The 57,671-nt window shown below is 34.7% G+C and carries 61 protein-coding genes and 1 pseudogene (1 of these 62 only partly in view); 56 read left to right on the top strand and 6 right to left on the bottom strand.

From position 1 onward, the window contains the following. The 11 genes from DWW68_RS02820 to thiI all read left to right on the top strand — a co-directional run. On the top strand, positions 1-2,343 hold the 3' portion of the coding sequence (locus DWW68_RS02820; RefSeq protein WP_118588795.1) for a glycosyl hydrolase. 1,506 nt of this gene lie to the left of the window's left edge; only the last 2,343 of its 3,849 coding nucleotides appear in the window; its start codon lies beyond the left edge, outside the window; the stop codon is at positions 2,341-2,343. Positions 2,344-2,517: 174 nt separating this feature from the next. Further along, positions 2,518-2,874, top strand: a complete 357-nt coding sequence (locus DWW68_RS02825) for a metalloregulator ArsR/SmtB family transcription factor (protein ID WP_118588796.1) — start codon at positions 2,518-2,520, stop codon at positions 2,872-2,874. 102 nt (positions 2,875-2,976) lie between these two features. Further along, on the top strand, positions 2,977-5,079 hold the full coding sequence (locus DWW68_RS02830; RefSeq protein WP_347497862.1) for a heavy metal translocating P-type ATPase: 2,103 nt from the start codon (positions 2,977-2,979) through the stop codon (positions 5,077-5,079). Positions 5,080-5,175: 96 nt separating this feature from the next. Then, the gene (locus DWW68_RS02835) at positions 5,176-5,904 is read left to right on the top strand and encodes a polysaccharide deacetylase family protein (protein WP_021952715.1); all 729 of its coding nucleotides are present in this window, start codon (positions 5,176-5,178) and stop codon (positions 5,902-5,904) included. A 58-nt stretch (positions 5,905-5,962) separates the two neighbouring features. Further along, positions 5,963-6,451 (top strand): small multi-drug export protein, encoded by a 489-nt coding sequence (locus DWW68_RS02840; RefSeq protein WP_118588797.1) that lies wholly within the window; start codon positions 5,963-5,965, stop codon positions 6,449-6,451. 14 nt (positions 6,452-6,465) lie between these two features. Continuing rightward, entirely contained in the window at positions 6,466-6,858 is a 393-nt protein-coding gene (locus DWW68_RS02845) for a hypothetical protein (protein ID WP_118588798.1), read from the top strand. A 65-nt stretch (positions 6,859-6,923) separates the two neighbouring features. Continuing rightward, positions 6,924-7,103 carry a DUF4250 domain-containing protein gene (locus DWW68_RS02850; RefSeq protein ID WP_021952712.1) on the top strand — a complete coding sequence of 60 codons (180 nt, stop codon included), beginning with the start codon at positions 6,924-6,926 and terminating at the stop codon, positions 7,101-7,103. An 88-nt stretch (positions 7,104-7,191) separates the two neighbouring features. Beyond that, positions 7,192-8,157: a 50S ribosomal protein L11 methyltransferase gene (prmA, locus tag DWW68_RS02855; protein ID WP_118588799.1), complete on the top strand. Its 966-nt coding sequence runs from the start codon at positions 7,192-7,194 to the stop codon at positions 8,155-8,157. A 4-nt stretch (positions 8,158-8,161) separates the two neighbouring features. Next, complete coding sequence (locus DWW68_RS02860; protein ID WP_118588800.1) at positions 8,162-8,899, top strand: 16S rRNA (uracil(1498)-N(3))-methyltransferase; 738 nt, start codon at positions 8,162-8,164, stop codon at positions 8,897-8,899. Positions 8,900-8,912: 13 nt separating this feature from the next. Beyond that, the gene (locus tag DWW68_RS02865; RefSeq protein WP_118588801.1) at positions 8,913-10,067 is read left to right on the top strand and encodes a cysteine desulfurase family protein; all 1,155 of its coding nucleotides are present in this window, start codon (positions 8,913-8,915) and stop codon (positions 10,065-10,067) included. A 5-nt stretch (positions 10,068-10,072) separates the two neighbouring features. Then, positions 10,073-11,254, top strand: a complete 1,182-nt coding sequence (gene thiI / locus DWW68_RS02870; protein WP_118588802.1) for a tRNA uracil 4-sulfurtransferase ThiI — start codon at positions 10,073-10,075, stop codon at positions 11,252-11,254. A gap of 52 nt (positions 11,255-11,306) precedes the next feature. On the opposite strand, the gene DWW68_RS02875 is transcribed toward thiI, so the two are convergent. Continuing rightward, complete coding sequence (locus DWW68_RS02875; protein WP_021952707.1) at positions 11,307-11,534, bottom strand: hypothetical protein; 228 nt, start codon at positions 11,532-11,534, stop codon at positions 11,307-11,309. A gap of 178 nt (positions 11,535-11,712) precedes the next feature. Here DWW68_RS02875 and mtaB point away from each other — a divergent pair, with 178 nt between their 5' ends. The 28 genes and pseudogenes from mtaB (at position 11,713) to DWW68_RS13680 (ending at position 34,383) form a co-directional block, all read left to right on the top strand. Then, complete coding sequence (gene mtaB / locus DWW68_RS02880) at positions 11,713-13,020, top strand: tRNA (N(6)-L-threonylcarbamoyladenosine(37)-C(2))-methylthiotransferase MtaB (protein WP_118588803.1); 1,308 nt, start codon at positions 11,713-11,715, stop codon at positions 13,018-13,020. A gap of 46 nt (positions 13,021-13,066) precedes the next feature. Continuing rightward, a complete protein-coding gene (locus tag DWW68_RS02885) occupies positions 13,067-13,327 on the top strand; it encodes an IreB family regulatory phosphoprotein (RefSeq protein WP_021952705.1) in 261 nt (86 codons plus the stop codon). A gap of 81 nt (positions 13,328-13,408) precedes the next feature. Beyond that, on the top strand, positions 13,409-13,828 hold the full coding sequence (ruvX, locus tag DWW68_RS02890) for a Holliday junction resolvase RuvX (RefSeq protein WP_118588804.1): 420 nt from the start codon (positions 13,409-13,411) through the stop codon (positions 13,826-13,828). 50 nt (positions 13,829-13,878) lie between these two features. Continuing rightward, positions 13,879-14,145 (top strand): DUF1292 domain-containing protein, encoded by a 267-nt coding sequence (locus DWW68_RS02895; RefSeq protein WP_118588805.1) that lies wholly within the window; start codon positions 13,879-13,881, stop codon positions 14,143-14,145. Positions 14,146-14,195: 50 nt separating this feature from the next. Beyond that, a complete protein-coding gene (locus DWW68_RS02900; protein ID WP_021952702.1) occupies positions 14,196-15,857 on the top strand; it encodes a ribonuclease J in 1,662 nt (553 codons plus the stop codon). 12 nt (positions 15,858-15,869) lie between these two features. Continuing rightward, entirely contained in the window at positions 15,870-16,280 is a 411-nt protein-coding gene (locus DWW68_RS02905; RefSeq protein ID WP_021952701.1) for an endolytic transglycosylase MltG, read from the top strand. Between the two features lie 24 nt (positions 16,281-16,304). Then, positions 16,305-16,949, top strand: a complete 645-nt coding sequence (locus DWW68_RS02910) for an O-methyltransferase (RefSeq protein ID WP_021952700.1) — start codon at positions 16,305-16,307, stop codon at positions 16,947-16,949. 19 nt (positions 16,950-16,968) lie between these two features. Further along, positions 16,969-18,195: a U32 family peptidase gene (locus DWW68_RS02915; protein WP_118588806.1), complete on the top strand. Its 1,227-nt coding sequence runs from the start codon at positions 16,969-16,971 to the stop codon at positions 18,193-18,195. Between the two features lie 57 nt (positions 18,196-18,252). Further along, positions 18,253-18,912, top strand: a complete 660-nt coding sequence (gene sigK / locus DWW68_RS02920) for an RNA polymerase sporulation sigma factor SigK (RefSeq protein ID WP_118588807.1) — start codon at positions 18,253-18,255, stop codon at positions 18,910-18,912. A 77-nt stretch (positions 18,913-18,989) separates the two neighbouring features. Beyond that, positions 18,990-20,510: a YifB family Mg chelatase-like AAA ATPase gene (locus tag DWW68_RS02925; RefSeq protein ID WP_021952697.1), complete on the top strand. Its 1,521-nt coding sequence runs from the start codon at positions 18,990-18,992 to the stop codon at positions 20,508-20,510. Continuing rightward, on the top strand, positions 20,507-21,598 hold the full coding sequence (dprA, locus tag DWW68_RS02930; RefSeq protein ID WP_021952696.1) for a DNA-processing protein DprA: 1,092 nt from the start codon (positions 20,507-20,509) through the stop codon (positions 21,596-21,598). Before DWW68_RS02925 ends, dprA begins: the two co-directional genes overlap by 4 nt. A gap of 32 nt (positions 21,599-21,630) precedes the next feature. Beyond that, complete coding sequence (gene topA, locus DWW68_RS02935; protein ID WP_021952695.1) at positions 21,631-23,703, top strand: type I DNA topoisomerase; 2,073 nt, start codon at positions 21,631-21,633, stop codon at positions 23,701-23,703. Between the two features lie 191 nt (positions 23,704-23,894). Then, the gene (rpsB, locus tag DWW68_RS02940) at positions 23,895-24,641 is read left to right on the top strand and encodes a 30S ribosomal protein S2 (RefSeq protein ID WP_118589011.1); all 747 of its coding nucleotides are present in this window, start codon (positions 23,895-23,897) and stop codon (positions 24,639-24,641) included. 25 nt (positions 24,642-24,666) lie between these two features. Further along, entirely contained in the window at positions 24,667-25,764 is a 1,098-nt protein-coding gene (gene tsf / locus DWW68_RS02945) for a translation elongation factor Ts (protein ID WP_021952693.1), read from the top strand. Positions 25,765-26,116: 352 nt separating this feature from the next. Continuing rightward, positions 26,117-26,252, top strand: a pseudogene (locus tag DWW68_RS02950) (ParA family protein); the annotation flags it as partial. Next, the gene (locus tag DWW68_RS02955; RefSeq protein WP_158576791.1) at positions 26,230-26,676 is read left to right on the top strand and encodes a prealbumin-like fold domain-containing protein; all 447 of its coding nucleotides are present in this window, start codon (positions 26,230-26,232) and stop codon (positions 26,674-26,676) included. The pseudogene DWW68_RS02950 and the gene DWW68_RS02955, both read left to right, overlap by 23 nt. Positions 26,677-26,791: 115 nt before the next feature. Further along, positions 26,792-27,187 (top strand): class B sortase, encoded by a 396-nt coding sequence (locus DWW68_RS02960; protein WP_243053000.1) that lies wholly within the window; start codon positions 26,792-26,794, stop codon positions 27,185-27,187. Next, positions 27,187-27,372 (top strand): hypothetical protein, encoded by a 186-nt coding sequence (locus tag DWW68_RS13675; RefSeq protein WP_243053001.1) that lies wholly within the window; start codon positions 27,187-27,189, stop codon positions 27,370-27,372. The genes DWW68_RS02960 and DWW68_RS13675 overlap by 1 nt, the downstream gene beginning before the upstream one ends. A gap of 550 nt (positions 27,373-27,922) precedes the next feature. Continuing rightward, complete coding sequence (locus tag DWW68_RS02965) at positions 27,923-28,609, top strand: endonuclease/exonuclease/phosphatase family protein (protein WP_243053003.1); 687 nt, start codon at positions 27,923-27,925, stop codon at positions 28,607-28,609. A 342-nt stretch (positions 28,610-28,951) separates the two neighbouring features. Then, the gene (locus DWW68_RS02970) at positions 28,952-29,485 is read left to right on the top strand and encodes a hypothetical protein (RefSeq protein WP_118588808.1); all 534 of its coding nucleotides are present in this window, start codon (positions 28,952-28,954) and stop codon (positions 29,483-29,485) included. 119 nt (positions 29,486-29,604) lie between these two features. Beyond that, positions 29,605-30,555: a hypothetical protein gene (locus tag DWW68_RS02975; protein ID WP_118588809.1), complete on the top strand. Its 951-nt coding sequence runs from the start codon at positions 29,605-29,607 to the stop codon at positions 30,553-30,555. A 161-nt stretch (positions 30,556-30,716) separates the two neighbouring features. After that, positions 30,717-31,163, top strand: coding sequence for a hypothetical protein (locus tag DWW68_RS02980; protein ID WP_118588810.1), 447 nt, complete (start codon positions 30,717-30,719; stop codon positions 31,161-31,163). Between the two features lie 175 nt (positions 31,164-31,338). After that, positions 31,339-31,890, top strand: coding sequence for a hypothetical protein (locus DWW68_RS02985; protein ID WP_118588811.1), 552 nt, complete (start codon positions 31,339-31,341; stop codon positions 31,888-31,890). Between the two features lie 41 nt (positions 31,891-31,931). Continuing rightward, positions 31,932-32,834, top strand: coding sequence for an AAA family ATPase (locus DWW68_RS02990; protein WP_118588812.1), 903 nt, complete (start codon positions 31,932-31,934; stop codon positions 32,832-32,834). A gap of 54 nt (positions 32,835-32,888) precedes the next feature. Further along, positions 32,889-33,146: a hypothetical protein gene (locus DWW68_RS02995; RefSeq protein WP_118588813.1), complete on the top strand. Its 258-nt coding sequence runs from the start codon at positions 32,889-32,891 to the stop codon at positions 33,144-33,146. 109 nt (positions 33,147-33,255) lie between these two features. Further along, positions 33,256-33,711, top strand: a complete 456-nt coding sequence (locus DWW68_RS03000; protein WP_118588814.1) for a GNAT family N-acetyltransferase — start codon at positions 33,256-33,258, stop codon at positions 33,709-33,711. Between the two features lie 46 nt (positions 33,712-33,757). Beyond that, entirely contained in the window at positions 33,758-34,018 is a 261-nt protein-coding gene (locus DWW68_RS03005; RefSeq protein ID WP_118588815.1) for a hypothetical protein, read from the top strand. A gap of 26 nt (positions 34,019-34,044) precedes the next feature. Further along, positions 34,045-34,383 (top strand): DUF5688 family protein, encoded by a 339-nt coding sequence (locus tag DWW68_RS13680; protein WP_243053005.1) that lies wholly within the window; start codon positions 34,045-34,047, stop codon positions 34,381-34,383. A gap of 266 nt (positions 34,384-34,649) precedes the next feature. Here the strand turns inward: DWW68_RS13680 and DWW68_RS03015 are convergent, their stop codons facing one another. Further along, a complete protein-coding gene (locus DWW68_RS03015) occupies positions 34,650-35,513 on the bottom strand; it encodes an AraC family transcriptional regulator (protein ID WP_118588816.1) in 864 nt (287 codons plus the stop codon). 199 nt (positions 35,514-35,712) lie between these two features. On the opposite strand from DWW68_RS03015, the gene DWW68_RS03020 reads away from it, so the two are divergent. From DWW68_RS03020 to DWW68_RS03030, 3 genes are all read left to right on the top strand, one after another. Continuing rightward, a complete protein-coding gene (locus DWW68_RS03020; protein WP_118588817.1) occupies positions 35,713-38,751 on the top strand; it encodes a glycoside hydrolase family 2 TIM barrel-domain containing protein in 3,039 nt (1,012 codons plus the stop codon). A 167-nt stretch (positions 38,752-38,918) separates the two neighbouring features. After that, positions 38,919-40,316, top strand: a complete 1,398-nt coding sequence (locus DWW68_RS03025; RefSeq protein ID WP_118588818.1) for a glycoside-pentoside-hexuronide (GPH):cation symporter — start codon at positions 38,919-38,921, stop codon at positions 40,314-40,316. 351 nt (positions 40,317-40,667) lie between these two features. After that, a complete protein-coding gene (locus DWW68_RS03030; RefSeq protein ID WP_118588819.1) occupies positions 40,668-41,468 on the top strand; it encodes an AraC family transcriptional regulator in 801 nt (266 codons plus the stop codon). Positions 41,469-41,911: 443 nt separating this feature from the next. Here the strand turns inward: DWW68_RS03030 and DWW68_RS03035 are convergent, their stop codons facing one another. Then, the gene (locus DWW68_RS03035; protein WP_118588820.1) at positions 41,912-42,517 is read right to left on the bottom strand and encodes a DDE-type integrase/transposase/recombinase; all 606 of its coding nucleotides are present in this window, start codon (positions 42,515-42,517) and stop codon (positions 41,912-41,914) included. 224 nt (positions 42,518-42,741) lie between these two features. Between DWW68_RS03035 and DWW68_RS03040 the strand changes: the two genes are divergently transcribed. The 10 genes from DWW68_RS03040 to DWW68_RS03090 all read left to right on the top strand — a co-directional run bounded on the left by DWW68_RS03040 (position 42,742) and on the right by DWW68_RS03090 (position 51,206). After that, positions 42,742-45,366 carry an Ig-like domain-containing protein gene (locus tag DWW68_RS03040; protein WP_158576792.1) on the top strand — a complete coding sequence of 875 codons (2,625 nt, stop codon included), beginning with the start codon at positions 42,742-42,744 and terminating at the stop codon, positions 45,364-45,366. Positions 45,367-45,838: 472 nt separating this feature from the next. Then, complete coding sequence (locus DWW68_RS03050; protein WP_118588822.1) at positions 45,839-46,045, top strand: hypothetical protein; 207 nt, start codon at positions 45,839-45,841, stop codon at positions 46,043-46,045. A gap of 42 nt (positions 46,046-46,087) precedes the next feature. Then, positions 46,088-46,312 (top strand): hypothetical protein, encoded by a 225-nt coding sequence (locus DWW68_RS03055; protein WP_347497875.1) that lies wholly within the window; start codon positions 46,088-46,090, stop codon positions 46,310-46,312. A 220-nt stretch (positions 46,313-46,532) separates the two neighbouring features. Further along, positions 46,533-47,027 (top strand): class I SAM-dependent methyltransferase, encoded by a 495-nt coding sequence (locus DWW68_RS03060; protein WP_199641178.1) that lies wholly within the window; start codon positions 46,533-46,535, stop codon positions 47,025-47,027. A gap of 255 nt (positions 47,028-47,282) precedes the next feature. Continuing rightward, a complete protein-coding gene (locus DWW68_RS03065) occupies positions 47,283-47,573 on the top strand; it encodes a hypothetical protein (protein ID WP_021952586.1) in 291 nt (96 codons plus the stop codon). 64 nt (positions 47,574-47,637) lie between these two features. Next, on the top strand, positions 47,638-48,126 hold the full coding sequence (locus DWW68_RS03070) for a DUF6548 family protein (protein WP_118588823.1): 489 nt from the start codon (positions 47,638-47,640) through the stop codon (positions 48,124-48,126). Between the two features lie 16 nt (positions 48,127-48,142). Continuing rightward, a complete protein-coding gene (locus DWW68_RS03075) occupies positions 48,143-48,616 on the top strand; it encodes a GNAT family N-acetyltransferase (RefSeq protein ID WP_021952588.1) in 474 nt (157 codons plus the stop codon). 66 nt (positions 48,617-48,682) lie between these two features. Further along, a complete protein-coding gene (locus DWW68_RS03080; RefSeq protein ID WP_118588824.1) occupies positions 48,683-49,591 on the top strand; it encodes a hypothetical protein in 909 nt (302 codons plus the stop codon). 66 nt (positions 49,592-49,657) lie between these two features. After that, positions 49,658-50,422, top strand: coding sequence for an arginase family protein (locus DWW68_RS03085; protein WP_118588825.1), 765 nt, complete (start codon positions 49,658-49,660; stop codon positions 50,420-50,422). An 85-nt stretch (positions 50,423-50,507) separates the two neighbouring features. Then, the gene (locus DWW68_RS03090; protein WP_118588826.1) at positions 50,508-51,206 is read left to right on the top strand and encodes a DNA alkylation repair protein; all 699 of its coding nucleotides are present in this window, start codon (positions 50,508-50,510) and stop codon (positions 51,204-51,206) included. 74 nt (positions 51,207-51,280) lie between these two features. On the opposite strand, the gene DWW68_RS03095 is transcribed toward DWW68_RS03090, so the two are convergent. After that, on the bottom strand, positions 51,281-52,654 hold the full coding sequence (locus DWW68_RS03095) for a sodium-dependent transporter (protein ID WP_118588827.1): 1,374 nt from the start codon (positions 52,652-52,654) through the stop codon (positions 51,281-51,283). 202 nt (positions 52,655-52,856) lie between these two features. Here DWW68_RS03095 and DWW68_RS03100 point away from each other — a divergent pair, with 202 nt between their 5' ends. Further along, positions 52,857-53,327 (top strand): LURP-one-related family protein, encoded by a 471-nt coding sequence (locus tag DWW68_RS03100; protein ID WP_118588828.1) that lies wholly within the window; start codon positions 52,857-52,859, stop codon positions 53,325-53,327. A gap of 4 nt (positions 53,328-53,331) precedes the next feature. Here DWW68_RS03100 and DWW68_RS03105 read toward each other — a convergent pair whose 3' ends face one another. After that, on the bottom strand, positions 53,332-54,639 hold the full coding sequence (locus DWW68_RS03105) for an ATP-binding protein (protein WP_118588829.1): 1,308 nt from the start codon (positions 54,637-54,639) through the stop codon (positions 53,332-53,334). A gap of 5 nt (positions 54,640-54,644) precedes the next feature. Continuing rightward, complete coding sequence (locus tag DWW68_RS03110; protein ID WP_021952595.1) at positions 54,645-55,352, bottom strand: LytTR family DNA-binding domain-containing protein; 708 nt, start codon at positions 55,350-55,352, stop codon at positions 54,645-54,647. Positions 55,353-55,592: 240 nt separating this feature from the next. On the opposite strand from DWW68_RS03110, the gene DWW68_RS03115 reads away from it, so the two are divergent. The 3 genes from DWW68_RS03115 to DWW68_RS03125 all read left to right on the top strand — a co-directional run bounded on the left by DWW68_RS03115 (position 55,593) and on the right by DWW68_RS03125 (position 57,657). Further along, positions 55,593-55,745, top strand: a complete 153-nt coding sequence (locus tag DWW68_RS03115) for a cyclic lactone autoinducer peptide (protein ID WP_021952596.1) — start codon at positions 55,593-55,595, stop codon at positions 55,743-55,745. Then, positions 55,745-56,338, top strand: coding sequence for an accessory gene regulator B family protein (locus DWW68_RS03120; protein WP_118588830.1), 594 nt, complete (start codon positions 55,745-55,747; stop codon positions 56,336-56,338). Before DWW68_RS03115 ends, DWW68_RS03120 begins: the two co-directional genes overlap by 1 nt. Before the next feature lie 104 nt (positions 56,339-56,442). After that, positions 56,443-57,657, top strand: coding sequence for a DUF438 domain-containing protein (locus DWW68_RS03125; RefSeq protein ID WP_118588831.1), 1,215 nt, complete (start codon positions 56,443-56,445; stop codon positions 57,655-57,657). Positions 57,658-57,671: the final 14 nt, after the last annotated feature.

The raw sequence follows: 57,671 nt of genomic DNA on the forward strand, positions 1-57,671 counted from the left end.
AGTGATGTTGGAAGTTTGTTGGGATTCCCACAGGCATATTATACAGTTGACGGTTTAACGGATCATCATTTTCATTATGGATATTTTATACAGGCAGCAGCACAGGTTACATTAAGAGATCCGGACTTTGCGAAGAAATACGGAAATGTAATTGATGAACTAATTGGTGATATTGCAACGGAAACGAAAAATTCACCAACTGCAAGGTATCCTTTCCTGAGACAGTTTTCCACATGGGAAGGTCATTCATGGGCATCAGGACATGCTAATTTTGCAGATGGAAACAACCAGGAGTCCAGTTCAGAAGCAATTAATGCATGGGCAGCACTTATTTTATATGGTGAGGCAACCCATAATGACAAACTTACAAAAGAAGGAATTTATTTATATCAGACAGAAATTTCAGCAGTAAACAGTTATTGGTTTGATATAGATGGTGATGTACTTGATGATGCATATAAGCAGACTTCAGCAGGTGATTCATCCCTTCCAAAGTATATCCAGGCATCAATGGTTTGGGGTGGAAAATACACATATGCAGCATGGTGGACAGCTGAGCCGTTGCAGATTCAGGGAATAAATATTTTGCCTATGACATCAGCGTCCTTCTATTATGCAGCAAACACGGATTACATAAAGAATAACTGGAAAACAGCTAACATTAATGAATCATCATTTGTTGGTGATGATAAAAATACAAAACGTTGGAATGAAATATGGAGTGAATATCTTGCCATAGCAGACCCGTCAGCAGCAATGGATTACTTTGATGTGGATTGTGATCCGGAGGCAGGGGAATCAAAGGCTCATGCATTCCATTATATAAATGCACTGGATAAAGCAGGAACACCTGATTTATCCATAACAAGTGATAACCCTCTTAGTTGTGCATTTAAAAACAGCGACGGTGAGATAACATATGTTACATATAATGCAGATGATACTACAAAAACAGTAACATTTTCAGATGGAACAACAGTAGAAGCACCACCTAAAAAGATGACTACCGTTTCTGACTCTGCAGGTGAGGTGTCAGGTAAGGCAACATATACAATTGAACACTATTTGCAAAAGGCTGATGGAACATACACGTTATTCAATGCAGAGAAAAAGTCAGCGAAGATAGGAAAGGAAGTTACAGCTGTGGAACAGAAGTATTCAGGTTATACACTGGATAAAAATGCTGAAGGAACGGTTTTATCAGGAGTAGTTGACAAAGACGGAGGATTGGTATTAAGACTTTATTACAATATTTCACAGGAAAGACCGACAATGCCTGCAGAAGATGAAAACAAGTATACAAAGCTTGGCACCAGCAATGGAATTGATATATACTATTATGTGTTAAGAAATGACTTTGGCGCAGCAATAAAGCTTCTTGATGCAGGAAAGACATTTTATGTAGAGTATTCCGGTGAATACAATTCAGGAAATACAAAAGCCTGGGTTAATAAGACAGAAAGAAATGACTATGTTTTAACCGGTGTATGTAAGTTTGATCCTTCAACTCTTACAGAAAATACATATAATACAGTTAAACTTTCCAGTGGAGATAAGGGTGTATATATCGTAATAAAATATGGTTCACCTACTACAGCACCGGACTTGTCTGATTATGACGGCGAAATAGAGACGGCAGACCCTAATATTCCATCGGACATTGCAGGTTTTGTTGTAGGAACCACAGGAAATAATAATGTGAACATATCCTTTAGGGACACAGAGGAACAGCAGGCTAAGGGACAGACATACAATGTTTATATAAATGGTACGAAGGTTCTTGAAAACATAAAAGCCGGAAGTTACACAATTGATAAGGTTACGGCAGGCAAAGTGACAGTTAAAATAACGGCTGTATTAAATAATACAGAGTCTGCAGGTATATCAAAGACAATAAAGGTGTCAGGAGAATCTTACGAGAAAACAACAGAACCTGTAACGGATAAGCCGACGGAGAAATCAACGGAGCCTGTAACGGACATGCCGATAATTGAACCGACCTCCGGTGATGTTGCAAAGCCAACAACAAAGGCTTCAAATGACACAAAAAAATCTGTTAAAAATACAAAGGTTACGTTAGCAAAACGGGTAACGAAGAAAAAAGTGAAAATTTTACTGAAGAAGGTAAAAGCTGCAACAGGATATCAGGTGAAATATTCATCAACAAAGAAATTTAAAAAGGGAACAGTAAAAACCAAATATGTTAAGAAAACCAGGTTTGTTCTTAAGGTATTTAAGTCAAATAAGAAGTATTATGTAAAGGCAAGAGCTTATAAGAGCATAAAGGGTATAAAATATTTTGGAAAGTGGAGTAAAGTAAAAACGGTAAAAGTTAAAAAGTAGTAATTTCATCATATTGAAACTGTCATGTTGATAAATAAAATTGTCCCATGGCAGTTTCTTTTTTTGTGCAAAAAACTATTGACATATTATGGCATATATAATAGTATAACATATGAACAATGGTTCATATGTTTAAAAGAAAGGAATGATACATAAAAGTATCAGGTAAATCATATGGAAGAAAAGTTACAGAGTTGTGGAGAGCATCATCACCATGATGATGTGGTAGAAAGCAGAAGCTTAAATATGCCGGACGAAGGTATGCTTTGTGATTTGGCAGAATTTTTTAAGGTGTTTGCCGACTCCACCAGAATTAAAATTCTATATGCATTGTCAGAAGGTGAGTTGTGCGTATGTGATATTTGGCAAAGTTTAGAACTTACACAGTCAGCAGTATCACATCAGCTTAGAATTTTAAAACAGATGCGGTTGGTAAAGTACAGAAAAGAGGGAAAAACTATATACTATTCATTAGATGACGGACACATCCAGTCCATATTAAATCAGGGCCTAGAACACATTATGGAGTAGGAGGAAACAAAATGAACGAAGTTCATTTTCTATAGATGTTTCCGACGAAATGCCGCTGACCGAAGGGAGGGGCACTACAATAATTAATTAGGAGGAAGGACAATGAATTTATATGACAAAATAATAAACAGAAAAAATGAACGTAGTTATGAAGGTGGAAGTGCCGGTCACAGCCATGATGACCACTGTTCATGTGGTCATGACCATGAACATGAACATCATCACGATCATAATCATTGCTCATGCGGTCACGATCATGATCATCACGGACATAGCCATGGATGTGACTGTTGCGAAGATGGTGCAGAAATTGACTTAAGAAAAACAGTAGCGGGAGTTGTGGTATTTTTAATTGCCATGGTGATATTTCATATTCCGGGATTGTTTAAAACCATAGACATTGATATGGCACAGCTTATAACATATCTCCTTATATATCTTTTAACAGCAAGAGATATTGTATTAAATGCCATAAAAAATCTTTTTAAAGGAAAAGCTATGGATGAGCAGTTCCTTATGACAGTATCAAGTTTGGGAGCATTTTTCGTAGGACAGTATCCTGAAGCATGTGCCGTAATGTTATTTTACATGGTAGGTGAATTATTCCAGGATTACGCCGTTGATAAATCAAGAGATTCCATTACAGATTTAATGGATATCAGACCGGATTATGCAAATCTTTTAAAGAAAGATGGCTCATATGAAAAAGTATCACCTGACAAAGTAAAAATAGGTGATACAATCATTGTAAAACCGGGAGAAAAGGTTCCTCTTGACGGTGTGGTTACAAGTGGTCAGGGAAGTATTGATACATCATCTCTTACAGGAGAAAGCCTTCCAAGAGAAACGATGGCAGGAGATGATATAATCAGTGGTTCAATTAGTATAAATGGAGCCCTTACAATTAAAGTAACAAAAGAATTTGGCGAATCAACAGTTTCAAAGATACTTGAATTAGTTGAACATGCAAGTGGTAAGAAAGCAAAAACAGAAAGATTTATTACAAGATTTGCAAAGGTGTACACACCGATTGTTGTTGCCTGTGCAGTGGTATTAGCTATAATACCTCCCCTTGTTGTAAGCTTCGTATTAGGTGGAAACATTGCTGATTTTGCCAAAACATGGCAGCCATGGATTTACCGTGCTTTAACATTTTTAGTTGTATCATGTCCTTGTGCCCTGGTAATATCAGTACCCCTTAGCTTCTTCGCAGGAATAGGTGCTGCATCTACTAAAGGTGTTCTGGTAAAGGGAAGCGATTACTTAGAAAAAATATCAGGATGTGACACAATCGTATTTGATAAAACAGGAACTTTAACAAAAGGAATTTTCAAGGTTAGCAAAATAAACTCAAAGGTGTCCGATTTAGAATTTTTAAAGGCGGCAGTTATTGCGGAAATATATTCAAATCATCCTATTGCAAAATCATTAAAGGACGCATTGAAGATTACTGATTCAAAAGCCTACTTTGATATTGAGGCAAGACAGAATGAAATTTCCATAGAGGAAATACATGGAAAAGGTATAAAAGCACAGTTAGACGGAAGCACTATTCTTGCAGGAAATAAGAAACTTATGGATCAGTTTGGTATTGCCTGTGATAATGCACAAGGTGCAGCAACGGTTGTATATGTAACTGTTGACGGACAATATTTAGGATATGCCCTGATTGAGGATCAAATTAAGGAAACATCTAAGGAGACAATTAAGAAATTAAAGGAATTAGGTGTTAAAAAGACGGTAATGCTTACAGGTGACAGAAAAGAAATCGCAGACAGCATTGCTAAGGAATTAGGAATTGACGAAGTTCATTCAGAATTACTTCCGGCAGACAAGGTATCTCATGTAGAGAAACTTTTAAAGGAGAGCAAAACACTGGCATTTGTGGGAGATGGTGTAAATGATGCACCGGTTCTTGCCAGAGCAGACGTGGGAATTGCCATGGGAGCCATGGGAAGCGATGCTGCAATTGAAGCGGCGGATATTGTATTAATGGATGATAATCCGAAAAATATTACAAAGGCAATTAAAATATCAAGAAGAACCCTGTCTATAGCAAAGCAGAATATTATCTTTGCATTAGTAGTAAAAGTTGCCGTTCTTGTATTAGCGGCAGTTGGTATAGCAACTATGTGGGCTGCAGTTTTTGCAGATGTAGGTGTTTGTGTACTGGCAATTTTAAATGCAATGAGAACAGCTAAATAATTAGTCAGAATATAACAGGAATGGCTGCATTAGATTTATTTCTAAATGCAACCATTTTTGAATATAATAATTAATAAAGACTAATAATGGTAGAAAATGAAAAAAACGACGGTTGTAATTGTAACAGAAGTAATTATTTTATGCATTTTAATAATATGTTTTATTTTTGGAAAAGTACCTGATAATAAGGAATCCGTAAAAACCAGTGAAGCAAATTTAAATATAAGTGACATGAAAGGTACCATTCCAAGGGTGGCATTAACATTTGATGACGGACCAAGCACAAAATATACGGAAAAACTATTAAAAGGACTAAAAAAAAGAGGAGTCAAGGCAACATTCTTTCTTACAGGAGAGAGGATTTCTTATTCTGAAAAGATAGTGAAGCGAATGAAAAAAGACGGGCATGTAATTGGAAATCATACGTATACCCACATAGATTTGGCAAAAACCGGATATAATGAGGCAAAAAAAGAAATTGAGGATACCAATAATGCCATTAAGGAAATAACAGGAGAAAAGCCTAAGTTTTTAAGACCTCCCTACGGGGACTGGAATGAAAAACTGTTAGAAGAAACAGATATGTCAATTGTGCTGTGGAGCGTAGACCCGGAGGACTGGAAGGATAGAAATGCAGATGTTGTGGCAAAAAGAGTGATTAAAAGCACCCGCCCCGGGGATATAATATTGTTACATGATATTTTTGGAACATCTGTTGATGCAGCACTTAAAATTGTGGATGAACTACAAAGTAAGGGATATCAGTTTGTGACGGTGGACCAAATAGAGGATTCTAATTTAATAAAAAAACAAGTTGTGGAATAATCAGTGGGATGTTATACTTTACGGGAGATTTTAAATAAAAACTTAAGGAGATATAAATATGTTTGGAGCAGTTATTTATAAATATTTAATAGTTTTCCTGGTATCTATGGTTCCAATTGTTGAACTTAGAGGAGCCATTCCCATAGCAGCAGGAATGGGGCTTCCAATGGTTACATCTTACATTATCTGTGTTATTGGAAATATGCTTCCAGTACCTGTAATATTTTTGTTTGCAAGAAAGGTATTAATATGGGGAGCAGATAAAAAATATATTGGAAAGTTTTTCTCATGGTGCATAGACAAAGGTGAGCGTGGAGGGGAGAAGCTTAAGTCAAAGGCAGGAAGGGGACTTTATGTTGCCCTTATGTTATTTGTAGGAATACCTCTTCCGGGAACAGGTGCATGGACGGGAACATTGGCAGCAAGCTTCTTAGATATGGATTTTAAAAAGAGCGTAATAGCCTGCATGGGAGGCGTACTTTTAGCAGGTATAATAATGGGAGTTTTAAGTGCCTTGGGAGTGTCGGCATTTAGTGCTACAGTTTAAGATTGGAGCGTTGTATGGCAAAGAAACAAATGAATTACGACTATATGTATAAAGGACAGAAGAACATCACTAAGGCAACCACAGATGGGAAATACACCCCGGGAATGGTTGGAAAAATAACCATGGCAATAACCATTCCATCAGCCTTAATTGCGTTTATTTCAGTAATGATGGCAATTTCTGGAATACAGCAGGCTATATTAGTAACAATAGTTACGTTTATAATATCCTTTGTGGGAAGCATAGTTTTAGCAATTGACATTGTAATATTTAACAGAAAAGAAAGAAAAAAATATAAAGACACGGAAACACCTAAGGGACCGGATATAATGAGGATACTACATTTAATTATAGGAGTATTTGTGGGCATCATTATAGGATACCTCCTTTGGGGAGCCAAAAACTAAATGAACGAAGTTCATTTCAATAAATGTTTTTGGCGAACTGCCGCCGAATGAAGGGAGAAGTTTAAATGGATACATTACCCAAAGACCCGGTTATGCTTTTAAGCGTTGTAAATACCAATTTAAGAGATTTTTACGGAAGCCTTGATGATTTTTGCAGGGCAAAGGATGTGGATAAAAGTGAGATAGAAGAGAAACTGGAAAAAATCAATTATAGCTATGATGCCACATCAAATCAGTTTGTATAAAATATAATGGTAAGTTTGATAAAACCCCGTTAATATGATATGATAATTTAGTTGTAGATTATTTATCAATATAACGAGGTTTTTTATTATGAAATGGAATAAATACACTTTAAAAACAACCACTGAAGCTACAGATTTTGTCAGTGGTATTATGATAGAATTAGGAATTAACGGAATACAGATAGAGGATAATCTCCAGATCACCCAGGAGGAAAAGGAGAAAATGTTCATTGATTATCTGCCGGATTTGCCGGAAGATGACGGTGTGGCATATATCAGTTTTTATACGGAAGAAAATGCTGATGATGAAAATGACGAAAATCTCTTAGAAAGTTTAAGGGAAAAGTTAAAGGAAGCAAACGGTTTTATTAATATAGGTGAAGGAAGCATAGAAAAATCCACTACAGAGGACGTGGACTGGGTTAATAACTGGAAAAAATATTTTAAGTCATTTACGGTAGGTGATTTTTACATCAAACCTACATGGGAGAGTGTAGATGAAAAGTATTCCCATATGCAGATGATTGAAATTGATCCGGGAACAGCTTTTGGAACAGGGAAACATGAAACAACACAGCTTTGCATTAACCAGCTTACAAAGTATATAAAAGCCGGTGATGAAGTATTGGATTTAGGCTGTGGAAGCGGCATATTATCCATTGTTGCAAAGAAGTTAGGGGCAGGACATGTGGATATGACAGACATAGACCAGGCTGCAATAGATGCTGTGTATGATAATTTTAAGGTCAATAAAATCCCTATGGATGACGTTGAAGTTATATTGGGAAATGTGTTAGATGATGAAAAAATGCAACAAAAATTTGAAAATAAAAAATATGATGTTGTGGTGGCAAATATTTTGGCGGATGTTATTATTCCAATTGCCGGTATTGTGGATAGATTTTTAAAGGATGGAGGAATATTTATTTCCTCAGGAATTATTTATATGAAGGAAGAAGCAGTAAAGGAAGCGGTGGAAAATAACAGAGGATTAAAATTAACAGATGTAGTTAAACAAGGCGATTGGCGGGCTGTTATAGCAGAAAAAAGGTAGAGAAATGTATAGATTTTTTGTTGAGGAAAACCAAATCGGTGAGGACAGAATTACCATTACGGGAAAAGATGTAAACCACATAAGAAATGTTTTGAGAATGAATGTGGGAGAGAAGGTTTTAATAAGTAATGGTATGGACAGGGAATATGTATGCTCCATAGATAACATTTTAAAGGATGAAGTTCAGGTTATAATAGAAGATGTAAACGGTCCTGCAAGGGAACTTCCTGTTAAAGTTACTTTATTTCAGGGACTTCCAAAGTCAGACAAAATGGAAACGGTTATTCAAAAAATGGTGGAGTTAGGGGCATATGAAATAGTTCCTGTTGCCACTAAAAGATGTGTTGTTAAGTTAGATGCAAAAAAGGCGGAAGCCAAAACAAAAAGGTGGAATCTTATAGCGGAAAGTGCCGCAAAACAGTCAAAAAGAGGAATTATCCCCCAGGTTTTACAGCCGGTGTCTTTTAGCAGGGCGTTGGAAATGGCAACCAACATGGATATGATTCTGATTCCTTATGAAGAGGCTGAAAATATGGATATTACAAGGGATATAGTTTCAAAAATAAAAAAAGGCATGTCTGTTGGAATTTTCATAGGACCTGAAGGAGGGTTCGCACTGGAAGAGGTTTTAGAGGCAGCAGAATATGGTGCAAAGCAAATAACTCTTGGAAAAAGAATTTTAAGAACGGAAACAGCCGGTATGACAATTATGTCGGTAATAATGTATTTGACGGAAGAATAGTGAGGAAACACAAATGGAAGCGTATTTCGACAATTCAGCTACTACTAAAGTAACTGAAAATGTAAAAAATATAGTTGTAGATGCAATGACAAAGGATTATGGAAATCCATCTTCTATGCATATGATAGGCGTAGAGGCAGAAAAATATATAAAGGATGCTAAAGACTGTATTGCTGATATTTTAAAGGTAGATAGCAAGGAAATATATTTTACATCCGGTGGAACAGAATCCAATAATATGGCAATAATAGGTTCTGTTGAGGCAAATAAAAGAAGTGGAAATAAGGTAATTACCACAAAGGTAGAACATTCTTCCGTGGCAAATCCAATGAAGTATTTAGAAAAAATGGGATATAACGTAGTATACCTTCCTGTGGATGAATACGGCGTGGTGGATTTAGAGGCACTAAAAAAAGAGATGAGTGAAGACACAATATTAGTGTCAATAATGTATGTAAATAACGAAGTTGGTGCCATAATGCCAATTCACGAAATAGGAAAATATATAAAAACAGTAAATCCAAAGGTGGTTTATCATGTGGATGCCATTCAGGCCTTTGGCAAAATGGAAATTAGACCTAAAAAGGACAACATTGATATTTTAACCGTTAGCGGACATAAGATACATGGACCTAAAGGAAGCGGTTTTATTTATATAAAGAAAAATACTAAAATCAATCCTATAATTTTAGGAGGGGGGCAGCAGGAAGGCATGCGTTCAGGAACGGAAAATGTTCCGGGAATTGCAGGAATAGGTTTAGCGGCAAAGGAATGTTATGATAATTTAGAAGAAAACGTAAAAATCATGACAGACTTAAAAGACTATCTTATTGATAAATTAAGCGGCATAGAAGGTGTTACAATAAACAGCAGAAAGGGAGATAAAGGTGCTCCCCATATTGTAAGTGCAAGCTTTTCAGGGGTAAGAAGTGAGGTATTGTTACACGCTCTTGAAGATAAGGGAATATATGTGTCAGCAGGAAGTGCCTGTTCATCTAACAGACCTGCCGTAAGTGAAACATTAAAGGCAATGAAGGTAGATAAGGATTTGTTAGGTTCCACCATAAGATTTAGTTTTTGCAGATTTAACACAAAGGAAGAAGTAGATTATGCAGTGGAAGAAATAACAAAGCTTCTTCCGGTTTTAAGAAAATATGTAAGGAGATAAAGGAAATGTTTAAATCATTTTTAATAAAGTATGCGGAAATCGGGGTAAAGGGAAAAAACAGATTTTTGTTTGAAGATGCTTTAGTTGACAATGCAAGAAGGGCATTAGATAAAGTTGACGGTGATTTCAAGGTCACAAAGGAATATGGAAGAATATATGCAACAGCTGAAAACGACTATGATTTTGATGAAGTTGTTGATGCTCTTAAGCACGTATTTGGTATTGTGGGAATTTGTCCTATGGTACAAATTGAAGATAACGGATTTGAGGATTTAGCAAATCAGGTTATAAAATATATTGATGAAAATTATGAGGATAAGAATTTTACATTTAAGGTTATGGCAAGACGTGCCAGAAAAAATTACCCTATGGAGTCAATGGAAATTAATGCGGAAATGGGAGGAAGAATTCTAGGGGCATTTCCTGAAACAAAGGTTGACGTTCATAACCCTGATGTGATTTTAACCATTGAAATTAGAAATCATATAAATATTTATTCAAAAATAATTCCGGGACCGGGAGGAATGCCGGTAGGAACAGCAGGAAAGGCAATGCTTTTGTTGTCAGGAGGAATTGACAGCCCGGTAGCAGGATGGATGACTGCAAAGCGTGGTGTAGTAGTGGATGCAGTATACTTCCATGCACCTCCATACACATCTGAAAGAGCAAAACAGAAGGTAGTGGATTTGGCAAAAATCGTATCTGAATATTCAGGACCAATGAAGTTATATGTAGTTAATTTTACAGATATTCAGATGTATATATATGATAAATGCCCTCACGATGAACTGACTATTATTATGAGAAGATATATGATGAGAATAGCTGAATATTTTGCAAAGGAAGAAGGAGCACAGGCATTAATTACCGGTGAGTCGATAGGACAGGTGGCAAGCCAGACCATGCAAAGTCTTGCAGCAACAAATGAGGTATGTACACTTCCGGTATTCAGACCTGTAATAGCTTTTGATAAACAGGAAATAGTAGATGTATCATTAAAGATTGGAAGCTATGAAACATCAATACTTCCATATGAGGATTGCTGCACAACTTTTGTGGCAAAACATCCGGTTACAAAACCTAATATTAATGTAATTAAAAATTCAGAAACTCATTTAGCTGAGGAAATAGACAGAATGTTTAAGGAAGCAATTGACACAGTAGAAGTAATAGAAATTAACAACTAAAAAAAGACACAAAAAAAGTGGCTGACTAAAAAATTAGCCGGCCACTTAGGCTTTATTCGTATTTTTTAAGAACTTCAAGGATTTCATCAAGATTGTCCTCGTTATGTATATTTAAATCAATTGGTTTTGACAAATCAAGACTGAAGATGCCCATAATAGATTTTGCATCTATAACATAACGTCCTGAAACCAAGTCGAAGTCGTTATCAAATTTTGTGATATCATTTACAAATGATTTAACCTTATCGATAGAGCCTAAATTAATAGTAACTGTTTTCATATTTGTACACCTCTCTTTTTTTTATCTCTTTCCTTTACATAATAGCACGGATTTAACATTTGTTCAATGAGAACAAATAACAAAATTACAATTAAATATAGGTTAAATTAGTGTAAATTTGTATAAGGTGCAGAGGCTTTAAAAAGAAAGGTTTAAAATAAAATATTTGGAGATTAGAATGAGAAAGGTAGCATTACACAACTTAGGATGTAAGGTAAATTCTTATGAAACAGAGGCAATGTCCCAGCTCCTTGCAAATGCAGGGTATGAGATAGTTTCTTTTTCTGAGAAAGCCGACGTATATATAGTAAATACATGTTCTGTAACTAATATGGCTGACAGAAAATCAAGACAAATGCTTCATAAGGCAAAGAAAATGAATGAAGGTGCCATTGTGGTGGCAACAGGCTGCTATGTGCAGACAGCCTCTGAGAAAATTGCAGAGGATTTGTCCATAGACATAATTGTGGGAAATAACAAAAAGAAAGAAATTGTGGAAATATTACAGGAATATTTTAAGGAACACAAAAAGAATTATATTATTGACATAAATAAGACTGATGAATATGAGGACTTGGAAATTGCCACTGTTACGGAGCATACCAGGGCTCATTTAAAAATTCAGGACGGATGCAACAATTTCTGTTCATACTGCATTATTCCTTATGCCAGAGGGCGAATAAGAAGCAGAAAAATGGATAGTATAAAAGATGAATTGGAAAGATTGGCAAATAACGGATTTAAGGAAGTTGTGTTTACGGGAATTAACTTAAGTTGTTATGACGATAATGGAAAGAAATTAATAGATGTAATAGAATTAGCTGAAAATACAGAAGGAATTGAACGTATAAGATTAGGCTCCCTTGACCCGGAAGTGGTAACGGAGGAATTTGCCCACAGATTATCAAAAGTTACAAAAATCTGTCCTCATTTCCATTTGTCCATGCAAAGCGGATGCGATACAACGTTAAAAGCCATGAACAGACATTACACATCAGAAGAATATTATAACAAATGCATGCTTCTCAGGGAGAAATTTATAAATCCCGCATTTACCACAGACGTAATTGTTGGGTTCCCGCAGGAAAGTGATGAAGACTATGCAACAACAAGAGAGTTTGTAAAAAAAGTAGGGTTTTCAGAGCTTCATGTGTTTAAATATTCAAGAAGAGACGGAACTGTTGCGGCAAAAATGATAGGACAGGTAGATGAAACCATAAAATCAAAGAGAAGCGAAGATTTGATTTCAGTGGGAGAATCTTTAAAAGAAAACTACAGAAAAGAAAAAATTGGGGAAAAAGTATCGGTGCTTTTTGAGGAGGAAAAGGAAATAAATGGAATAAAATATCAGGTAGGTCACACTAAAGAATACATAGAGGTGGCTGTGGAAACTAAGGAAAATCTGGCAGGAAAAATAGAAGAAGTTTTCCTTAAAGACTTTATTGATAATGAAATAATGCTTGCCACTAGGAAAGTTTTATATTAAAATTATAATATACTGCCATTAAAAGGCAAAAAAAGGACGTGATAAGATGAGCAATTTAGGCAATACACAGTTTTTTAGAGTTCAGCCTGAAACTAAGTTAGGCGTGGAAGAGATTTTCGAAAAGGTATATGAGGCATTAGCTGAGAAAGGATATAATCCGGTAAACCAGATAGTGGGTTATATTATGTCCGGAGATCCGACTTATATTACAAGTTACAAAAATGCAAGAAGTCTTATTATGAAAGTCGAGCGGGATGAGCTCATAGAAGAGGCTGTAAAATATTACATTAATAATAAATTAAAATAACTGCGTTGAAAAAAATGTAGCTTTAGTAGCTATGCTCTTTTTTAGGTAAAGTGCGTAAAATAAAAGATTAAGGGTTAAACTATGAGAATAATGGGATTAGATTTCGGTTCAAAAACAGTGGGAGTGGCTGTAAGTGACGAGTTAGGTCTTACTGCTACGGGAATTGAAATAGTCAGAAGAGATTCGCCAAATAAGTTAAGGAAGACTTTGGCAAGAATTGAAGCACTTATTAATGAATATAATGTTTATAAAATCGTGTTGGGTTACCCGGTTATGCTAGACGGCAGCGAGGGAGAAAGAGTGGAGAAAACAAAAGAGTTTGCAACTATGTTACACAGAAGGACTAACCTTGAAATAATATTTCAGGACGAAAGGCTTACCACGGTGGAAGCCTATGAGATTATGGACTTAGCAGGTATTAAAAGGGGAGACAGATATAAATATGTTGACCAGGTTGCAGCACAGGTTATTTTAGAGGATTATTTAAACAGCAATAATTAGTTTTAGTTTAAATCAGTTTTAAGGAAAAATAGTTAGAGGTATTTTATTTAATGGAAGAAAAGATTGTTTTTATTGATGAAGACGGAAATGAAGTAGAAATGTATGTGGTTGAGGAAACCAGAATTAATAATGTTAATTATCTTCTTGTTACGGAAGACGAGGGAGACGAAGAAGAGGCTGAGGCTTATATCTTAAAGGATGTATCAAAGGAAGAAGATGAAGAGGCAGTTTATGAAATGGTAGTTGAAGATTCGGAAATAGACTACATAGGAAAAGTATTTTCTGAACTGTTAGAGGACATAGATATTTCAAAATAGGATATTTATTAGAAGGGTAAATTTGAGATAATAAGGAGAAAAAATAATAGATGAGTGAAAATTCAAATATAAAAATTATTCCACTGGGAGGTCTTGAACAGATAGGAATGAACATGACTGCCTTTGAGTACAATGGCAGTATTATTGTTGTGGATTGCGGTTTGTCATTTCCTGATGACGATATGTTGGGAATTGACTGTGTAATTCCAGACATTACTTACTTAAGAGAAAATATTGATAAGGTTAAGGGTTTTGTAATAACCCATGGACATGAAGACCACATTGGAGCATTACCATATGTATTAAAGGAAATTAATGTTCCTGTATATGGAACAAAGCTTACCATAGGAATTATTGAAGGAAAATTAGAAGAGCATGAGCTCCTTGATGTAGTTAAGAGAAAAGTTGTAAAATTCGGACAAAGTATACATTTAGGAGGTTTCAGAATAGAATTTATCAGAACAAACCATAGTATAGCAGATGCAGCAGCATTGGCTATTCATACGCCGGTAGGGGTTATTGTACACACCGGAGACTTTAAGGTTGATTATACACCTGTATTTGGTGATGCCATAAATCTTGCGAGATTTAGTGAACTGGGAAAACGTGGAGTTTTGGCACTTATGTGTGACAGCACTAATGTTTTACGTCCGGGCTTTACACCGTCAGAGAGAAAAGTAGGAAAAACATTTGATCATATTTTCGCAGAACACACTAAAAACAGAATTATTATTGCTACATTTGCATCTAATGTGGACAGAGTGCAGCAGATTATAAATACGGCATGCAGATATAACAGAAAAGTTATTGTTGAAGGAAGAAGTATGGTAAATATTATTTCCGTAGCAAGGGAAATGGAATATTTAAAGATTCCTGACAATACACTAATCAGTATAGAAGAAATGGAAAATTACACTGATGACCAGTTAGTTCTTATCACTACAGGAAGTCAAGGTGAGTCCATGGCAGCTCTGTCACGTATGGCAGCATCTCTTCACAGAAAGGTGCGTATTAAACCAAATGATACCATAGTATTTAGTTCAACACCTATTCCGGGAAATGAAAAAGCCGTATCAAAGGTTATGAATGAATTATACCAGCAGGGAGCAGACGTTATTTTTCAGGACACCCATGTTTCAGGTCATGCATGCCAGGAAGAAATTAAGCTTATGTATGCTTTGATTAAGCCTAAGTATGCCATTCCGGTGCATGGTGAATATCAGCACTTAAGACAGCACGGACGTTTGGCACAGGATATGGGAATACCAAAGGAAAATGTGTTTATTATGGAATCCGGTGATGTTTTAAGCATTGGTAAGGATAGTGCAGGCATTACAGGAAGAGTTCCGGCAGGTTCCGTGTTAGTTGACGGATTAGGAGTAGGTGACGTTGGAAATATTGTTCTTCGTGACAGACAAAACCTTGCAGAAAACGGAATAATAATAGTTGTTCTTACACTGGAAAAATATTCAAATCAGATTCTTGCAGGACCTGATATTGTAACCCGTGGATTTGTTTATGTAAGAGAATCTGAAAACCTTATTGAAAATGCAAAGGAAGTAGTAACACAGGCACTTTTGGAATGTCTTGAAGGCAGAAATGTGGACTGGGGAAAAATCAAAATGGTTGTTAAAGACAGTCTTGGAGAATATTTGTGGAAGACCATGAGAAGAAGTCCAATGATTCTGCCAATTATAATGGAAGTTGAATAGTCAGGAGTTTATATGAATAATAGGAAAACTTCACAGGGCTTTGCCAATGTATCAATAAAGATGCTTAAATATATTGTAATGGTTATTATAATTGTGGTATGTGCCACAGCAGCCTTTAATTTTGGCTCAAAGATATTTAATAGCAATGGTGTTGAGGAAGAGCCGGGAACGGACATGACCTTTACTGTTGACAAAGGCACAACCATAAAGCAGTTTGGCAAAACCTTGGAAGAATATGGAGTAATAGAAGATGCAAATGCTTTTGTGGTACAGTCATATATTTATACTGTAAAAACCATAAAGCCCGGAACCTATACCTTTAACACTTCATGGACAGGGGAAGAAATTTTTAAAACCATAAGCGCAGGTCCGGAAGAGAATAAAAAGGAAAATACAACTGAACAAGGGGAAGATGCACAGTAATTGCCCTGTATTATGGAGGATAATATGATAGTAAACGAAAGGATAGTATCATATATACATTCATTAGAAAAAACAAACAGCGAAGTTTTGGAAAAAATTGAAGAACAGGCACATATTGATAACGTACCTATTATAAGAAAGGAAATGGAAAGCTTTCTAAGGGTAATGTTATACATTAAAAAGCCGAAAAGAATATTAGAGCTGGGTACCGCAGTAGGGTACTCAGCCATTTTAATGAGTGAATGTATAGATGAAGACGGGAAAATTACCACAATTGAAAATTATGAAAAAAGAATTGTGGAGGCTAAAAAAAATATAGAATTGTCAGGAAAAGGACAGATTATTGAACTTCTTGAAGGCGATGCCACAGAGGTTATGAAGACTCTTCCGTCACAACAGTTTGACTTTGTATTTATGGATGCAGCAAAGGCGCAGTACATTTACTTTTTGCCGGAGGTTTTGCGTCTGATGAAAAAAGGAGCAGTTCTCATTACAGATAATGTATTGCAGGAAGGAGACCTTATTGAGTCAAGATTTGTGGTGGAAAGAAGAGACAGAACCATTCATAAAAGAATGAGGGAATACTTAGAAGTAGTAAAAAATCATGAGGAATTAGAGACAAGTATTGTCCCAATAGGTGATGGAATAACAATATCTGTTAAAAAATAGAAGACAGGAGTGTTTTAATATGAGAAGAAAACCGGAATTGTTAGTGCCTGCCAGCAGTCTTGAAGTGTTAAAGACAGCTGTAAGGTATGGTGCAGATGCAGTATATATTGGTGGTGAAGTTTTCGGCCTTAGGGCTAAGGCTAAAAATTTTTCTTTAGAGGAAATGAAAGAAGGAGTGGATTTTGCCCATGAGCATGGAGTGAAAGTATATGTTACGGCAAATATTTTGGCTCATAATGCGGATATTGAGCCGGTTAAGGTATATTTCAATGATTTAAAGACAGTTAAGCCGGATGCACTTATTATTTCTGATCCGGCAATATTTACCATAGCCAAGGAAATTCTGCCGGATATGGAGCTTCATATAAGCACTCAGGCAAATAACACTAACTATGGAACATACAATTTCTGGTACAATTTAGGGGCAAAAAGAGTGGTTTCCGCAAGAGAATTGTCCCTTAATGAAATTAAGCAGATAAGGGAGAATATTCCTGATGATATGGAAATTGAAACCTTTGTCCATGGAGCAATGTGTATTTCCTATTCAGGCAGATGCCTCCTTAGCAGTTTTATGACAGGAAGAGATGCCAATAAAGGAGCCTGCACCCATCCGTGCCGCTGGAAATACGCAGTGGTTGAAGAGTCAAGACCGGGACAGTACATGCCGGTGGAGGAAAATGAAAGAGGCACATATATATTTAACTCAAAGGATTTGTGTATGATAGAGCATATTCCTGAATTAATTGATGCAGGAATAGACAGCTTTAAAATTGAAGGAAGAATGAAGACAGCTTTGTATGTGGCTACAGTTGCAAGAACTTATAGAAAAGCAATTGATGATTATTTAGAAAGCCCTGACAAATACAGGGAGAATCTTCCGCTTTACAGAAAATGGATTTCCCAGTGTACTTACAGACAGTATACTACCGGATTTTTCTTTGGAAAGCCTGACGAAACAACTCAGATATATGATAACAACGTATATGAGAGAGATTATGTATATTTAGGAATTGTAAGGGAAGTTTCAGACAATGGTGAATTTGTTCTTGAACAGAAGAATAAATTTAGTGTTTCGGAAAAAATAGAAGTAATGAAGCCGGATGGAAGGGACATAGAGGTTAATGTTATTTCCATAAAGGATGAGGAGGGGAATGAAATGGAAAGCTGTCCTCACCCAAAGCAGAAGTTATTGGTTAAATTAAGTGAGACTCCTGAAAGGGGAGACGTGCTTAGAGTAAAAGAGTAGTAAAATAAACCTGTAAAGACATGCACGGGAAATGGCGATTTATCATAAGATAATATAATTAAGTATGTCGCGGGGGAAAGTGTGAAAAGTTTTTTGGAACCTTTGACACCTACGGAAGAAAATCATTGGATAGAGAGATTTCAGAATGGAGACAAGGAAGCAAAAGACATACTAATTGAAAGAAATTTAAGGCTTGTGGCTCACATAGCCAAAAAATATTATTCAGAAAACAGGGAGAATGAAGAGCTGATTTCCATAGGGATAATTGGCCTTATAAAGGCGGTAAATACCTACAATCCCCAAAAGGGAAAGCGACTGGTGACATATGCATCAAAGTGTATTGAAAATGAACTGCTTATGATGCTTAGGGGAGAAAAAAAGAAAAACAGGGAAGTGTCACTAAATGAACCTATTGGGATGGATAAGGAAGGTAATACAATAAGCCTTATGGACATTATGGAAAATGACGGAATTGATGCACTAAAGCAAATGGAAAATGCGGAAGATGTGGTAAGGGTAAGGCAATATGTGGAAAAGGTTCTGTCAAAAAGGGAAAGGGAAATTATTGTTATGAGGTACGGTTTAGGGGGAGAGGAAGCTATGACCCAGAAAGCCGTAGGAAAAGCAATGAATATATCAAGAAGCTATGTTAGCAGAATTGAAAAAAAGGCACTGGAAAAATTGAAAAAAGCTTTTGACAATTCATACTTAATGTGATATAAAATAGTCAATATGACAATGAAAAAAGAATAGCACTTTTGACACCAAAATTTAATATACAAAGAGGATAGATTATGGTGTGTAAAGTAAATTGTGCAGCTATTATGGGAGTGGACGTACTGCCTGTAATAGTTGAAACAGATATATGTAATGGTCTGCCATCTTTTGATATGGTAGGCCTTTTGTCTTATGATATAAAAGAGTCAAGGGAAAGGGTGAGAACAGCAATAAAAAATTCGGGGTTTTTAGTTCCACCTAAGCGGATAACAATTAATTTTTCTCCGGGAAACATAAGAAAGGCAGGAACGTATTTTGACCTGCCGGTGGCAGTGTCTATTTTGTGGTGCCTTGATATAATAAAGTGCAGGTTAGATGATAAAATGTTTGTGGGAGAACTTAGCCTAAGTGGACGGGTAGTAGCTGTAAATGGAGTTTTACCTATAGTTTTGCATGCTATGGAAAGGGGAATGAAATATTGTTTTGTGCCGGCTATGAATGTTGGAGAATGCCGATATATAAAGGGCATAAAGGTAATTGGAGTAGAAGATTTAAATGAACTGGTTATGTTACTTGTAAGTGGCGGATATAAGAATTATCAAATAAAGGAAGAAATAGAAGAAGAAAATATATCTACAGTTTATGAACATAATTTTAAGTGGATAAAGGGGCAGGTAATGGCAAAAAGGGCAGCGGAAATAGCTGCGGCAGGCATGCATAATATTTTGCTGGTGGGGCCGCCCGGAACAGGGAAAACTGCCATTGCCAAGGCTATGAAAACCATACTTCCTGAGATGTCACAAAATGAAAAAATAGAAATATCAAAAATACAAAGTATAGCAGGGAAATTAGAGGGAAATCTGGTAGGAGAAAGGCCTTTTAGAAATCCTCATCATACCACAACGGTAACGGCCATGACAGGGGGCGGAATAAATCCAAAGCCGGGAGAAATGACCATGGCTCACGGGGGAGTGCTGTACATGGATGAATTTACGGAGTTTTCCAGAGGAGTAATGGAGGCTATGAGGCAGCCTTTAGAGGACAAGAAAATTGTCATATCAAGGAAAGGTGGGACATATTCATTTCCGGCGGATTTTATACTTCTTGCTTCAATGAATCCCTGCAAATGCGGGTATTATCCCGACAGAAATAAATGTAGTTGTACGGAAAGGGATGTAAACAAATATTTAGAAAAAATCAGTGGTCCAATATTAGACAGAATTGATTTGTGCGTACATATGAATAATGTGGATTTTTTTGATTTAACAAGGGAGTCTTCAGAGGAAAGTTCAGAAGAAATAAGAAAAAGGGTAAATAAGGCTGTGGAGATTCAGAGGAAACGGTATGAAAATGAAAAAATCAGATTTAACAGTCAGTTAGAAGGAGAAAACATAAAGAAATACTGCAATCTTGGAAAAAAAGAGCAGGAACTTATAGGACAGATATATGAAAATATGGATTTAAGTGTAAGGGCGTATGAAAAAATATTAAAAACCGCAAGAACCATAGCGGACTTAAAAAATCATGAGGAAATAAAATATGAGGACATTGCAGAGGCAGTAAGTTATAAAGCCATGTCAGTAAGGAGGGGACTATGAACAAGCAGGAAATGTGGGGATGCATAGCCACGGCACCTAAGATGTATTTTACAAAAATTCAAAAAATAATGAAAAATCTAAAAGATGTACAGGAAATATTTAATGGAACCCAGAAGAAATTAGTGGAGGCAGGGGGACTTAAAAGTGAAGAAGCAGCAGAACTTTTAAGGCATATTGAAAGATTTAATCCTAAGGAATATTTTGAAAAACTTGAGAAAAACAATATAAAGTTTGTGTCGGTAGATGATGAAAATTATCCTGAAAAACTTATACCTTTTGACCATAAACCTTATTTTTTATTTTACAAAGGAAAATTACCGGATGAAAATGCCACGGCAGTGGCAATGGTAGGGGCAAGGGCATGCTCTAATTATGGAAGAAACATGGCAAAAAAAATAGGGAAAGAGCTGTCGGAAAGGGGCGTGCAGGTAATAAGTGGAATGGCAAGGGGAGTTGATACATATAGTCAATTAGGAGCAATAGAGGGAGGTATGAGTACCTATGCAGTTATTGGAAGTGGCGTTGATATTTGCTACCCGGTGGAAAATATTGAGTTATATGGGGACATAATAAATAATGGCGGAATTATATCGGAATATCCTCCGGGAAGTTCACCGGAAGGATGGCATTTCCCACAGCGGAACAGGATAATAAGTGGGCTGGCGGACAAAATAGTGGTAATAGAGGCAAGGGAGAACAGTGGCTCATTAATAACTGTTGAGTGGGCATTAGAGCAGGGAGGAGATGTAATGGCGGTTCCGGGGCGGGTAGACGACAAATTAAGTCAGGGATGTAACAGGCTTATAAAGTCAGGAGCAGGTATTGTTACAAATGTGGATGACATTCTCTCAGACCTTGGATATAATGCATATTATGAGCAAAAGAAAGAAAAGGCAAAAGAAAAAATACTTGAAAAAGATTTTTTGATGTTGTATAGTGAGTTAGGTTTACAGCCAAAAAGTATATATGAATTAATAGAAACTACAGGCATAGTATATGAGAAGATAGTTACAATGTTGCTGAAATTACAATTAGAAGGACTTATAGAACAACCTTATGAGAACTATTTTTCCATAAAAAATACATAAATTCAGATTATTTTTAGTTAAGGGGAAGTCTTATGGCAAAATATCTTGTTATTGTGGAATCACCGGCAAAAGTGAATACAATTAAAAAATTTTTGGGTTCAAATTATGAAGTTGTAGCTTCAAATGGTCATGTCAGAGATATGCCAAAAAGCACGATGGGTATTGATTTTGAAAATGATTATGAACCGAAATATATTACCATACGTGGAAAAGGGGACAAGCTGGCAGAACTTAGACGCTGTGTAAAAAAAGCAGACAAAGTTTATCTGGCAACTGACCCGGACCGTGAGGGAGAGGCTATTTCATGGCATTTGGCTAATGCATTAAAATTAGACCCAAAGAAAACTGCCAGAATTACATTTAATGAAATTACAAAGCCGGCAGTAAAGGAGTCTCTTAAGCATCCAAGAGAGATAAACATGAATCTTGTGGATTCACAGCAGGCAAGAAGAGTTATGGACAGAATGGTTGGATATAGTATAAGCCCGCTTCTATGGATGAAAATAAAGAGAGGACTTAGTGCAGGACGAGTCCAGTCTGTTGCATTAAGAATGCTTTGTGACAGAGAAGATGAAATAAACGCATTTATTCCTAAGGAATATTGGGATATGGATGCGGTTTTGAAATACAATAAGAAGGATTTCAAGGTAAGCTTTTACGGAAATGAAAAAGGAAAAATTGAAATCACGGGAAAAGAGCAGTTAGATGGAATCGTAAAGGAATTAAAGGCTGCAAGGTTCACTGTAAGTGATGTAAAAAAAGGCAACAGGTCAAGAAAGGCACCGGTTCCTTTTACCACAAGTACATTGCAGCAGGAAGCTTCAAAGGCTCTTAATTTTTCCACACAAAAGACTATGAGAATAGCCCAGCAGTTATATGAAGGTGTGGAAATAAAAGGTCGTGGAAGTATCGGTCTTATCACATATTTGCGTACAGATTCCACACGAATCTCTGAAACAGCAGAAGCCCAGGTAAAGGATTTTATTGAAAATAACTATGGCGAAAGCTATATGACTAAAGAGGTTACTACAAAGAAATCCGGTAAAAAGATACAGGATGCTCACGAAGCCATAAGACCTACAGATGTTACCCTTCTTCCGGATAGTATAAAGGCACAGCTTCCAAGGGATTTGTTCAGATTATATCAATTAATATGGAAGAGATTCGTTGCAAGCCGTATGCAAAGTGCAGTATATGAGACAACTAATGTAAAGGTTGCCGCAGGAAAATATATTTTTAATGCTGCAACATCTAAGTTGGATTTTGACGGATTTATGAAGGTTTATACAGACAGTGATAACGAAAAAGTGGTAACAAATAATACTGTTTCCAAGTTAGAAAAAGGAATGGAACTGGATTTTGTGGAATTTGAGGAAAATCAGCATTTCACACAGCCACCGGCTCACTTTACTGAAGCAGCCCTGGTAAAGGCAATGGAAGAGCAGGGAATAGGACGTCCAAGTACCTATGCACCTACTATTGGCACAATTATTGGAAGACGCTATGTTATAAAAGAAAAGAAAAATCTGTATGTTACCGAATTAGGAGAAGCGGTAAATAATGTAATGAAAACAGCATTTGCCGTTATTGTTGATACAGCTTTTACTGCCAATATGGAATCACTTCTTGATGCCGTGGAAGAGGGTACCGTGGAATGGAAGACAATCATAAGAAACTTCTATCCTGACCTTGATGAAATGGTAAAGGAAGCTGAAAAGAAATTAGAAAAAATAAAAATTGCCGATGAGGAGTCCGAGGAAATCTGTGAAGAATGTGGCAGACGAATGGTAATTAAGTATGGACCTCACGGAAAGTTTTTGGCATGTCCGGGATTTCCTGAGTGTAAAAATACTAAACCGTATCTTGAAAAGGCAGGAGTGCCTTGTCCTAAATGCGGAAAGGATGTTATCATCAGAAAAACCAAAAAGGGCAGAAGATATTTCGGATGTATTGATTATCCGGAGTGTGATTTTATGTCATGGCAGAAGCCATCCACAAAGAAGTGTCCACAGTGTGGAGGTTATATGGTAGAAAAAGGTAATAAGTTAGCCTGTGCCAATGCAGAGTGTGGTTATGTTGAAAGTAAGGAAAACAAAGACAGGTAAAAAAATCTTGCCAATGTTTTTTATATATGGTATGATAATGAAGTTGCATTAAGCACATCGGTGGAGAAGCAGACGGGTGCCCACGCTCGGGGTTGTCTGATTCGGTGAAGCAGATGGAAGGTATGATATTTGCCGGAATAATTGCCGGGACGATATCAAAAATAATATTAAAAAAACCAGGAGGTATTAAAATGAGCGTTATTTCAATGAAACAGTTATTAGAAGCAGGTGTTCATTTTGGACATCAGACAAGAAGATGGAACCCTAAGATGGCTCCATACATCTACACAGAAAGAAATGGTATCTACATCATCGACTTACAGAAGTCAGTAGGTAAAGTAGATGAAGCTTACAAGGCAGTATCTGATATTGCACAGGAAGGTGGTACAATCCTTTTTGTTGGTACTAAGAAGCAGGCTCAGGATGCTGTTAAGGAAGAAGCACAGAGATGTGGTATGTACTACGTTAACGAAAGATGGTTAGGTGGTATGCTTACTAACTTCAAGACTATTCAGTCAAGAATTAAGAGATTAAAAGATATTGAAAGAATGTCTGAAGATGGAACATTTGATGTTCTTCCTAAGAAAGAAGTTGTTAATATTAAGAAGGAATGGGATAAGCTTGAAAAGAACCTTGGCGGTATCAAGGAAATGAAGAGAATCCCAGATGCTATCTTTGTTGTAGATCCTAAGAAGGAAAGAATCTGCGTTCAGGAAGCTCATGCACTTGGAATTACATTAATCGGTATTGCTGATACAAACTGTGATCCTGAAGAATTAGATTACGTTATCCCAGGTAACGATGATGCTATCAGAGCAGTTAAACTTATTGTTTCTAAGATGGCAGATGCTGTTATTGAAGCTAACCAGGGTGAAGAAATGGTAGCAGAAACAGCTGAGGCTGAAACAGAAGAAGTTAACGAGACAGTAGAAGAATAATATAGATTTCAGGAGGAATAGAATTATGACAATTACAGCAGCAATGGTAAAAGAATTAAGAGAATTAACAGGTGCTGGTGTTATGGCTTGTAAAAACGCTTTAGTTGAAACTGATGGTAATCAGGAAGCAGCTATTGAAGTTTTAAGAAAAAAAGGTGAAGCTACAGCAGTTAAAAAGTCTGGCAGAATCGCTGCAGAAGGTATCGTTTATACATTAGTAGAAGACGGTAAGGCTGCAATCGTAGAAGTTAACTCAGAAACAGACTTTGTTGCTAAGAACGAAAAGTTCCAGACATTCGTAGGTAATGTTGCTAAGCAGATTGTTGCTTCAGACGCTAAAGATGTTGAAGAATTATTAGGCGAAGCCTGGATTCTTGATCCTGCTAAGACTGTTAAGGATGAATTAGTATCACAGATCGCTGTTATCGGTGAAAACATGAACATTAGAAGATTTGAAAAGTTAGAATCAGAAGGTGTTATTTCATCATACATTCATGCAGGTGGAAAGATTGGTGTATTAGTTGAAGCTGATGCTCCTGCAAATGATGCTGTAACAGCAGCAATTAAGACAATTGCTATGCAGATTGCAGCTATGAACCCACAGTACATCTCAAGAAATGATATTTCTGCAGATGAACTTGCTAAGATGAGAGAAATCACAATTGACAGCGCATTAAACGAGCCTGATACACTTCCAAAGCCTATTTTAATGAACTTACTCAACAAGGCTGTAGAAAGCAAGGCTTGGAGCGATGAAGATATTGCTATTTATGAAGAGAAGAAGAGTAACTTAAATTACTTATTCAACTTCCTTTCAAAAGAAGCAAAGGCAGCAGTAGCAGAAATCGCTATGAACGACAAAGCAGAAATCATGGAAAACAAGATTTTCAATGGTTTAGTAGAAGGTCGTGTATCAAAGCAGTTAAAGGAAGTATGCCTTCTTGACCAGACATATGTAATGGCTGCAGACGGAAAGCAGACAGTTGCTAAGTATCTTGATGAAGTATCAAAAGAAGTTGGCGCTACAGTAGCACTTAAGAAATTCGTTCGTTTTGAAACAGGTGAAGGTCTTGAAAAGAAAGAAGAGAATTTTGCTGAAGAAGTAGCTGCACAGATGAAATAAATCATAAGTTATCATAACTTGATTTTATAAAAAAGAATTCTATTTTATAACGGGTGAAAACCCACATTATAGAGAAGAAAATCCATTAAATGTACTATTTTTAGTATGTTTGAGGGATTTTTTTTGCTTTCTGAATCCTGAAAATGCAAAATATCTTAAATTCATAAAATATTATAAATTATCACGTCTTATCGTAGAATTTTGGTTTATTTTGGTTTGATTTGGGAAAATTTTGGTTCAACCAAATTAGATGCGAAGTCTTCCTGTTTCTTTAGTAAGACGAAAATGTAACACAATAATCAGAGCCGATATGAGTTCTCATTCTAAAAAATGTATAAGGAGGAAGAAAGAAATGTGTAAGGTAATTGCAATAGCAAACCAGAGGGGGGGGAGTAGGAAAAACTACCACAACAGTTAATTTAGGTATTGGATTAGTAAGAAAGGGGAAGAGAGTTCTGTTAATAGATGCAGACCCACAGGGTAGCATGCAACAAGATTGCATCAGACACAAAGAAACAGCTTGGTGGTGCAAAGTACAAGGTATATGACAGCAAGGGCAAGAAGGTATATGAGTTTACAACTGGAAAGAAAGCAGAATTCATAGAAGGCATGTTTAAGGCAGGAGAAACCTACACATTTAAGGAAGTGGATGCACCGGAACACTATAAGGTTGCAAAGGATAAAAAAATAAGAATTAAGGACACAGGAAAGGTTCAGAAACTTACAGTTACAGATGAAAGAATCCCTGTGGTACCTGACACACCACAGACAGGCATTAATGGAAAGACAGCAGGAATGGTGGTTTCACTTATTACGTTATTGCTTGCACTTGGATGTTTTGCATGCGTAAGAGCAAAGGACAAGTTAAAATACAATTTCAAAAAGGAGAAGGACGATGAAGAAAATAATTAAAATATCTCTGATACTTCTTTTATTGGGGATGGCTGTGATTGCAGCTGTCCTTTTTTTTTAGGAAAAAAGAGCAGAGAGAAAGTATGAGAATGAATTTAAGAACATACAGGAAAGTGTGACAGAAAAGAAGTCTGATGTAAATGGTCTTGTAAAGAAAAACAAGGACTGCATAGGTTATGTGGAAATACCGGGAACAACCATAAGTTATCCTGTGATGCAGACAAAGGATAATCCGGATTTTTATTTAAACCATGATTTTAACAGAAATTACAGTTTTTATGGAACACCTTATTTAAGTGCATACTGTGATGTGAACAAATCGGACAATCTGATTATTTACGGTCATAACATAAATGGTGGAAAAATGTTTGGAGCATTAGAACGGTATAAGGATAAGGAGTTTTTTAATAAGCACAGGAAGATATATTTTATAACGGATAAAAAGAGAGAGTATGAAGTGTTTGCAGTGATGAGTGTTAACGTATATGAGTTTCAGTATTGGAATCTGTAATGGCAGGGAATGAGGAGGAGTATGAAGAGTTTGTTGATAAGGTGGCAGAGAAGAGTTTGTGGAAAACTGGGGATAAGCCTAGGTATGGTGGACAAATATTAATGTTGTCTACTTGTGATAATGGAAGAGGGGATGATTGGAGAATTGTGGTTATTGGGAGAAATATTATGTCTGAATGTGTGTAGAACATAAAGTATCGGATTTAGAAAGTGAAATAGATAATTATATAAAATACACCAATAGGGGTATAGAAAGAATTTTACTTTTTGAAAATATTTTCAACCACGTCTGCATCAGATATGAAATTTTGAAAAGATGGAGTGTTACTTTTACATGCGTGATAGTAATAATTCATAGCTTGTGTGAAGGCTATTACTTCTCTAAACGGTATTCCTAACATTTTTGAAATTTCTCTCTGTGTTAGATGGTGGGGATAATATCCTGATAAAAAATTGTAAATCTCTTCTTTAGATAATGTTATTTTAGCCTCTCTATATTCTGTTTTGTGTTTTTGAAAAAAAACTTGAAATAGAAATAAAAAGAACTATAATAATTAAGAACGGAAGCAAAAAATGAAATATTTCGAAGTGATATTTATATAAGAAAAGAAAGGCGAAAAAAATGAAAATATACGAATGGAATATAGGAATGTCAGCAACAATTCCAAGTAATAATGGTTATAATCTTTTACCTTGGGTAATTGATGAAATACTCAATGAATAACCGGATTGTATTGTGTTAACTGAGTTCGTTATTGCGAAAGGTTTTGATTACTATATCAGTAAATTGGAAGAAAATGGTTATCAGTGGTTTGTTTCAACTACAACAAAATTTAACGGAATTTTAATTGCCCTAAAGTATAAAACATTTAATTTTGATGAAACTTTTGACTATAATAAGCCTACTGTAAAAACAGGTGATGAAGTTTTGACAGGAAATAATTTACCGAATTTATATGAAATACAGGTTATGTGGAATGGTCGTCCATTATCAATAATTGGTGTAAGAATTAAAGTGGATATAAACAATGAAAATATGGATTATAAAAAGAATCAATTTAAGGCTTTGGATGATTATTTGTCTAAGCAAAATCATGATGTTTTATGTATAGGCGATTACAATGCGTATTGGGGAAATTTATGGTCAACACCTAAAAATACAACATTAAATAAATCAATGAAAAAAGGTTATAGTTTGTATACTCCAATATATACGGAAGGGGAGTGGTATTCCTTTGTTCACAAGAATGGAGATAAAATTCAATTAGATCATTTGATTACAAATATTAGTGACCGATCGATTACAGTAAATTATGATTGGAATTTTATTAATCAATCAAGATATTCAAATGTTACGAAGGAATCTGCAGATAAGCCAAATGGTAAGCCAGATCATGCGATAATAAAAGCAACAATTATTTAATATTAATAACATTTTAATTAGGTGGATAGGAGGAAGCAGATGTGAGTTAAAAAGTTCTAAAGCAGTTTTATAAAACTGAATTTAATAAACTAACACCTGAAGATATTGAAAGCGTTAAAAGATTGATTTATAAATATATGAACCAATCAAGAGCGACAGATTATGAAGTGAAATTGCTTGTAAATCCAGTGAATATTTTAACTTCCTTCGTTACAGTAATAATGAATAAAATGTTTCTTATTATAATAATGAATGTAATAAAAAAAAACAAACAAAAAATCATCATTACGATTTATGTTTTCGGACAATATTAAAAAATGTGAAAAGAGGAGAATAAATAAAATGACATATTTCGAATACAGAGTTGGGTTAAAACTTGCGTTGCCACAACCCCCAAAATCATTAGTGGAGTACAAGGATTTTTTATATGAATCAGCAGAAAAATACAATGAAGTATGCTCACAAAGAAACAATTCAAAAGAGATAAATATTCTGGAAATAAAAAGCAATAAATTAGTTATTTTACTCAAAAGTAGTTTAGAATTGACTACACCAGGGAAAGCTTTACGAAGTTTTTCACAGATTTTGTTAAAGAATGAAAAGTTTGCAGAAGAATATTTATTTGGAAAACAGCTATTCACATCATATGATATTGCTAAAGATTTATCAGAAACTCAAAAGCAAAAAAATTCTAATATTACAGCAGAAGATATATCAGATACGGTTTTTTTGAACGCTCTTATTAATTATTTTTTAAACAAAAGAGGAGGAAACCAAAGTACTACTAAATATCTACAAAAAAGAAAGTGTATAAATAAAATGAAAATTTTAGCAGTCGAATCTGAGATAATAAAGATGGAAGAATTAGATATTTAAATATGTGATGGTACATACTTAAATACAAAAGAACACAATAGAGATATAATATTTTTAATAAAGTATAAAATTTATATTTATTAACAGTGTGATATTTATATAAGAAAGTAGGTGTGATTATGAAAAAAGATAATATTTACAAAGATATTAAAAAAGGAGGTTTCTACAGACCTCTTTGCTTTAAGGAAGAGGGAAAGATTAAGAAAGTAGACTATGACATGGAAGAATATTGTGATCTATTGGTGGAATATATGGAATCAAATACAGATCAAATAGAGACGAAGTCAGATTTTTTTGCATCATTCGGAGAAATTGTGGGCATAGGAGAAGTTATTCAAAATGTCGACTTGTATAGCGATAAAGAATTAGAACGTGTAAAAGAGCAGAAACGAAAGAAAATATACAGAATACATAATAGGATTATCAATAATAAAGAAAAAGGAAGTCCTAATTTAGTGGCATCAGATAAAACCTGTTATCTATTTTTGAGGAAGGTAGAGAAGATTTTTGGAAGAACATTGCTAACACCTATAAATGAGGAAATTCCATACTGTTTTGAAATTAAATATATATATTCGTTACTCGCGCAGTTGATAGAAATTATGTATACATCAGATTTTTTTAATTATGTACCTAATAGCAAAAATTATCAAGGAAAATGTTATGAAAATCATCTAATGATGATAAAAGAGAATATAAAAGAAATATTTGATGATTCTACAGTTCAATATAGTATATGGCAAGAAATAATATCACCATTCAATATAATAATATATGAAGGTAGTTATCCGGGAATTAAATATGGAGATATATGGTATCAAAATTGCAAAGAACTTAGATTCTTTGATTGTACATATGAAATAGCGAAAAATAATTATAATTTATATAATAAAGTAAAAGAAAAATTAGAGTTCGATTTAGGAAATTCTCGAGAAGAAGTACGGGAGGAAATTAAAAAATGTGAGGAATTTTTTGGAAGTAGTAGTCAATCAGAAAAACTGTTGTATTGCGAAAAAATGTTAGAGACATTGAAAACAATCATAAAGAAGAAATTTGATGTTGAGGTATAAAATTAAATAGACAAAATTTATCTGTAAAGGGCATCTCAAAATGAGGTGTCTTTTATGTTATAAAAAGATTTATGTCCGAAAAATAAAGATTTATGTCCAAATATCAAGATAATAAAAAGTATAATTAATTTAACATAGATTAAAACATAAGGAGAAAAAATATGGATAAGAGAGAAAAAATGAAAGAAGAGGCAGTTGATAGGCTTAAAAATTTAACATCATCATTAGACTTAAATCCAAATCTTGTTAAATATTTTGAACAGGGCAAAGTTTACTATTCTTATTTGACAGCAGGGGGTATGGTAGGTTCTATTGATACTATTGACTATATCCCTAAGTACGCAGAAATAATAAAGAAATTTGAAAAAACATATGAGGGAATAGTTTATCATGCAGTAGAAGATTCTTTTGGAATGTTATCATTACTATATGTAAGTAAAAATGAAGAAGATTGGCCGTTTGAAAGACCAGAAGGAAAATATTTGTATGCTATGGTTTATAACTTTGATAAAGAAAAATTAAAGAATGGAATATATGAGATTGAGTTCGAAGAGTTTGGAACAATTATTGTTAAATCGTTAGGTGGAGCAATAGTTAGAGTTGGATAAAAATTATATAAACCAAAAGTCAAAAAACAATGCTCCGCAACTCAAAGTATATAATGTAGGACCACAATGACATATATGAATTATGGCTCCTACATTGTAGAAAATTGTGGATAGTTACAGGTAACTAATAAAAAATATTGTTGTGTATTAACATATATTAAAGGAAAATGATGAGATGCGGTTAGATGAGTTTCAATTTGTATTAATCGATAAGAGAACAAGGAATGAAGTTGCGCTTAGTTTTAACGACCTATATGGTTATTTTGATGTAATTCATAACACAGGAAACGATGGAATATTAGTAAGATATAATAGGGATCACCCTAAGGGAAATGAGCATTACATACCATCCTTTTGGGAAGGAATGAATATTAGTCGCAACAGAACATATAGATTTGGCGAATGTAATAGCGAATTGCTTGTGAAGTATGCTCCGTTATATTCATATTGTGAATATCCTGAATTGGAATTAAAGGACTTTAAATTTAAAATTAAGCATATGAGGTACAAAGAAAGCGTAATTATTTCCTTCGAAGATTTGATTGCGTATGAAGCCGGTAGTTGGAGTGTAGAACCACAGGGAATATTCATAGAGAAGAAAGAGAATATTCCTTCAAGCTTATGGGGAACAATTTTAGTGAATAACAATGCCTATTTCTTTGATGGATTTAATCAACTATTAGATATTGAATATGTTGGAAAGCCAAAAATAGAAAAATATAAGTAATCAGGAAACTAAACGGGAAAAATATATTAAAGGAGAATTTTATGAGTAGGACAGTTAAATTTGTTATAGGTGCTGCAGCTTCAGGTAAGACAACATTTATTAAAAATCATTTTTCTGAAGATAAAAATACAATAATCCTGAATGTGTATGATTATCAGCAAGCAGCTTATAAAAAAATGGAAGAATTTGGATGCATTTCTTTTATGGAAGAAATAGAATGTTTAAAGAATGCGAATGAGGCTATTCTAGTTGATATTATTGAAGCATTAAAAGAAAAAAAGAATGTAGTGGTAGAGCATACTTTATATAAAACAAAACGTAGAATAGCATACATTGATGCAATTCGAAAAGCGATAAAAAATATAAATATAGAAGTTTATGTAATGTGTCCAACGGACTCAGTTTGGGAAAAATACATAAACAAACGAAAATTAAATGTCTCTGAGATTAAAGCGCAAAAGAATGAAATAGAATTTCCGAATCCTGTTGAAGGTTTTAATAAAATATATCAGGTTATAGATGGGGATATAAGGTTGCGTATGGATACTCCCAATTATGAAATTGTTAAGAATGCATATAAAGACCTTGAAGAAGAAGCACAAAAGTTGAAAAAAGATAAAGAAAAAAGGGAACAGCGATTAGCATTGATTGAAAGCATGAATACACGTCCGTTTTGGCATTATTGCGAAGTATGTGGCACAAAGGTTTTTTGCACAGCCCAGGAAGCATTTGATGCAGGTTGGAATTACCCACCACAAATAGGACATTTTAAATTATTAGGTCCCCATAATTGTGGAAAATGTTCGATAATGGATACGCTTTTTTTGAAAGTACAAAAACAAAAATTTCCTATTGTAATTGAAAAAACGTTAACAGAAGAAGAGCTGAAAACTTTGAACAGAATTAAGAATGAACCTGAAAGTTTGCTTGAAGAAGAAAAGTAAAAAGAAATAGCATATATTGTTTAATCATAAAATGGCTGGAGGTTATGATATTATATGAAAACAAATAGTAACAATAATGGAAGAATATCAATTTTAGAAGCGGTCGTCTGGGCGCAGGAACATCATAATCAAGTTATGTATTTAGCTGATACATCTGAAAATTTGAATGATTATATAGAAAAGCTAGAAAAGTATGGGTTTGATAAGGAGCAGGCGCGGGCTATTACAGATATACATAGTAGAGAATTTACAATACATAATAGGGCAGAGACAAAGAAAGAACTTCAGGAGTTATTAGATAAACAATTATGAATACAGGTAAAATTATAGAAACGAGTCGCTTATATCTTATTCCGGGAAAAAATTCCAGAGATGATGAAGCGTTTATAAAAATGCTCAGACAGGATGGAAATTTTCGAAAATTACGGGTCTTGAGTTCAAAGAAAAGCATTTAGAAGAGTTTAGAAATTATTTTGAAAGAAAAGGTAACTGTGAATGTATCTATTCCATATATAGAAAGAACAAAAAAGATTTTATAGGATATGTGGGTTTTCACAAAGAAATTAATTTTGAAATAGAATTTTATATATCTAAACCAGAAAGAAGAAGAGGCTATGCAAAAGAAGCGTGCATAGAAATTATAAATTTGTTTTTTACAGAAGGCTTATCAATAGACAATAAAATAATAAAAAAGGGAGAAATATATGTTGTTACTCTTACAGATAATATAGCAACAATAGAATTATTAATAAAGCTAGGATTTAAAAGGTATGTGTCTGAAGAAGGAGAGACAGTAACAATGAGGATTATTAAATCCGCAATAATTCATGTTTTAAAGAAAAATATTATTACAAAAGGAAGTGAATTTTTTGTTTAAATAATCATGCATTAATAATAGAAAAAACATAGAAAGGAATTAAGGAATGGCAGAAGGTTGTCTTTTTTGTTTGGATAAAGTTTTAACAATAAAAAATCAGCAGGAATCAAAATATATTCTGCATGGATACAATTATGAATATAGTTGTGAAATTAGTTTTGGAAGAAATAGAAAGAAAATGGTTCCAGAACAGTGTTATATTGTAACGACTAAAGAAGATGAATATGAATTAGAAAAAATAGAGTTTAACGAGGAGGGAAAATGTAATTATTTAGATGTTTTAAAAAAGAAAAATTCAAAGAAGTAATGATGGAAACTCAGGATGAACGCTCAATGTACGTTATAACAAATGAAAGTAAATTGTTCGGAGCAGCTTCAATGTTGTATGAGGAGCCACTACATGAATTGGCAGAAAAAATTGGGAGTGACCTGTATATCTTGCCATCAAGTATCCATGAAGTTATTGCCGTATCAGCTGATTTTGGTTCACCTGATGAATGGGCGGAAATGGTTTATGAAATCAATATGGACCAGGTAGACATTAATGACCGACTTTCAAATCAGGTGTATTGCTACGACAAAGATTTAAGGACACTAAGACTTGCAACAGATACTTTGGCAGGTGAAGATATTGAGGTAACTAATGTAGAAAAAAATCGGAAGATACACTGATACAGATATCAAAAGATAGTAGTCATAAACAGCGTTATTTAAAGAAGATTATTGCTGTACTTCTTATTGCTGTGGGAGTATTTGCTATTACTCTTGGAATCATGGTATGTAATAAATTGCGGCAACCACAAAATTATATAGAAGCAGTAGATCCGGATAGTGTAGAAATGAAAACGGCTGAGTTTGTAAAATAAGAATAGCAAAAGTGAGAAGAGGATATTACAAATCATTGTTTTGATAATTCGTTGGTATCCTCTTTGTGGATTTCAGAATTTGTTTCTCAGCTTTCGGTATTCTCTTGGCGAATATCCTTTCAGCTTGTGAAAAAGCCGGCTGAAATAAAGCTGGTTATCATATCCGACAATCTTAGAAATCTCATTGATGGAATAAGTTGTTGTTTCAAGTAACATCTGAGCAGTGTTGATGCGGATTCCCACAATGAATTGCATTGGTGTAGAACCGGTATATTTTTTGAAATTTCGGATAAACCAGCTGACACTCATGCCTCGTGAGGCAGCATAATCATCAATATTGATATTTTGACTGTAGTTTTCACTGAAAAAGGTAACAGCATTATCCATCTCATGATCAAGATATTCATTTTTTAATATGTGCTCTCTTGTCAGTTCCCGGTGGAAACCAATCAGAAGATGACGTAGCAAAAGGACAAGCATTTCCTCATAATTATCTTGACAGCGTTGGAGCTCGATAATGATACGTTTGAAAATTTGTTCATATTCATTAGATGTACCCACTTGAAAGACACGTTCTTTATCCGGAAACCCATATTGACGTAAGATATTTTTCACATTGCTTCCTGTGAAGTGAATCCAGTATACTTCTGTCTTATCTTCTCCGTAATATTCATATTTTTGGAGTTCTTTCGGTCTGTACAGTACAATGTTGCCGGCTGGAACAATCGTTTCATTATTTACATTATCAAAATGAAAATGCCCACAACCAGCAGTGATATATATAATCTGATAATCCAGACGACCCCTTGGACGGTAGGTCGGAAGTTTGGGATGTCTGGAAAGACGGTAAGTACCACAGCTACCGACAATCAGCGGACGACTTTTGTCTTTGAAATCCATATGTGAGTGGTTCAAATAACCGGTGTTCAAATACATAGGACAGCACCTCTTTTCGTACTTTTTATCATTGTATCATTTAGTGCATATTTTGTCTAATCCAATTCATAGACATATTTTGCAAATTAGGATAAGCTATATATAACATAACTAAGGAACGTAAACAAAAAGTAAAGCATAAGGTTTGCTTTAGGAAAACAAAGAACAAAAAAGTATATGTATTGGAGGAGAGTTATTTATGATCGTACCACGTTATTATGAAAATCTAAGCGTACTGCACGAAAACACAATGCCAGCCAGAGCCTATTATATTCCGGCATCCAAAAGAATGGATAACCTGGTGGAGCACAGGGAAGAGTCAGACCGAATGCAGTTATTGAACGGAACTTGGAAGTTCCAGTATTTTAACAGTATCTATGATGTTCAGGAACCCTTCTTTGAGAAAGATTATGATACAGAAAATTTTGATGAGATTCAGGTTCCGAGTGTATGGCAGATGGCTGGATATGATACACACCAGTATACAAACATCCGGTATCCATTTCCGTTTGATCCACCATATGTGCCACAGGACATTCCGTGTGGAGCCTATGTACATACTTTTGAGTACAGTAGAGATGAGAAAGCACCAAAATCTTTTTTGAACTTTGAAGGAGTAGACAGTTGCTTTTACGTATGGATCAATGGCTCTTACATAGGATACAGCCAGGTTTCGCATATGACCAGTGAGTTTGATGTTACCGATGTACTTCAGGATGGAACGAATACGGTGGCAGTGTTGGTAATGAAGTGGTGTGATGGTTCCTATTTGGAAGATCAGGACAAATTCCGTATGAGTGGTATTTTCCGGGATGTGTACATTTTGAAACGCCCAAAACAGGCAATCAGTGATTATCATATTAAAACAAGAGTTGAGGATATGCTTGCAAAAGTAGAAATTGAAATGAAATTCTACTCTCCGTTAAATGTAAAAATTTCGATTGAAGATAGAAACGGAGCAGTTGTAGCACTAGGAAGTATTGCTGAAGAAGGAACAGCTGTATTAGAAATCGCAAGTCCGGAACTTTGGAATACAGAAAATCCATATCTATATAAACTGATTCTTGAAACAGAGAATGAAGTAATTGTAGATCACATTGCATTAAGAAAGATAGAGATTAAAGACCAGGTTATTTATTTAAATGGACAGAAGATTAAATTCCGTGGTGTCAATCGACATGATTCTGATCCGGTTACTGGATTTACAATCAATCTGGAACAGATTACAACCGATCTTACGTTAATGAAGCAGCATAATTTTAATGCAATCCGTTCCAGCCACTATCCGAACGCACCATTTTTCTATGAAATGTGTGACAAGTATGGATTTATGGTAATAGATGAAGCAGATATTGAAGCTCATGGTCCATTTATGATCTACAGAAAAGAAGACACTGATTATAATCGGTTCAAACGATGGAATGAGAAGATTGCAGATGATCCGGTATGGGAAGAGGCAATCGTTGATCGCGTAAAACTCATGGTGGAACGTGATAAAAACCGTTTTTGTATTGTCATGTGGTCAATGGGAAATGAGAGTGCTTATGGCTGCAACTTTGAAAAAGCACTGGAATGGACAAAGAATTTTGATCCAGACCGCATCACACAATATGAGAGTGCAAGATACCGTAATTATGATGAGACATATGATTACAGCAATTTGGATGTGTATAGCCGGATGTATCCGGCACTTTCTGAGATTCAGGAATATTTGGACAAGGACGGAAGCAAACCATTTCTTTTGGTAGAGTACTGCCATAGCATGGGAAATGGACCTGGGGATTTTGAAGATTATTTCCAGATGATTCAGGATAACGATAAAATGTGCGGTGGCTTTGTCTGGGAATGGTGTGACCATGCGATTGCTCATGGAACTGCTGAGAATGGAAAGACTATATATGCTTATGGGGGCGACCATGGCGAAGAAATTCATGATGGCAACTTCTGTATGGATGGATTAGTATATCCGGACAGAACTGTACATACAGGACTTTTGGAATACAAGAATGTATATCGTCCGGCAAGAGTTATTTCTTATGACAAAGAAAGCGGAGATTTGGTGCTTCATAACTACATGGATTTTGATGATTTAAAAGATTATGTAAAAATTTGTTATGAACTGACACAGGATGGTCTTGTAATCAGCAAAGGTAAACTTCCAGAAGTTTCAGCAGCACCACACAGTGAAGGAAAAACAAACCTGAAGGTCAACGTACCAGAAGATGGGAAATGTTATTTAAAAATTATTTACCATCTGAAAAAGAAATTGCCATTGTTGGATGGAGACCATATTCTTGGATTCGATGAAATTGAGGTAAGTAAAGAGGATACAAAATGCAAACTTGCAGAGAAATGGCTGCAAAAAACAGCAGTGGACTCTGAATTACAGGTAAGTGAAAATGATACACAGATTCATATCAAGGGACGTGAATTTGCTTATACCATAGACAAACGTACCGCGCTCTTTACAGAGATGAAATTCGCAGGGCGGGAATACTTGAACCATCCGATGGAATTAAATATTTGGAGAGCTCCAACAGATAACGATATGTACATCAAGTCTGAATGGAAGAAAGCCCACTATGATAAGGCTTACACAAGAGCCTATACGACAGAGGTTGTGCAGGGAAAACATGGTGTGAAGATTACAAGCCATGCTTCCGTTGTGGCAGAGACAGTACAGAAGATTCTAGATGTGACGATTACATGGAAAATAGAAGCTGCTGGAAAGATTGATGCAGATATTGCAGTAACAAAAGACGATGAATTTCCGGATCTTCCGAGATTTGGTGTGAGGATGTTCCTGGATAAAAAACTTTCAGCTGTAAGATACTTTGGAATGGGACCACAGGAAAGTTATTGTGATAAACATCAGGCTGCGAGCCACGGTTTGTACCGGGCAGATGTAGGGGATTTACATGAGGACTATATCCGTCCACAGGAAAATGGAAGCCATTATGATTGTGAATATGTAGAGTTTAACAACAGCCGATATGGAATTGCGGCATCCGCAGAAAAGGCATTTTCATTCAATGCTTCTTATTATACACAGGAAGAACTTGAGAAGAAAACGCATAATTATGAATTAATAGAATCAGATAGTGTAGTATTCTGTGTTGACTACGCATTAAATGGCATTGGTTCTAATAGTTGTGGACCGGTTGTATTGGAGCAGTACCGATTTGATGATGTATTATTTCGGTTTCAGTTTACACTGATACCGTATGTAAAAGGATAATAAAGTTTCATGTAACCCGTAAACAAGGAAAGAGAGTCTGATTGTAATGTAAAGTCCGGATATACAGAGCAATCAGACAAAATCAGAGAAAAAAACAGAATTAGATATCATATGGTTAGCCATATTGAGATTCTAAGTGCGATGAAGATGAGGAGCAAAGAAATTCTATGGAAGAAAAAAAGTATTTGAAATGGTATAACAAAATTGGATACGGATCAGGTGATATTGCAGGTAATGTAGTCTATGCGTTCCTGACATCTTTTATGATGGTCTATCTGACGGACTCGGTAGGACTGGCTTCAGGTGTCGTAGGTACCCTGATTGCCGTATCAAAACTATTTGATGGTTTCACGGATATATTTTTTGGATCAATGATTGACAAAACACACAGTAAAATGGGAAAAGCGAAGCCATGGATGCTATACGGATATATTGGTTGCGCCATTACGCTGATCTGCTGCTTTACAGTACCGGTCAGTTTGGGAACAACGGCTAAATATGCATGGTTCTTTATTTCATATACACTGTTAAATGGCGTGTTTTATACAGCAAACAATATTGCTTACTCGGCACTTACGTCACTGATTACAAAGAACAGCAAAGAGCGTGTGCAGATGGGATCTTATCGTTTTATTTTTGCGTTTTCAACAAGTCTTCTGATTCAGGCAATTACAGTTGGATTTGTAGATAAATGTGGTGGGGATGCTGCAGCATGGAGAACGGTTGCTATTATCTATGCAATCATTGGTCTGGTCGTAAATACGATTTCAGCACTTTCTGTTAAGGAACTTCCTGAGGAAGAACTTAACGAAGGAGAAGTAAAGGATGATAATGAAAAGTACGGAATGGTACAGGCATTCAAGCTTCTTGTTAAAAACAAATATTATATGATGATTTGTGGAACATATATTTTACAGCAGTTATATGGTGCCATGATTGGAGCTGGCATTTATTACATGACATGGGTACTGAAAAATAAGAATTTGTTTGGACAATTTGCATGGGCAGTAAATATTCCACTGATTATTGCCCTGATTTTTACACCGACATTAGTTGGTAAGTGGAAAGGCATGTATAAACTGAACTTAAGAGGTTATGTCTTAGCAGTCATCGGTAGAGCACTTGTTGTTGTTGCCGGATATATGGGTAGTGTTCCGCTGATGATGGCGTTTACAGCTCTTGCAGCCTTAGGTCAGGGACCATGGCAGGGAGATATGAATGCTGTTATTGCATCCTGCTGTGAATACACTTATCTTACACAGGGAAAGAGAATTGATGGAACGATGTACTCTTGTACTTCTCTTGGTGTAAAAATTGGTGGAGGTATTGGAACCGCTGTTGTTGGATGGATGCTTGAGCTCAGTGGATATGTCGGAAAAAATGCAACTCAGCCACAGTCTGCACTTGATATGATGCAGTTTATGTATCTTTGGCTTCCGTTAATCATTGATGTATTGATTATGTTTGCACTTTCAAGAATGAATGTAGAAGATGCAAATAAAAAACTGAAAGCAGAAAAAGAAATTGCTGCAGATGAAGTAACAGATGCATCAGACATAAATTAGAATTGACAGGAGAAAGCGTTGTCTGGTCGTTGCTCGATGAGACAGTGCTTTTTTCTATATATAAAGTGATAGAACTGTATTTTGAAAATAAAAAAGGACCACTTCATTTTTGTGAAATGGCCTTAAGAAAATATTCAGTTTTCACAAAATAGTCCTTTTAGTATTTATACATGGTAAGGATGCTCAAAATATTCAGTGTAGAATACTAAAAGGTCATTCAGATATTTTTTTAGGTTGCTCATTTGCAAGTCCTCCTTTCCTTATTTACAAGTTGATTATAAGATAGGTGTAAAAGGATTGCTTGCCAAATCGAAAGAAGATATAGACAAATGTTGCAAAGGGGAGTATTTCATGCAGTTAAAATATGTTGACACAAAAGAGGAGATTATAGCAATAAATAGGAAGTCAAAACATATTGAACCACATCTTCATAATGCACTGGAGATCGTTTGTGTAACAAGTGGATCATTAGAACTTGGTGTCGGACAGGAACTATACCATATGGAAAAAGGAGATATAGGCTTTGTATTTCCAGATGTTATTCATCACTATCAGGTACTGACACCCGGTGTAAATAAAGCGACTTATCTGATTGCATCGCCATTTACGATAGCCAAATTTGCAGATATCATGCAATCCATGGCTCCTGAATACCCAATCATCAAAGCGAAAAAGGTTGAACCGGAGGTATATAGGGTTATAAATGCAATTTTAGAGACAGAACAGTCGGATATTATTGTTGCACAGGCATATCTTCAAATTGTGTTGGCACGCTGCATAGGAAAATTAAATTTGGTAGAAAAGAGAAATGTGGGGAGCAACGATCTTATTTACCAGACAGTTTCCTATATATCAGCAAATTTTAAGAAGAAATTTTCGCTGGAAGAGATGGCAAAAGATCTGGGGGTGAGCAAATATGTTTTATCCAGACTCTTTTCCAAGACATTCCATAGAAACTTTAATCAATATCTTAACGATGCAAGGCTGAACTATGCATGCCATCGTTTGGAAAATACGAGTGATTCTATTACAAACATTTGTCTGGATAGTGGATTTGAAAGTCAGAGAACATTTAACCGAGTATTTAAAGAAAGATATAAAATATCACCGAGTGATTATCGGAGTATTTGTGTGAAAGAGATGTTGTCATAAAAAGGACGGAATCTGGGAGGGAGGCAGCACAAGCCAGTTCTCTCCGGTAATGACATTCAAATTTGGGGAAAAGTGTTCCAACAATTTTCTGGAAGTATCGGAAAGCATGGAAGTTAATGGAAAGAGAACTTTTGGATATGATGAACCAATAATTTATAAGCGTGTATAATCAAAGGTCTGCATATTGGGATGAACTTCAGTTTGTAGAGGACTCGATGAATTTGCGTAATATTGGGCGTTACATGAATGTTAATTTAAGAAAATAATATGGTAAGCAAAAGCGGGATAACTTTTCAAATCGTTCTATTGTTGCGTAGGTTATTAGCACTTAGAAGATGAAACATCTTAATTGAAGAATATTTAGGGGCTAATGGAAAATTAAATGTTGAATATCTGGTGCTATGTCAAGATTTAGCACAAAATAAAATGAGAAGTTCTGTCAGCTAAGCAGCCGGCAGAGATTTAGCACTCTCGTACAATTTTTCAAATTCGTCAGGAGACATATAATCACAATGACTATGAATTCTGACAGTGTTATAAAAGGTTTCAATGCATTCAAAAATTAGGTTGTATGCGTGTCTGTAATTCTTAATGTTAAAACGGTTAAGCCATTCCCTTTTTATGAGTGAATGGAAGAATTCAATACAGGCATTGTCATAAGGATAACCTTTATGTGAATAACTGCGTTGTATGTTTTTGGTGGCTTCACGCCACGCCAGTGACACATACTGGCTTCCGCGGTCAGTGTGTATTATTAAAGGTAAATCGGTGTTACGTATTGCCTTGGCTTTTTCAATTGTTTTTATTACAGTGGAAACTTCCATTGTGTCGGAAAGAGTCCATGCAATTATTTTTCGGGCAAACAAATCCATTACACAGTTAAGGTAAACAAATCCGTCATTGTTACGGTATTGTGACTCCCATCTGGCAAGGGTGCTAATGCCGATGCCCAGGTTCTTGGCACATTGAAGTTGTGTGAGATCAGGATGCTCCTTGCGATAATTAATGGCATCCAGTTTAAATTGCTTGGTATGTTGTTTTCTTGGCATAATGAGTATCTCTTTTTGGTATTATATAATATTTTCAGGGGAATATCTCATTTTGTTTTGTACTATTTATATGCTAGCACTATACTGGTAAAAAAGAGTAAAAGTTGTTTTTTTAGAAAATAAATATTCATTAGAAAATAAATTTTTTCAATGAATATTTAGAAAAAAAGTGGTAAAATAGGCAAAGGTGTTATTAAAAAACGAAAGAAGAAAGGATGGAGAATATGAGAAACAAAATCAAACAGATTTTAACTGTGTGTTTTGTTATTGCCGCAATGGCAGTTGTATGGAATGCACCTGTTTGGGCAGACATAGCAACACAGGCGGAATTAACTGGCACACAGGAAGACATTGAACTTAACAAAGAAGTTACAATTAATTGGGAAAAGAATGGTGATGAAGTTGATTACTATTTCACACCAACAGAAAACAAGAGATATTTATTTGTGTTAACAGATAATGACGACAGATTACCAGGTTTATATCAGGGAGATGACAAGTTAAGTTGGTTTAGTTATTATTCAACAGTAGATGGAAAGATGTATCTTCAGACACCTGTGTTAGAAGCAGGAACAAAATATGATATTTATTTTACATCACGTGAAGGTGAAACAGAAATTCAGTTTGGCTTCTACGATGATATCTGGCATGGAGCAGAAGAAATTGACAATGCTGCAACAGGCATAATGAAAAAAGGATATACTGAGGATGGAACAGATTATTCACGCGCTAAAATTTATAAAATAACAGTTCCGGAAGATGGAGCATACGAATACAGAGTATCAGGATTAAACCCTACAGGTATTGCAGATGACGACTATGATTTTGATGTGGATATTTATGATGAAGATGGATATTGGCATAGTAATCAGGACAGTGTACCTAACTGGGGTGGCAGTAGTGATGCATGTGCATTTGCCAACTTAGAAGCAGGAAAAACTTATTATCTTGTTTTGGCAAACTTTTCAGTTGACAATGCATATGAGTATACATTATCGAGAACAAATTTAAGCATAGAATTAAATAGTGAAAAAACGTTAAATTGGAATGAAATAGGAGATTATTTCTATTATCATTTTATACCGGAAAAAACACAGTCATATCTTTTTACAGTTTCTGACAATGGTGATAGAGTTCCACAAATTGGAAGAACTGATGAAACATGGAAAAAGATGATGTATGATGTAGATGGCAAAATTAGATTGGTAACACCAGTATTAGAAGCAGGAAAGGAATATACACTTTATGTGCCTATTGCAGCAGGTGAAAATAGCGTACGGGTTGGTTTCTATGATAATATATGGGAAGATGTAAATGCTCTTGAAACACCTTGTTCAGGTACAATAGGAAAAGGAACGAAAAGATTTGATGGAAAAGCTTGGTATCCAAGTAACAGACTTTACAAAGTAACAGTTCCAACAACTACAAATTATGTATATAAGGTAACTGGTTTCAATAAAGAAAAAGAATATAGTACTTTACTAAGATTTTTAAATGAAGACCTTTCAGAAGTTGAAGGACAAAGAGAAATAAATGACATTGAGCTTACCGGTTCAATTTATACAACAGTAAAATTAGAAGCAGGAAAGACATACTATTTGCGATTTTCAAATTACACGCTAGATAGTGGAGTTAATTACAAAATAGTTACTAATACTCTTAATATTGAGAACGCAAAAAATTTAGGTGAAAGCGCAGAAGGAAAGTTAAGTGCTTCAAGTGACACAACATACAAATTTGTTGCCACAGAAGATAAGGTATATAACTTCACAGATACAAAAGTATCAGAAGATGTAAAAGAATTTTCAATATATGATAATGATTTAAATAATATATCTACTGATAGTATTAAAAAATCAAAAGTAACATACAATGAAAATAATGAACCTAAAGTAGATTATGTTACTTACAAGATTTATCTTAAAAAAGGAACATATTACATTAATCTTAATAACACTTCTGATAAAGAAACAGAATATAATATTAAAGTAGAAAATGAGGAACTCGTTGATATAGACAGCATTAATTTAGATTCTAATTACATTGAAATTGAAGAAGGTGTAAAGAAAGCTGTTAAGTACACTATAAATCCTGATAATGCTACATTTACAAGTGTTGATTGGAAAGTTTCAGACACTAGCATTGTATCACTTGGATATGTAGGTAATGTTATGAATATTGAAGCTTTAAAAGAAGGCGAATGTGATATTACAGTAACAACTAAAAATGGCAAAAAAGCAGTTTGTCATATTGTTGTAAAAAAAGCCGGGGACCATAAGTATGACAGCACAATTGAAAAAGCTAGCACATCTAAGGATGGAAAGATAATTGATAAATGTAGCCGTTGTGGAGATGTAAAAGTTGCACAGATTATTTCACATCCAACAAAGGTAGTTTTAAATAATAGCAATTTTGTTTATGATGGCAAGGTTAAGACACCAACAGTTACTGTTACAAGTGCAGATGGTAAAACAGTTGATTCTGCTAATTATGATATTTCATATGCTAATGGCAGAAAAGATGCAGGAACATATGATGTGAAAGTTACTTTTAAGGGCAACTACACAGGAAGCTTAACAACTAAGTTTACAATAGCAAAGGCTAACCAGAGTTTAAAAATTAAATTACCTAAGAAGAAAATGAAGGTTGGTGCAAAGGCTAAAATTAAAATAACAGCTAACAAAGGTCATGGAAAAGTTACATACAAAGTATCTAACAAGAAGATTGCAAAAATCAAGAAAGGTAAGTTAGTAGCCCTTAAAAAGGGAAAAGTTAAATTAACAGTAACTTTAAAGGCAACTAAGAACTACAAGCAGAAGAAAGTTACAATAATAATAAAAGTTAAATAGTAATTTAGAGGATGCCACCTTTCAACACAATTAGTTGACAGGTGGTATTTTTGGTTTAAAACCAATAAAACCCCCCTGCTATGCAGGGGGGGTCCCAGTGAGCTTTAGCTTCAAGTAAAAACCTCCTTTGATATAATAAGTATAGGTTCGCCAACCATACAAAAAATCAAAGGAGGTATCCAAATGGACAAAAACAGTTTAGCACATACTAGATGGGAAGGTAGGTACCAAAGGTGGTTGTGGGGTGACTATTTCAAGTCAGTCAGGCTTGAGAATGCATCAGCTTACACAGGAGGAAGATGCGGCATTGGCAACAACATCTTGCTTCTATGGTCCGTTAAAGCCGGAAAAATAGGATAAAGGGTTAAAGATTGTCATGTAGTATATTTGGGGAAAACGTGATATTATTATTTCAAATGTAACAGGGACCGGTTTAAATTTAAATAATGATTAAATGGAGAGTTAGAAAATTATGTGGAAGATAAAGCATATATTTGATGGTGAATACGGATGTGAGGAAAGAATCGGGAATCAAAAGCCGAAGGTATCAGTTACCATAACTAACAATAATGATGAAAAAGTTATTCTATCGGTGGAAGACCAGTGGTTGAGGGATAATAATTTAGATGAAGGCGATGAGTGGCCTTTAGAGGTCGAAGGGAATGTAGGTCTTGATTAAGATGGAGATTATGATAACAGACTAAGACAAGGAGAAAAATTGGTGAGAGAAGAATTAATTAAGAACATTGAGCAGGGGTTGGAAGTGGCATATATAAATGGAACACTTCATCTTTCAATGGATTGCTTTTGGAGTGAGATTATATCAGGAAAACTTGTGCTTAAAGAACATGAGGATGCAAGGTGGCTAACAAGAGAAAAGTTAGATGATGTTCAGTGGCTGCCTGCGGATATTACACTTATTGAAAAGTTGAAAAGAAATTTATAATAAAATATTTAACCGTTAAATATCTGTCTTTAAGAGAGTTGCAAGTAAGCTCTTTAACAGTTGGTAAATTATAAAAATTTTTTGATATATAAGAATACTAACTACCATCTAGGAGAATAAGCATGAAGTGGAATTCAAATTTATATGACAAAAAGCACGATTTCGTAGCTGAATATGGGAAGGGATTGCTGGATGTTGTACCTGAAAATCCGAATCAAAAATATTAGATTTAGGATGTGACACAGGTACACTTACTACGCAATTAACTAATTTCGCAGGGACAGTTATAGGTGTTGACAGCTCTTATGATATGATAGAAAAGGCGAGAAGCCAATTTAATAATATTGAATTTATTGTGGGTGATGCTCTTAATTTACCCTTTGAAAATGAATTTGATGTTGTTTTTTCAGATGCCGTGTTTCATTGGATAGAAAATCATGATTTGTTGCTAAAAAATATACATAGGGCTTTAAAAGATAATGATTTTAGAATTGATAGGGTATATGCATACGACAGACCTACCGTATTAAAAGACGAAAAACAGGGATTGGAAAATTGGATGAAACAGTTTTTTGTGTCTGAATTAGAGCAAAGGTCAAAAGAGAATCAGGAGCAGATTCAGGAGAAAATTGAAAAGCATTATCCGTCTGAGCAAAGAGAAGAAATATGGACAAGTATTCAATTAAAATATATTGAAAACTACATTGGAAAATAATGAAAAATAACGGACTTTACGCAAAACTTGTAAACTTGCAGAAAGCTTCGGCAGAGTGGAAAATTAAGTAAATTAAATAAAATGCATAATGCCACTAAGATTAAAATCCTGGTGGCATTTTTGTACGGAAAAAATTATAATACTATAAAAAAATGGCGATTAACCTAATGTTATGGTATATTAAAAGGCAGATGGTGTTGGCAAAACAATAGTTTCATTATTTAAAATTATATAAAGCTTATGGAGGTTAAAAAGATGGGAATTAATTCAATAGATGCAGAGGATGATCAGTTTGCATATCGTTATGACACACAATTATTAATTGACAGACGTGATGAGGATTTAGACGAGGATGAAATTGCGGATTACATAACAGAGCATTTTGAAGGAAATAGTCTGATTGCTGCCGGGGATGAAGATTTGGTGAAAATACATTTTCATACAAATGAACCATGGAAAATTTTGGAGTATTGTAATCAGGTAGGAGAAATCTACGATATTGTTGTTGAAGATATGATTAGACAATCAAATGGACTTCAAGGTTAAATTAAAAACAGATAGTTAATTATATTGTGGGATTATTTTTCAATTTAGTTTAGGAGCTTACGATATGAATGATATAGAAAATAAATTTTTTGAAAAATACAAGGAATTGGACAGTTTATGCAAGGATGTGTTAAACAGCAATCAAGGTGTGACACAGTACATATGTGAGATGGAAAAGACATCTGGCAGGGGAAGACACTATGTTGACTCATGGGACTATGATTACAAAATGCTTAAACACGTCAGATGGGTTAGAAATAATATTGCACATGGTAATGGTAGTTCAGAATGCAGTGAAAATGATATTAAGTATGTAAAAGATTTTTATCAAAGAATTATGCAACAAAAAGACCCATTTTCAATAATATACCAAAGACAAAATGAAATAAAAAAACGTACAGTTAAGCAAAGTGAAATAAAACCAAATCCATACATAAATAACAGGAAAACCACTAATAAAAATAGAGGATATACAAGGCTGGCGGTGGGAATATTCATTGTTATTATAGTAGTTTTATTGATGATAATGTCACGGTTACTTGGTAATTCATGAGATAGGAAATGAAAATATGGAATTAGTATATAAAAAGGCTACAATAAAGGATATTGAAATTTTAACTAAATCACGTGTTCAGGTATTAATAGCAGCTAATAAATTGCCTGAAAATACTAACATGGAAAATGTTAAAGAAAAGTCATACGAATACTATAGGGAAGCATTAAAAGATGGTTCACATACAGCATATCTGGTGTTTGATGGCGAAATTTTAGTTGGAACGGGAGGAGTTAGTTATTATAGAGTAATGCCAACCTATCATAATCAAGATGGGAGAAAGGCATATATAATGAATATGTACACGAAACCTGAATATAGAAGAAAGGGTATTGCAAAAAAAACACTTGATCTACTTGTTAAGGAAGCAAAGTCTAGGGGAATACAGGACATTTTGCTTGAAGCAACAGACATGGGGAGGCTATTATATAAAAAGTACGGTTTTGTAAAAATGGACAATGAAATGGAACTAATAAATTTTGATGATTAAATAAGAGAAGTACAATTGGTGATTTTATAGTTTGGGTAAGTTTAAAAAAGTAAAAGAGGTAGAAATGTGGGTACAAAAAAGGACATAGCATATTATCACCTGCCGGGATTGTTTGAATTTTATGAACTATATCGGGTATTTTTACCGCTATTTCAGGAACATAGAGAATATTTTTATGATTGGTGTGACATAGGCTCAATATACGGTGCACCGGCAGATTGCCTTTGGGGTGGAGGACGGGCAGGATTCGGAGATGCAAATCCGGGAGAAGTATTGAGGTTAATGCAGGAATATGGAATATCGGCACGTTTGACTTTTAGCAATTCATTACTTCAGGAAAAACATCTTTCGGATTACAGGAGCAATAAACTTTGTGCTCAATTTGAGAAGGGGGAACAAGTGCCAAATGGTGTTATAGTTCATTCAGATTTATTACTACATTACATACAGGAAAAATACCCCAATTTCTATTTTGTTTCGTCCACCACCAAGGTGTTGACGGATTTTGACGAATTTTTAAGGGAAGTAAATAGAGAGGATTTTCTTTATGTTGTGCCTGATTTCCGCTTAAATAAGGCAATTGACAGATTTGATTTACTGTCAGAAAAACAGAAGGATAAGGTGGAATTTCTTTGCAATGAATGTTGTTGGTTTGATTGCAAAGACAGGAAAAGTTGTTACGAAGCTGTTAGCAGGAAGAATTTAGGAGAATCCGGTTATGAGCATTACTGCAAATCTCCTGAAGCAAAATATGGATATCGCTTTTCTAAAGCAATGGAGAATCCGGGATTTATTGGAATTGATGATATAAAAAATGTCTACATGCCAATGGGATTTTCAAATTTTAAAATTGAAGGGCGAAGTCTTGGAAGTGCACTAATTCTTGAATTTTTACTATATTACATGACAAAACCTGAATATCAGATTCATGTAAGAGAAAAAATATATTTAGATAATATGTTGGATTTGTTTTAAATACAGCGACAATTAGCCAATCATTGAAACGAGGGGCAATATTGTATTACAAGAGGAGATGTAAGGATGATAAAAAGTCAAAATTACATTTTGGATTTTACACATGTTTATAAAGATGAAGATATAGAAAAAATTGATGATATTAACTGGATTGACTGCTCAGACATAGAAGGCTGTGATTTATATTGCTCTGGTTTGGCACGGGAGGAGATTAAAAAAAGAACCGAAAAATATGGAATTTATGGAATCCATTTTATTGATTCAGGTAATTATCATTATGTGACAAAAATACTGACAGATAGGATAGATTCTAAGTTTTCATTGGTTTTGTACGACCATCATACGGATATGCAAAAGCCGCTAATAGAAGGCATGACCAGTTGTGGCGACTGGGCAGCACAGGTTATTATGGAAAATAAAAATCTGGTTCAGCTGATTTTAGTAGGTGCCACTAATGAAGATATTAGTCAAATTGATGTTACAAATAAGGAAAAACTGGTGACTTTTTCTGTAGAAGAATTGCGAAACGGAACCAGAAAGGAAAAGCTTGAAGATATTATAACAGATGTGCCATTTTACATTTCCATAGATAAGGATATTTTGGATAGGCGCTACATCGAAACTAATTGGAGTCAGGGGCATATGCCTCTTGGAATGCTGGATCATTTGTTAGAATTTTTCCTTAAGGATAAAAAAATACTGGGAATTGACATATGTGGTGAATGTCAGGTGGGATTGCCCTTTCCGGAATATATAGAGGCGGAAGAAAAAAACTCAAAAACTAATATACAATTATTTGAATACATAAAGAAATACAGAAAGGATTTGTAATATTAGACAAGGGACTTAACAATGTCAACTACTTACAACCTAAAGGTAGTAGATTTCTGTTTATGAAAATGAAAGGATTTTATTTATGAATAAAAAAACAGTCATAGACAAAGTGCAAAACAAACTTTTTGAAATGCAGGACTTAAAATATCGTGATTTCCATGCCAAACTGATTCCAACAATGGATAAGGAAAAGATTATTGGAGTTCGGATTCCTGCTCTTAGAAAATTTGCCAAAGAGTTTGGAAAAACAGGAGAATCCAAGGAGTTTTTGAAGATTTTGCCACATAAATATTATGAGGAAAATAATCTTCATGGACTTTTATTAGAACAAATGAAGGACTATGAGGGATATATTGAAAAAGTGAAGCAATTTCTACCATTTATAGATAATTGGGCAACTTGTGATATGTTTGGGGCAAAAGTAGCTAAGAAGCATTTGGATATATTCATTAAAGAAGTATATGAATTTATAGATTCAGATAATACATACACTATAAGATTTGGTATAAGCATGCTTATGAAACATTATTTAGAAGATGAATTTAAGTTGGAGTATCCACAAAAAGTAGCTGAGGTTTCATCTAATGAATATTACGTCAATATGATGAGGGCCTGGTATTTTGCCACGGCTCTGGCAAAGCAATATGACAGCATAATTCCCTTCATTAAAGAAAAGCGTTTAGATGTATGGACACACAATAAGGCAATACAAAAATCAATAGAAAGTTATAGAATAACACCAGAACAAAAGGGGTATTTAAGAACTTTGAAAATAAAGTAAAATTAGCAAAGTAAGTAAAACGATGCTACTTTGATTCTTAAATGGAATCAAAGTAGCATCGTTTTTACGTATCTCTAAATTTTTATCCATCCAAATGCGTTGGCAATGGAACTTAAAAGTATAATTACTGCAAATATCGGGCAAAGATATTTAATCATAAAATTAAATATTTTTCTACGTCTGAAAGTGCTTTCGCCACGGAGAACTTCGGCTTCTACGGTTTTTAAACCAATAACCTTTGATACAAGAATACATGTAGCAAATGCAGCAATAGGCATCATCACAGAGTTAGTTAAAAAGTCAAAGAAATCCAAAAACTGCATTCCGATAATTTTAACCCATGATAGTGGACCATAACCGAAACATGAAAGGCTTCCAAGAGCAATCATAATGAAGCCAAGTATAACAGTTGATTTTTTTCTGTGCCAGCCAAATTCATCTTCAAAAGTAGAAACGGCACTTTCCGTTAAAGCAATGGAGCTTGTCAGAGCGGCAAACAGCACTAAGGTAAAGAACAGTATTCCTACAACGGTGCTTAACCCCATACTGTCAAACATTTTTGGAAGTGTTATAAACATAAGTGACGGCCCTGACTGTAGGGCATCCGGGTCACCGCCTGAAAACGCAAACACCGCAGGAATAATCATAAGACCTGCCATAATTGCTATAGCTGTGTCAAAAAATTCTACATTTCTGGTAGAGTCTTCAATTGAAACATCCTTTTTCATGTATGAACCAAATGTAATTAAGATACCCATGGCAATTGATAAAGAATAAAACATCTGTCCCATTGCAGCAACAACGGTCATCCATGAAAAGTTCTTAAAGTTTGGAACAAGGAAATACTTCACTCCTGCTAATGCACCGGGACGGGTTACAGAGTAAACGGCAATTATAATTGATAAAACAATTAATATAGGCATCATAAATTTTGAAACACGTTCAATGCCATTTCTAACCCCGGCATATATAACAATCAGTGTCAGCAATGTAAATATAATAAAGCATATTTCAGCTGAAAATCCACCGGAAATAAAATCCGTAAAATAACTGTCTCCCGCTAAAAGTTTGCTGTCACCTACAATATATTCAACCAGATATTTAATTACCCAGCCACCGATAACTGAATAGTAGGGAACAATCAATATAGGGATAATAGCATTAATCCATCCTCCAAATTTTGAAAAAGGGGATTTGCTGAAAAATTTAAAAGCACCTACAGGACTTTTTTTAGTCATTCGTCCAATAGATGTTTCAGCAACAATCATTGTGTAACCAAAGGTAAGAGCCAGAATAATATAAATTAAAAGGAAGATTCCACCACCATATTTTGCCGCTAAATAGGGGAATCTCCAAATATTTCCCAGTCCTACGGAAGCCCCGGCTGCCGACAATACAAAACCCAGTCTGCCGGAGAAGGAACTTCTTTTTTCATTATGTTCTTTCATATAATTTTACCTCTCATAATTATTCGCAACGTATTTAATGAGCATAACATATAGAAGAGAAAAACACAATAAATTTGCCCGGAGAAAATCAAAAGAAACATCAATACAATGTGAAAAAAATATCAAGGATAGGATAAGTATAAAATATTGTAAAAATATGTTATAATCAGTAGGTTGAAAAATATAGAAAATGGAGAGAAAAATGAAATTATTGTTTAAACAGAGAATTTTTTCGTGGATTGATTCCTATGACATATATGATGAAAAGGGAAATACAGTTTATATCGTAAAGGGACAAATATCTTTTGGACACCGTCTGAAAATTTATGATGCAGCAAATAAAGAAATAGGAACATTAAAGGAGCGGGTTTTAACGTGGCTTCCGATTTTTGATATATATGAAGGGGAAAACAAGATTGGCAGTATAAGTAAAGAAATGACATTTTTCAAACCAAAGTATGATATTGATTTTAACGGTTGGCATGTGGAAGGAAACTACATGGAATGGGATTACACAATAACCGATAGAAACGGAGGCACTGTGGCAACCGTTTCTAAAGAACTATTTAAATTATCCGATACATATGTACTTGATATTGTAAATCCACAGGATGCACTACATGTTTTGATGTTTGTATTGGCAATCGACGCAGAAAAGTGTTCAAGAAATTAAAAGGTTAGGATTCTTTTATGGTAATAATGGTGTGGAAAGCCATTTTACTTTCGTCGAAATACATTTTAATATTTCCATTGTAACGGTCTATTACACGGTTAATGCTTTTGACACCAAAACCATGATTTTTAGACCCCTTCTTGGTGGTAACAGGTCGCCCGTTTTTATCAAAAGTAGGAACAACCCTACATGTGTTAATAATGTTGATTACAGTGAGAGATGAGTTTGGCTCAAAGCTTACGCTCATTTCTATATACGAATCCGGTATGTCACTGCATGCCTCTACGGCATTATCTAAAAGGTTACAAAAGAGAGAAGTTAATTCTTCATATTTTAAATTTTGTAATAATTTTTTCCTTATATCAACTTTAAAAGAAATATGCTTATCGCGACAGATTTTCATATAATGACATAATATGGAGTTAAGAACTTCATTATCTGACACATGAACCGAGTCTTTCAGGTCTGATGAATTTAACAGACTTTCAAGGTATCGGCTTATTTTTTCTCTATTATTCTCATCGTTAAGGCGGTTTATTGTCTGTAAATGATTTTTTATATCGTGAATCAGAATTTGTTGATTTTCATTTTGATTAAATAATGATTTATAATATTCTGTCATATCATATTCTTTTTGCAGCTGAATTTGAAGCTGGGTGGATTCACTGCTTTTGTCAATTGTATAGTGATAAATATAAAAGATTAAAATATTAATTCCTAATAGAAGAAACGTACAGGAAAACAGCATATATTTAAAATGCTCAGGCATATTTTTACTAAGAATAATGGCAACTAAGGTTGATATTATATAAAGCGAAATAAGAGGAATGACGTTAAGTAATGCAGTGGGGATACTAAATGAGTCATTTCTTTCTTTTGAGCCGTGCATAAATACAACTATAAGTCTGAGCATAATAAAGTATGTTATTTTACATAAAAGGGCAACAACACACAAATACACTATATGGGAATCAGAGTAGAGAAAGTCTATGCTGATAAGGGATTTTAACTGTAAAATAACTACCTCACTAAGAGTCATAATACAGGTCAGTGTTAAGGCATTAAATAATGCAGAGTGCCATTTAGCATCATAAAGGAAGAAAATTAAAATAAAGTTTATAAGTACGAATAATGCAATATTAATATAGAAAATCATTGCAAGGGAAATTAAGAAAAGACAGACATATCCCATAGCAATAAAGAGACATTCCACCTTCTTTGAATATTTAGGATTAAATAGGTGATTGCAATACCATCCTAAAATAATTGCTTCTATAATATATACAAATATGTAAAGAACTGTTACAGCCAATGTGGTTACCTCGTACTTTCTAAATATAGTAAATATGCATCCTTAAATCCGGTGTATTTCCTTCGGGTTAAATATGCCTTAAAGCGGTCATTACACAAGTGAATTAAAGTATGGTCAAAATTAGATACATACTTCAGATTTACAATAAAGCTTCGATGGGAAGCAAAAAAGCAGGGCATTTTTAATACTTCTAACCAATGTCTCATGCTATGTATTGACTCGTAATCCTGTTTTAGTGTATGAATAATGGTTTTGTGACCGTGAGTTTCTGCAAATACAATGTCTGATGCGGGTACCGTATAAACTCCGTTTTTTGTTTCAATTGGAATTTTGGTGACAGTTGTATTGTATAACTCAATGGCATCTTTCAGGTTTCTGAATAATCGGTTAGGGTCAACAGGTTTTGAAAGATAGCGGAACACGTGAAAACGCATGGCATCATCTAAATATTCCGAGTAAGAAGTTACAATAAAAATAATTATGTTGGGATTTTTGTTTTTTAATTCATTTCCAACGTATATTCCGTTAAGCCCCGGCATTTCAATATCGAGAAAAACAATATCTTTATCCATTGAGTCTGCCAGCAAGTCCTCTCCGTTATCATATATAACAATTTCTGGAAGCTTTAGGGAATTATTTTGGAAAAAAAGATTTAATGTATCATTTAATTGTTCTGCAATTTCTAAGTCATCATCACATATTAAAATACGCATGGTAACCCCCCTTTATCACAAATTATAAAACTGAAAACATTATACTATAAAAAAATGATAAAGGACATATAACAAGCATAAAAAGACAAAATTCGACCTTTTTTGGTAGGGTGCTAAACCCTGTAAAGAGTTTAAAACTACCAAAAAGTGGTAAAAAATGTCTTTTCGTGCTTAGGGTATCGATTTTTTGAAAAAAATAATGTATTATAACTCCATAATTCAGGAAAGGGGGAATTAGATATGGAAAGAAAGAATATGGTAAAGCCATCAGCAAAGCTTGTTGAAAAAACACTTAACAGAATGCTTAAAGTTGATGCTAATTCTACATCATGTGCATTGATTTATCAGCCAAAGGCTCCAAAAGAGTTAGAACGCTTTAGAGGTGAAAAATAATGAAATACTTATCAAAGCATGTGGCCACATGGTTAATACGCTGCGGGGCAATAGATGAGATGGATCGGGAACTATATGAGTATGCAGTATATAGCTTGATTTTTTTAATAGCGCCATTAGCAATAATTTTGACATTTGGAATTATGATGGACAGGGTATTGGAAAGCATTATAATCATAATACCATTTATGTGTGTCAGAAAATTTAGTGGTGGATTCCACGCTAAGCATGTTTGGGTATGCATCCTTTGTTCATGCAGTGTGTTATTTATGTGTGTTTACATGGTTACAAATATTAAATATATTTTTGTACTTAATATTTGTGTAGTGTTAGCTGTAACCAGCCTGATTATATTAAGCCCTATTGATTCAGAAAGCAGAAAGCTGTATGAAGGGGAGATTGTAAAGTACAAAAAAGTTACAGCTGCCATATCATTAGTGTTTGGGGGACTCTATTGTGTATGTTTACTTACAGATAATATAACATATGCTATTTGCATAGCAGAAGGAATTATGTTACCGGCAAGTTTGCAAATACCTTGTATATTGCTAAAACTAAAGAGTAAAGAAAAATTGGGGGAAAGTTATAATTGAAAAATACTAAAAAATCCGTTGCTAAAACAACGGATTTTTTTCTGCTGATAGTATATATTAAAGATAAATAATTTAAACTAATACAGGAAAGGAAGTTAATATATATGAGCAGAATTAATGAAAAATCAGGTATAAGCAAATCCACAGAGAGAATTAAAGAATATTTAATAAGGTTAAATAAAGGGGAAAGTTTAGAAAGTGTCAGGGCGGACTTTGTAAAGGAATTTAAGGAAGTGAATGCTTCTGAAATAATGCTTGCTGAACAAAGATTATTAAGAGATGGAACACCGTTAGAGGAAGTGCAGAAATTATGCGATGTTCATTCAGCATTGTTTCATGGAAAAACAAGAGAGGAAAGAATTGCCAATACAGAAAAGGCTGTAGGGGAATCAATGAAAAATCAGAGAATGGCGGCGGCAGCAGAATTAATTGCAATTCCGGGGCATCCGCTTGAAACATTTACTGAGGAAAATGAAAAGTTACAAAAAATAATTGATGAATGTAGGGATAAAATAAAAACAGGAAAAATTAATCCCGATTTATTGCAGGAACTTAGACAACTTTCAATTCACTATGCTAAAAAAGGGGACTTGCTTTATCCACATTTGAAAGTTAAATATGAAATCAGTGGCCCATCAGATGTAATGTGGACTGTAGATGATGAAATAAGGGATGAATTATCTGTATTAGCACAATCAAATACAGGTGATGAAAAATGGATAAAGAAATTTGAAGCACTTTTTACAAGGGCAGAAGAGATGATTTATAAGGAGGCAAACATACTCTTTCCTAATTGTGCGTTAAATTTTACTGAGGAAGAATGGCATGGAATTTATGTGGATTCAAAGGATTATCCGGAATGCTTTGGAGTAACCGGTAAAATATGGAAAGACGGAGAAAAGTCAGTTAAAGAAGAGAAAACTGCATTTAGTGAAGAAAAAATAATTATGGCAGGAGGAAGCTTTACTTTACAGCAATTGGAGGCTATGCTTAATACAATACCTCTTGAAATAACATTTATTGATGATGAAAATATTAACAGATATTTTAATGATGGACCGAAAGTATTTAAGCGTCCTAAAATGGCAATAGGAAGGGAGGTATTTTCCTGCCATCCGCCGAAAATTGAACAGCGTGTCAGGGGCATTATTGATGAGTTCAGGGCAGGAAAGCTTGACAAAGTACCTGTGTGGATGGAGAAAAACGGAAAAACCATGTTAGTAACTTATATGGCGGTAAGAAATAAAGATAATGAATATCTTGGAACAATGGAATTGGTTCAGGATATGGAATTTGCAAAAGAACACTTTGCTAAATAGTTTGTAAAACCGGA

The organism is Eubacterium sp. AF16-48, from assembly GCF_003479405.1.
Classification (GTDB): domain Bacteria; phylum Bacillota; class Clostridia; order Lachnospirales; family Lachnospiraceae; genus Eubacterium_G; species Eubacterium_G segne.

Excerpts from the sequence above, each read along its gene's own strand:
- DWW68_RS02825 (WP_118588796.1), top strand. The coding sequence starts at position 2,518 with ATGGAAGAAAAGTTACAGAGTTGTGGAGAGCATCATCACCATGATGAT.
- DWW68_RS02830 (WP_347497862.1), top strand. The coding sequence starts at position 2,977 with ATGAATTTATATGACAAAATAATAAACAGAAAAAATGAACGTAGTTAT.
- DWW68_RS02835 (WP_021952715.1), top strand. The coding sequence starts at position 5,176 with ATGAAAAAAACGACGGTTGTAATTGTAACAGAAGTAATTATTTTATGC.
- DWW68_RS02840 (WP_118588797.1), top strand. The coding sequence starts at position 5,963 with ATGTTTGGAGCAGTTATTTATAAATATTTAATAGTTTTCCTGGTATCT.
- DWW68_RS02845 (WP_118588798.1), top strand. The coding sequence starts at position 6,466 with ATGGCAAAGAAACAAATGAATTACGACTATATGTATAAAGGACAGAAG.
- DWW68_RS02850 (WP_021952712.1), top strand. The coding sequence starts at position 6,924 with ATGGATACATTACCCAAAGACCCGGTTATGCTTTTAAGCGTTGTAAAT.
- prmA (WP_118588799.1), top strand. The coding sequence starts at position 7,192 with ATGAAATGGAATAAATACACTTTAAAAACAACCACTGAAGCTACAGAT.
- DWW68_RS02860 (WP_118588800.1), top strand. The coding sequence starts at position 8,162 with ATGTATAGATTTTTTGTTGAGGAAAACCAAATCGGTGAGGACAGAATT.
- DWW68_RS02865 (WP_118588801.1), top strand. The coding sequence starts at position 8,913 with ATGGAAGCGTATTTCGACAATTCAGCTACTACTAAAGTAACTGAAAAT.
- thiI (WP_118588802.1), top strand. The coding sequence starts at position 10,073 with ATGTTTAAATCATTTTTAATAAAGTATGCGGAAATCGGGGTAAAGGGA.
- DWW68_RS02875 (WP_021952707.1), bottom strand. The coding sequence starts at position 11,534 with ATGAAAACAGTTACTATTAATTTAGGCTCTATCGATAAGGTTAAATCA.
- mtaB (WP_118588803.1), top strand. The coding sequence starts at position 11,713 with ATGAGAAAGGTAGCATTACACAACTTAGGATGTAAGGTAAATTCTTAT.
- DWW68_RS02885 (WP_021952705.1), top strand. The coding sequence starts at position 13,067 with ATGAGCAATTTAGGCAATACACAGTTTTTTAGAGTTCAGCCTGAAACT.
- ruvX (WP_118588804.1), top strand. The coding sequence starts at position 13,409 with ATGAGAATAATGGGATTAGATTTCGGTTCAAAAACAGTGGGAGTGGCT.
- DWW68_RS02895 (WP_118588805.1), top strand. The coding sequence starts at position 13,879 with ATGGAAGAAAAGATTGTTTTTATTGATGAAGACGGAAATGAAGTAGAA.
- DWW68_RS02900 (WP_021952702.1), top strand. The coding sequence starts at position 14,196 with ATGAGTGAAAATTCAAATATAAAAATTATTCCACTGGGAGGTCTTGAA.
- DWW68_RS02905 (WP_021952701.1), top strand. The coding sequence starts at position 15,870 with ATGAATAATAGGAAAACTTCACAGGGCTTTGCCAATGTATCAATAAAG.
- DWW68_RS02910 (WP_021952700.1), top strand. The coding sequence starts at position 16,305 with ATGATAGTAAACGAAAGGATAGTATCATATATACATTCATTAGAAAAA.
- DWW68_RS02915 (WP_118588806.1), top strand. The coding sequence starts at position 16,969 with ATGAGAAGAAAACCGGAATTGTTAGTGCCTGCCAGCAGTCTTGAAGTG.
- DWW68_RS02925 (WP_021952697.1), top strand. The coding sequence starts at position 18,990 with ATGGTGTGTAAAGTAAATTGTGCAGCTATTATGGGAGTGGACGTACTG.
- dprA (WP_021952696.1), top strand. The coding sequence starts at position 20,507 with ATGAACAAGCAGGAAATGTGGGGATGCATAGCCACGGCACCTAAGATG.
- topA (WP_021952695.1), top strand. The coding sequence starts at position 21,631 with ATGGCAAAATATCTTGTTATTGTGGAATCACCGGCAAAAGTGAATACA.
- rpsB (WP_118589011.1), top strand. The coding sequence starts at position 23,895 with ATGAGCGTTATTTCAATGAAACAGTTATTAGAAGCAGGTGTTCATTTT.
- tsf (WP_021952693.1), top strand. The coding sequence starts at position 24,667 with ATGACAATTACAGCAGCAATGGTAAAAGAATTAAGAGAATTAACAGGT.
- DWW68_RS02955 (WP_158576791.1), top strand. The coding sequence starts at position 26,230 with ATGCAGACCCACAGGGTAGCATGCAACAAGATTGCATCAGACACAAAG.
- DWW68_RS13675 (WP_243053001.1), top strand. The coding sequence starts at position 27,187 with ATGGCAGGGAATGAGGAGGAGTATGAAGAGTTTGTTGATAAGGTGGCA.
- DWW68_RS02970 (WP_118588808.1), top strand. The coding sequence starts at position 28,952 with ATGACATATTTCGAATACAGAGTTGGGTTAAAACTTGCGTTGCCACAA.
- DWW68_RS02975 (WP_118588809.1), top strand. The coding sequence starts at position 29,605 with ATGAAAAAAGATAATATTTACAAAGATATTAAAAAAGGAGGTTTCTAC.
- DWW68_RS02980 (WP_118588810.1), top strand. The coding sequence starts at position 30,717 with ATGGATAAGAGAGAAAAAATGAAAGAAGAGGCAGTTGATAGGCTTAAA.
- DWW68_RS02985 (WP_118588811.1), top strand. The coding sequence starts at position 31,339 with ATGCGGTTAGATGAGTTTCAATTTGTATTAATCGATAAGAGAACAAGG.
- DWW68_RS02990 (WP_118588812.1), top strand. The coding sequence starts at position 31,932 with ATGAGTAGGACAGTTAAATTTGTTATAGGTGCTGCAGCTTCAGGTAAG.
- DWW68_RS02995 (WP_118588813.1), top strand. The coding sequence starts at position 32,889 with ATGAAAACAAATAGTAACAATAATGGAAGAATATCAATTTTAGAAGCG.
- DWW68_RS03005 (WP_118588815.1), top strand. The coding sequence starts at position 33,758 with ATGGCAGAAGGTTGTCTTTTTTGTTTGGATAAAGTTTTAACAATAAAA.
- DWW68_RS13680 (WP_243053005.1), top strand. The coding sequence starts at position 34,045 with ATGTACGTTATAACAAATGAAAGTAAATTGTTCGGAGCAGCTTCAATG.
- DWW68_RS03015 (WP_118588816.1), bottom strand. The coding sequence starts at position 35,513 with ATGTATTTGAACACCGGTTATTTGAACCACTCACATATGGATTTCAAA.
- DWW68_RS03020 (WP_118588817.1), top strand. The coding sequence starts at position 35,713 with ATGATCGTACCACGTTATTATGAAAATCTAAGCGTACTGCACGAAAAC.
- DWW68_RS03025 (WP_118588818.1), top strand. The coding sequence starts at position 38,919 with ATGGAAGAAAAAAAGTATTTGAAATGGTATAACAAAATTGGATACGGA.
- DWW68_RS03030 (WP_118588819.1), top strand. The coding sequence starts at position 40,668 with ATGCAGTTAAAATATGTTGACACAAAAGAGGAGATTATAGCAATAAAT.
- DWW68_RS03035 (WP_118588820.1), bottom strand. The coding sequence starts at position 42,517 with ATGCCAAGAAAACAACATACCAAGCAATTTAAACTGGATGCCATTAAT.
- DWW68_RS03040 (WP_158576792.1), top strand. The coding sequence starts at position 42,742 with ATGAGAAACAAAATCAAACAGATTTTAACTGTGTGTTTTGTTATTGCC.
- DWW68_RS03050 (WP_118588822.1), top strand. The coding sequence starts at position 45,839 with ATGTGGAAGATAAAGCATATATTTGATGGTGAATACGGATGTGAGGAA.
- DWW68_RS03065 (WP_021952586.1), top strand. The coding sequence starts at position 47,283 with ATGGGAATTAATTCAATAGATGCAGAGGATGATCAGTTTGCATATCGT.
- DWW68_RS03070 (WP_118588823.1), top strand. The coding sequence starts at position 47,638 with ATGAATGATATAGAAAATAAATTTTTTGAAAAATACAAGGAATTGGAC.
- DWW68_RS03075 (WP_021952588.1), top strand. The coding sequence starts at position 48,143 with ATGGAATTAGTATATAAAAAGGCTACAATAAAGGATATTGAAATTTTA.
- DWW68_RS03085 (WP_118588825.1), top strand. The coding sequence starts at position 49,658 with ATGATAAAAAGTCAAAATTACATTTTGGATTTTACACATGTTTATAAA.
- DWW68_RS03090 (WP_118588826.1), top strand. The coding sequence starts at position 50,508 with ATGAATAAAAAAACAGTCATAGACAAAGTGCAAAACAAACTTTTTGAA.
- DWW68_RS03095 (WP_118588827.1), bottom strand. The coding sequence starts at position 52,654 with ATGAAAGAACATAATGAAAAAAGAAGTTCCTTCTCCGGCAGACTGGGT.
- DWW68_RS03100 (WP_118588828.1), top strand. The coding sequence starts at position 52,857 with ATGAAATTATTGTTTAAACAGAGAATTTTTTCGTGGATTGATTCCTAT.
- DWW68_RS03110 (WP_021952595.1), bottom strand. The coding sequence starts at position 55,352 with ATGCGTATTTTAATATGTGATGATGACTTAGAAATTGCAGAACAATTA.
- DWW68_RS03115 (WP_021952596.1), top strand. The coding sequence starts at position 55,593 with ATGGAAAGAAAGAATATGGTAAAGCCATCAGCAAAGCTTGTTGAAAAA.
- DWW68_RS03120 (WP_118588830.1), top strand. The coding sequence starts at position 55,745 with ATGAAATACTTATCAAAGCATGTGGCCACATGGTTAATACGCTGCGGG.
- DWW68_RS03125 (WP_118588831.1), top strand. The coding sequence starts at position 56,443 with ATGAGCAGAATTAATGAAAAATCAGGTATAAGCAAATCCACAGAGAGA.